61 protein-coding genes (2 of these 61 running past the window's edge) are annotated in these 55357 nt (G+C 63.1%); 51 read left to right on the top strand and 10 right to left on the bottom strand.

Translation table 11 applies throughout. From position 1 onward, the window contains the following. The 13 genes from B5M41_RS20140 to visR all read left to right on the top strand — a co-directional run. Positions 1-358, top strand: partial view of a globin-coupled sensor protein gene (locus B5M41_RS20140; protein ID WP_134649656.1) — the 3' portion only. Its footprint begins 1241 nt before the window's first position; the window shows 358 of its 1599 coding nt (coding positions 1242-1599); its start codon lies beyond the left edge, outside the window; it ends in the stop codon at positions 356-358. Positions 359-484: 126 nt separating this feature from the next. Beyond that, entirely contained in the window at positions 485-784 is a 300-nt protein-coding gene (locus B5M41_RS20135) for an STAS domain-containing protein (RefSeq protein ID WP_134649657.1), read from the top strand. Further along, complete coding sequence (cheY1, locus tag B5M41_RS20130; RefSeq protein WP_134649658.1) at positions 781-1146, top strand: chemotaxis response regulator CheY1; 366 nt, start codon at positions 781-783, stop codon at positions 1144-1146. The genes B5M41_RS20135 and cheY1 overlap by 4 nt, the downstream gene beginning before the upstream one ends. Before the next feature lie 25 nt (positions 1147-1171). After that, positions 1172-3448: a chemotaxis protein CheA gene (locus tag B5M41_RS20125; protein WP_134649659.1), complete on the top strand. Its 2277-nt coding sequence runs from the start codon at positions 1172-1174 to the stop codon at positions 3446-3448. Between the two features lie 6 nt (positions 3449-3454). Then, positions 3455-3919 (top strand): chemotaxis protein CheW, encoded by a 465-nt coding sequence (locus B5M41_RS20120; RefSeq protein ID WP_134649660.1) that lies wholly within the window; start codon positions 3455-3457, stop codon positions 3917-3919. Next, positions 3916-4824, top strand: a complete 909-nt coding sequence (cheR, locus tag B5M41_RS20115; protein ID WP_134649661.1) for a protein-glutamate O-methyltransferase CheR — start codon at positions 3916-3918, stop codon at positions 4822-4824. Before B5M41_RS20120 ends, cheR begins: the two co-directional genes overlap by 4 nt. Further along, positions 4821-5885 (top strand): protein-glutamate O-methylesterase CheB, encoded by a 1065-nt coding sequence (cheB, locus tag B5M41_RS20110; protein WP_134649662.1) that lies wholly within the window; start codon positions 4821-4823, stop codon positions 5883-5885. The genes cheR and cheB overlap by 4 nt, the downstream gene beginning before the upstream one ends. Next, positions 5872-6261 carry a response regulator gene (locus B5M41_RS20105; RefSeq protein WP_134649663.1) on the top strand — a complete coding sequence of 130 codons (390 nt, stop codon included), beginning with the start codon at positions 5872-5874 and terminating at the stop codon, positions 6259-6261. The genes cheB and B5M41_RS20105 overlap by 14 nt, the downstream gene beginning before the upstream one ends. Further along, positions 6258-6812 carry a chemoreceptor glutamine deamidase CheD gene (cheD, locus tag B5M41_RS20100; RefSeq protein ID WP_134649664.1) on the top strand — a complete coding sequence of 185 codons (555 nt, stop codon included), beginning with the start codon at positions 6258-6260 and terminating at the stop codon, positions 6810-6812. Before B5M41_RS20105 ends, cheD begins: the two co-directional genes overlap by 4 nt. 95 nt (positions 6813-6907) lie before the next feature. Next, positions 6908-7297, top strand: coding sequence for a chemotaxis protein CheT (cheT, locus tag B5M41_RS20095; protein WP_134649665.1), 390 nt, complete (start codon positions 6908-6910; stop codon positions 7295-7297). Positions 7298-7559: 262 nt separating this feature from the next. Next, positions 7560-9254: a flagellar basal-body MS-ring/collar protein FliF gene (fliF, locus tag B5M41_RS20090; protein WP_134649666.1), complete on the top strand. Its 1695-nt coding sequence runs from the start codon at positions 7560-7562 to the stop codon at positions 9252-9254. Between the two features lie 576 nt (positions 9255-9830). After that, positions 9831-10574, top strand: coding sequence for a transcriptional regulator VisN (gene visN / locus B5M41_RS20085; RefSeq protein WP_134649667.1), 744 nt, complete (start codon positions 9831-9833; stop codon positions 10572-10574). Positions 10575-10591: 17 nt separating this feature from the next. After that, on the top strand, positions 10592-11329 hold the full coding sequence (gene visR, locus B5M41_RS20080) for a transcriptional regulator VisR (protein WP_230640243.1): 738 nt from the start codon (positions 10592-10594) through the stop codon (positions 11327-11329). A gap of 49 nt (positions 11330-11378) precedes the next feature. Here visR and B5M41_RS20075 read toward each other — a convergent pair whose 3' ends face one another. The 6 genes from B5M41_RS20075 to motA form a co-directional block, all read right to left on the bottom strand. After that, positions 11379-11822 (bottom strand): hypothetical protein, encoded by a 444-nt coding sequence (locus B5M41_RS20075; RefSeq protein WP_134649668.1) that lies wholly within the window; start codon positions 11820-11822, stop codon positions 11379-11381. Positions 11823-11827: 5 nt separating this feature from the next. After that, on the bottom strand, positions 11828-12910 hold the full coding sequence (gene flhB / locus B5M41_RS20070) for a flagellar biosynthesis protein FlhB (RefSeq protein WP_134649669.1): 1083 nt from the start codon (positions 12908-12910) through the stop codon (positions 11828-11830). Between the two features lie 110 nt (positions 12911-13020). Continuing rightward, entirely contained in the window at positions 13021-14058 is a 1038-nt protein-coding gene (gene fliG / locus B5M41_RS20065; protein WP_134649670.1) for a flagellar motor switch protein FliG, read from the bottom strand. Positions 14059-14088: 30 nt separating this feature from the next. Beyond that, positions 14089-14655, bottom strand: coding sequence for a flagellar motor switch protein FliN (gene fliN, locus B5M41_RS20060; protein ID WP_134649671.1), 567 nt, complete (start codon positions 14653-14655; stop codon positions 14089-14091). A 61-nt stretch (positions 14656-14716) separates the two neighbouring features. Next, positions 14717-15661 carry a FliM/FliN family flagellar motor switch protein gene (locus tag B5M41_RS20055; protein ID WP_134649672.1) on the bottom strand — a complete coding sequence of 315 codons (945 nt, stop codon included), beginning with the start codon at positions 15659-15661 and terminating at the stop codon, positions 14717-14719. Positions 15662-15664: 3 nt separating this feature from the next. Beyond that, positions 15665-16543, bottom strand: a complete 879-nt coding sequence (gene motA, locus B5M41_RS20050; protein ID WP_134649673.1) for a flagellar motor stator protein MotA — start codon at positions 16541-16543, stop codon at positions 15665-15667. A 172-nt stretch (positions 16544-16715) separates the two neighbouring features. On the opposite strand from motA, the gene B5M41_RS20045 reads away from it, so the two are divergent. From B5M41_RS20045 to B5M41_RS19970, 16 genes are all read left to right on the top strand, one after another. Next, positions 16716-17495, top strand: a complete 780-nt coding sequence (locus B5M41_RS20045; RefSeq protein ID WP_134649674.1) for a DUF1217 domain-containing protein — start codon at positions 16716-16718, stop codon at positions 17493-17495. 2 nt (positions 17496-17497) lie between these two features. Then, a complete protein-coding gene (flgF, locus tag B5M41_RS20040; protein WP_134649675.1) occupies positions 17498-18223 on the top strand; it encodes a flagellar basal-body rod protein FlgF in 726 nt (241 codons plus the stop codon). A 21-nt stretch (positions 18224-18244) separates the two neighbouring features. Then, positions 18245-19639: a flagellar protein export ATPase FliI gene (gene fliI, locus B5M41_RS20035; RefSeq protein WP_134649762.1), complete on the top strand. Its 1395-nt coding sequence runs from the start codon at positions 18245-18247 to the stop codon at positions 19637-19639. Further along, the gene (locus B5M41_RS20030) at positions 19636-20199 is read left to right on the top strand and encodes a flagellar protein (protein ID WP_134649676.1); all 564 of its coding nucleotides are present in this window, start codon (positions 19636-19638) and stop codon (positions 20197-20199) included. Before fliI ends, B5M41_RS20030 begins: the two co-directional genes overlap by 4 nt. A gap of 186 nt (positions 20200-20385) precedes the next feature. Further along, a complete protein-coding gene (gene flgB, locus B5M41_RS20025; RefSeq protein WP_134649677.1) occupies positions 20386-20766 on the top strand; it encodes a flagellar basal body rod protein FlgB in 381 nt (126 codons plus the stop codon). A 3-nt stretch (positions 20767-20769) separates the two neighbouring features. Beyond that, positions 20770-21189 (top strand): flagellar basal body rod protein FlgC, encoded by a 420-nt coding sequence (gene flgC, locus B5M41_RS20020; protein ID WP_134649678.1) that lies wholly within the window; start codon positions 20770-20772, stop codon positions 21187-21189. After that, a complete protein-coding gene (locus B5M41_RS20015; protein WP_134649679.1) occupies positions 21186-21515 on the top strand; it encodes a flagellar hook-basal body complex protein FliE in 330 nt (109 codons plus the stop codon). Before flgC ends, B5M41_RS20015 begins: the two co-directional genes overlap by 4 nt. Positions 21516-21524: 9 nt before the next feature. Then, entirely contained in the window at positions 21525-22307 is a 783-nt protein-coding gene (gene flgG, locus B5M41_RS20010; protein ID WP_134649680.1) for a flagellar basal-body rod protein FlgG, read from the top strand. 20 nt (positions 22308-22327) lie between these two features. Next, a complete protein-coding gene (gene flgA / locus B5M41_RS20005; protein WP_134649681.1) occupies positions 22328-22837 on the top strand; it encodes a flagellar basal body P-ring formation chaperone FlgA in 510 nt (169 codons plus the stop codon). Then, complete coding sequence (locus tag B5M41_RS20000) at positions 22837-23949, top strand: flagellar basal body P-ring protein FlgI (protein WP_134649682.1); 1113 nt, start codon at positions 22837-22839, stop codon at positions 23947-23949. Before flgA ends, B5M41_RS20000 begins: the two co-directional genes overlap by 1 nt. Then, positions 23946-24479: a MotE family protein gene (locus tag B5M41_RS19995; RefSeq protein WP_134649683.1), complete on the top strand. Its 534-nt coding sequence runs from the start codon at positions 23946-23948 to the stop codon at positions 24477-24479. Before B5M41_RS20000 ends, B5M41_RS19995 begins: the two co-directional genes overlap by 4 nt. Continuing rightward, the gene (gene flgH, locus B5M41_RS19990; protein WP_134649684.1) at positions 24476-25186 is read left to right on the top strand and encodes a flagellar basal body L-ring protein FlgH; all 711 of its coding nucleotides are present in this window, start codon (positions 24476-24478) and stop codon (positions 25184-25186) included. The genes B5M41_RS19995 and flgH overlap by 4 nt, the downstream gene beginning before the upstream one ends. Positions 25187-25209: 23 nt before the next feature. Then, positions 25210-25734, top strand: a complete 525-nt coding sequence (locus B5M41_RS19985) for a flagellar basal body-associated FliL family protein (RefSeq protein WP_134649685.1) — start codon at positions 25210-25212, stop codon at positions 25732-25734. Further along, on the top strand, positions 25731-26477 hold the full coding sequence (fliP, locus tag B5M41_RS19980; protein WP_134649686.1) for a flagellar type III secretion system pore protein FliP: 747 nt from the start codon (positions 25731-25733) through the stop codon (positions 26475-26477). The genes B5M41_RS19985 and fliP overlap by 4 nt, the downstream gene beginning before the upstream one ends. 237 nt (positions 26478-26714) lie before the next feature. Continuing rightward, entirely contained in the window at positions 26715-27599 is an 885-nt protein-coding gene (locus B5M41_RS19975) for a flagellin N-terminal helical domain-containing protein (protein WP_134649687.1), read from the top strand. Positions 27600-27856: 257 nt separating this feature from the next. Next, a complete protein-coding gene (locus B5M41_RS19970) occupies positions 27857-28846 on the top strand; it encodes a flagellin N-terminal helical domain-containing protein (RefSeq protein WP_134649688.1) in 990 nt (329 codons plus the stop codon). A gap of 78 nt (positions 28847-28924) precedes the next feature. On the opposite strand, the gene glf is transcribed toward B5M41_RS19970, so the two are convergent. Next, the gene (gene glf, locus B5M41_RS19965) at positions 28925-30082 is read right to left on the bottom strand and encodes a UDP-galactopyranose mutase (RefSeq protein WP_134649689.1); all 1158 of its coding nucleotides are present in this window, start codon (positions 30080-30082) and stop codon (positions 28925-28927) included. Between the two features lie 13 nt (positions 30083-30095). Beyond that, the gene (locus B5M41_RS19960) at positions 30096-32147 is read right to left on the bottom strand and encodes an O-linked N-acetylglucosamine transferase, SPINDLY family protein (protein ID WP_134649690.1); all 2052 of its coding nucleotides are present in this window, start codon (positions 32145-32147) and stop codon (positions 30096-30098) included. A gap of 404 nt (positions 32148-32551) precedes the next feature. Here B5M41_RS19960 and B5M41_RS19955 point away from each other — a divergent pair, with 404 nt between their 5' ends. From B5M41_RS19955 to B5M41_RS19855, 21 genes are all read left to right on the top strand, one after another. Next, a complete protein-coding gene (locus tag B5M41_RS19955; RefSeq protein WP_134649691.1) occupies positions 32552-34660 on the top strand; it encodes a hypothetical protein in 2109 nt (702 codons plus the stop codon). A gap of 307 nt (positions 34661-34967) precedes the next feature. Then, positions 34968-35948, top strand: coding sequence for a flagellin N-terminal helical domain-containing protein (locus tag B5M41_RS19950; protein ID WP_134649692.1), 981 nt, complete (start codon positions 34968-34970; stop codon positions 35946-35948). A gap of 305 nt (positions 35949-36253) precedes the next feature. Continuing rightward, positions 36254-36907, top strand: a complete 654-nt coding sequence (locus B5M41_RS19945) for a FliH/SctL family protein (RefSeq protein WP_134649693.1) — start codon at positions 36254-36256, stop codon at positions 36905-36907. Next, positions 36904-38115, top strand: a complete 1212-nt coding sequence (locus tag B5M41_RS19940; protein WP_134649694.1) for a MotB family protein — start codon at positions 36904-36906, stop codon at positions 38113-38115. Before B5M41_RS19945 ends, B5M41_RS19940 begins: the two co-directional genes overlap by 4 nt. 4 nt (positions 38116-38119) lie before the next feature. Then, entirely contained in the window at positions 38120-39445 is a 1326-nt protein-coding gene (motC, locus tag B5M41_RS19935) for a chemotaxis protein MotC (RefSeq protein WP_134649695.1), read from the top strand. Beyond that, entirely contained in the window at positions 39442-40797 is a 1356-nt protein-coding gene (gene fliK / locus B5M41_RS19930; RefSeq protein WP_134649696.1) for a flagellar hook-length control protein FliK, read from the top strand. Before motC ends, fliK begins: the two co-directional genes overlap by 4 nt. Then, positions 40730-41299, top strand: coding sequence for a transglycosylase SLT domain-containing protein (locus B5M41_RS19925; protein ID WP_370359658.1), 570 nt, complete (start codon positions 40730-40732; stop codon positions 41297-41299). The genes fliK and B5M41_RS19925 overlap by 68 nt, the downstream gene beginning before the upstream one ends. Before the next feature lie 281 nt (positions 41300-41580). Beyond that, entirely contained in the window at positions 41581-42255 is a 675-nt protein-coding gene (rem, locus tag B5M41_RS19920) for a transcriptional activator Rem (RefSeq protein ID WP_134649698.1), read from the top strand. Between the two features lie 99 nt (positions 42256-42354). Continuing rightward, on the top strand, positions 42355-43650 hold the full coding sequence (locus B5M41_RS19915) for a flagellar hook protein FlgE (protein ID WP_134649699.1): 1296 nt from the start codon (positions 42355-42357) through the stop codon (positions 43648-43650). A 45-nt stretch (positions 43651-43695) separates the two neighbouring features. Then, positions 43696-45141 (top strand): flagellar hook-associated protein FlgK, encoded by a 1446-nt coding sequence (gene flgK / locus B5M41_RS19910; RefSeq protein WP_134649700.1) that lies wholly within the window; start codon positions 43696-43698, stop codon positions 45139-45141. Positions 45142-45144: 3 nt separating this feature from the next. After that, positions 45145-46200 (top strand): flagellar hook-associated family protein, encoded by a 1056-nt coding sequence (locus tag B5M41_RS19905; RefSeq protein WP_134649701.1) that lies wholly within the window; start codon positions 45145-45147, stop codon positions 46198-46200. Between the two features lie 38 nt (positions 46201-46238). Beyond that, a complete protein-coding gene (flaF, locus tag B5M41_RS19900; protein WP_134649702.1) occupies positions 46239-46586 on the top strand; it encodes a flagellar biosynthesis regulator FlaF in 348 nt (115 codons plus the stop codon). Further along, on the top strand, positions 46583-47029 hold the full coding sequence (gene flbT / locus B5M41_RS19895; protein WP_134649703.1) for a flagellar biosynthesis repressor FlbT: 447 nt from the start codon (positions 46583-46585) through the stop codon (positions 47027-47029). The genes flaF and flbT overlap by 4 nt, the downstream gene beginning before the upstream one ends. Next, positions 47023-47439, top strand: coding sequence for a flagellar hook assembly protein FlgD (gene flgD / locus B5M41_RS19890; protein ID WP_134649704.1), 417 nt, complete (start codon positions 47023-47025; stop codon positions 47437-47439). Before flbT ends, flgD begins: the two co-directional genes overlap by 7 nt. Positions 47440-47448: 9 nt before the next feature. After that, positions 47449-47715 carry a flagellar biosynthesis protein FliQ gene (gene fliQ / locus B5M41_RS19885; RefSeq protein WP_134649705.1) on the top strand — a complete coding sequence of 89 codons (267 nt, stop codon included), beginning with the start codon at positions 47449-47451 and terminating at the stop codon, positions 47713-47715. Between the two features lie 140 nt (positions 47716-47855). After that, positions 47856-49943: a flagellar biosynthesis protein FlhA gene (gene flhA, locus B5M41_RS19880; protein ID WP_134649706.1), complete on the top strand. Its 2088-nt coding sequence runs from the start codon at positions 47856-47858 to the stop codon at positions 49941-49943. Then, entirely contained in the window at positions 49940-50692 is a 753-nt protein-coding gene (fliR, locus tag B5M41_RS19875) for a flagellar biosynthetic protein FliR (RefSeq protein WP_134649707.1), read from the top strand. Before flhA ends, fliR begins: the two co-directional genes overlap by 4 nt. Beyond that, complete coding sequence (locus B5M41_RS19870) at positions 50689-51090, top strand: hypothetical protein (protein WP_134649708.1); 402 nt, start codon at positions 50689-50691, stop codon at positions 51088-51090. Before fliR ends, B5M41_RS19870 begins: the two co-directional genes overlap by 4 nt. 268 nt (positions 51091-51358) lie before the next feature. Next, the gene (locus B5M41_RS19865; protein ID WP_134649709.1) at positions 51359-51910 is read left to right on the top strand and encodes a rod-binding protein; all 552 of its coding nucleotides are present in this window, start codon (positions 51359-51361) and stop codon (positions 51908-51910) included. Between the two features lie 15 nt (positions 51911-51925). Beyond that, positions 51926-52294, top strand: a complete 369-nt coding sequence (locus B5M41_RS19860; protein WP_134649710.1) for a hypothetical protein — start codon at positions 51926-51928, stop codon at positions 52292-52294. After that, the gene (locus tag B5M41_RS19855; protein ID WP_134649711.1) at positions 52291-52821 is read left to right on the top strand and encodes a hypothetical protein; all 531 of its coding nucleotides are present in this window, start codon (positions 52291-52293) and stop codon (positions 52819-52821) included. The genes B5M41_RS19860 and B5M41_RS19855 overlap by 4 nt, the downstream gene beginning before the upstream one ends. A gap of 36 nt (positions 52822-52857) precedes the next feature. Here B5M41_RS19855 and B5M41_RS19850 read toward each other — a convergent pair whose 3' ends face one another. After that, positions 52858-53787, bottom strand: a complete 930-nt coding sequence (locus B5M41_RS19850) for a WecB/TagA/CpsF family glycosyltransferase (RefSeq protein WP_230640236.1) — start codon at positions 53785-53787, stop codon at positions 52858-52860. A 324-nt stretch (positions 53788-54111) separates the two neighbouring features. Here B5M41_RS19850 and folD point away from each other — a divergent pair, with 324 nt between their 5' ends. Continuing rightward, complete coding sequence (gene folD, locus B5M41_RS19845; RefSeq protein WP_134649712.1) at positions 54112-55011, top strand: bifunctional methylenetetrahydrofolate dehydrogenase/methenyltetrahydrofolate cyclohydrolase FolD; 900 nt, start codon at positions 54112-54114, stop codon at positions 55009-55011. 35 nt (positions 55012-55046) lie between these two features. On the opposite strand, the gene B5M41_RS19840 is transcribed toward folD, so the two are convergent. Next, positions 55047-55357, bottom strand: partial view of a substrate-binding domain-containing protein gene (locus B5M41_RS19840; RefSeq protein ID WP_134649713.1) — the final stretch only. The gene runs 718 nt beyond the window's last position; the window shows 311 of its 1029 coding nt (coding positions 719-1029); its start codon lies off the right edge, out of view; its stop codon occupies positions 55047-55049.

Here is a 55357-nt window from a genome sequence, read left to right as displayed (position 1 = left end):
CATCGGCAGCATCGTCCGGCAGGTCGAAGGCATCAACGAAGCGATCACCGGCATCGTGCGCGAAAGCGCCGTCGATGCCGAGGGGCTGGAAGGCGTGGCCGCCGGTATCGACCGCGCGGGCCGCGCGCTCGAAACCGATGCCGGGGATGCCGGCCGCGTCGGCGCCATGGGCGGCGATCTTCACACGGTCATCCTGGAGCTCGGCCGCACGATCCGCGCATTCCGCGTCGCCGCACCCCGCGAGGAGCGCGCCGAGCGTCTTGCACAAGCGGCGCCGCGTGCCGTTGCGCGGGATATTCCGGCTCCGGCCGCTCCGCTCGATCTGCTGACGGCGCGGGCCGTCGGCCATGGAGGTTGAGATGACGAGCAGACGTCCCCGTCACTGGTTCTCCACGGCGCGCAGCCGGTCCTCGGAGGAAAACCAGCCGCCCGCACCGCGCAACACAATCTCGGTTTCGCTCAGACGCAGACAAGGAACACCGTAATGGCGAGCAAGAAAGCCGCTCAGAAAAGTCTAAGCCTTGCCCCGGTTCTCGATCTCAACGAGGCGACGGCGCTGCATGCGCAGCTCATGGGCCTCAAGGGCGGCCCCCTCGTCATTGACGCTTCGGCCGTCGAGCGCGTCGGTGCGCTCTGCGCGCAGGTTCTCATGGCCGGCGCGAAGAGCTGGGAAGAAGACAAGCAGCCGTTCACCTTCGCCAAGGTGTCCGAGCCGTTCATGAAAACCATGCAGCTTATCGGCGTGAACATTGATCACTTGCTGGCACAGGAGGCTAGGCAATGAAGAAGAAAGTACTGACCGTGGATGACTCCCGGACAATCCGGAACATGCTTCTCGTCACGCTCAACAATGCGGGCTTCGAGACCATCCAGGCCGAAGACGGTGTCGAGGGCCTCGAGGTTCTGGAAACCTCCAATCCCGATGTCATCGTGACCGACATCAACATGCCGCGCCTTGACGGCTTCGGCTTCATCGAGGGCGTTCGCCGCAATGAGAAGTTCCGCGCGATCCCGATTCTCGTCCTGACGACGGAAAGCGATGCGGAGAAGAAGAACCGCGCACGCCAGGCCGGCGCCACGGGCTGGATCGTCAAGCCGTTCGACCCGACCAAGCTGATCGACGCAATCGAGCGCGTAACCGCCTAATTCACGAAGTCCGGGATTCCTGCCGATGGATATGAACGAAATCAAAGAGATCTTCTTCCAGGAGTGCGAAGAGCAGCTCGCGGAATTGGAATCCGGGCTTTTGAAGCTGAATGACGGCGACCGCGATCCCGAAACGGTCAACGCCGTTTTCCGCGCTGTCCATTCGATCAAGGGCGGCGCCGGCGCCTTCGGTCTCGACGATCTCGTCTCGTTCGCCCATGTGTTCGAGACGACGCTGGATTGCGTTCGATCCAACAAGCTGGAACCGACCCAGGATGTCCTGAAGGTCATGCTGAAATCCGCCGACGTGCTGGCGGACCTCACCAATGCCGCCCGTGACGGCGGCAGTGTCGATGAAGCGCGCAGCCGCACGCTCATCCGGGAACTGGAGGCGCTCGCGCACGGCGAGACGCACGCCGCGGAACCCGCTGCACCGAAGCCGGTTGCTGCCGCATCGAAGCCGGCCGAACCCGCACCGGTCGTCGCAAAGCCCGACGTCAATGACGAGGGTTTCCAGCCGATCCCGTTCTCCTTCGGCGATTTCGACGACGAGCCGGCTGCGCAATACGTTCCGACCTGCCAGATCGTCTTCCGGCCCAACCGGGAACTCTATGCCAAGGGCAACGAAGCCGTACTCCTGCTGCGCGATCTTTCCCGCCTCGGCGAGATGAGCGTCTACTGCGACATGGACAGGCTGCCGCCGCTGGACAAGATGAACCCGGAGGAAGCCTATTTCTCCTGGAAGGTGTCCGTCACCACCGACAAGGGCGAGGACGGCGTGCGCTCCGTCTTCGAATTTGCCGAATGGGACTGCGAACTCGATGTCCGCACGATCGAGGAAGAGATCGTGGGTGACGCGGCCGACGATGACGAGCCGCCGATGCAGGCCGTTCCTTTCGATCTTTCGCTGCTCGAGGACGGCCCGGCCGCCGGCGGCGAGGAAGAGCCCGTTGCCAGCGAAAGCGACGCGGCGGCCGCCATTGCCGCCGCCGACACCGCCAGCAAGGTCGCACAGGTCGCAAGCCGCGCCGCCGAAAACGCCAAGGCGGCAGCCGCAGCGGCCACGGCCGCGCAGGCAAACCAGGCGTCCGCTGCCGGCCAGACCATCCGTGTCGACCTCGATCGCGTCGACCGCCTGATCAACCTCGTCGGCGAGTTGGTCATCAACCAGGCCATGCTCTCGCAGAGCGTCGTCGAGAACGACAACAACGGCGTCAGCTCCATCAATATGGGCCTCGAGGAGCTGCAGCAGCTCACCCGCGAGATCCAGGATTCGGTGATGGCGATCCGCGCGCAGCCGGTAAAGCCGGTGTTCCAGCGCATGGCCCGCACCGTTCGTGAAATCGCCGACATCACCGGCAAGTCCGTTCGCCTCATCACCGAGGGCGAGAACACCGAAGTCGACAAGACCGTCATCGACAAGCTCGCCGAGCCGCTGACGCACATGATCCGCAATGCGGTTGACCACGGCCTGGAAATGCCGGAGAAGCGCGAGGCGCTCGGCAAGAACCCCGAAGGCACGGTCCGCCTGACCGCGAAGCACCGCTCGGGCCGCATCGTCATCGAGCTTGCCGATGACGGCGCCGGCATCAACCGCGAGAAGGTGCGCCAGAAGGCGATCGACAACGACCTGATCGCCGCCGATGCGAACCTGTCCGACGAGGAAATCGACAACCTGATCTTCCACGCCGGCTTCTCCACCGCCGACAAGGTGTCGGACCTCTCCGGCCGCGGCGTCGGCATGGATGTGGTCAAGCGCTCGATCCAGGCGCTCGGCGGGCGCATCTCCATCTCGTCCAAGCCCGGCCAGGGTTCGGTCTTCACCATGAGCCTGCCGCTGACGCTCGCCGTGCTCGACGGCATGGTGGTGACGGTCGCCGGCCAGACGCTCGTCGTGCCGCTCACGGCCATCGTCGAGACGCTCCAGCCGGAAGCCTCCGCCATTCATTCGTTCGGCGCCTCGCAGCGGCTCATCTCGATCCGCAATTCGTTCTGCCCGCTGGTGGATGTCGGACGGATCCTCAATTTCCGTTCTACGCAGGCCAACCCGATGGACGGCGTTGCGCTCCTCGTGGAATCGGAAGGCGGTGGCCAGCGCGCCCTCATGGTCGATGCGATCCAGGGTCAGCGCCAGGTCGTCATCAAGAGCCTCGAGGCCAACTACACCCACGTTCCCGGCATCGCGGCTGCGACCATCCTGGGCGACGGACGGGTGGCTCTTATCCTTGACGTCGACGCCGTTGTCGCCGCGTCCCGCGGCCAGCCCCTTCGCCAAGACATCTCGCTTGCTGCCACCGGTTGAGACGCCATGACGTACGCGGTCAAGAATCTCATCGACGGACATGAACTGATCGCCTTTAGGATCGGCGACCAGGAATTCTGCGTGAACATCATGTCCGTGCGGGAAATCCGTGGATGGACCCCGGCGACGCCGATGCCGCACGCACCGCCGCATGTGCTCGGCGTGATCAACCTGCGTGGCGCGGTGCTGCCCATCATCGACATGTCGCAGCGTCTCGGCATGAAGCGCACCGAGCCGACCGTCCGCCATGTCATCATCGTCGCGCAGGTTGGACCGGCGGCGGTGGGGCTGCTCGTGGATGCAGTGTCGGACATCCTGACCATCACGGACGAAAACATCCAGCCCACGCCCGACATCGCGAACGAGACGGAGAAGGCCTATGCGCGCGGCATTCTCGCGATCGAAGGCCGCATGATCTGCCTCATCGACCTCGGCGTCCTGTTCCCGCATATCGAAAGTGAAGCCGCATGACCTATTCTCCGGCCATCGATACAAGGCAATCTCCGGACGAATGCCTCGCAAGCGGCGAGTATCCGCTGACGCGTCGCGACCTCTCCGAGATCGCGGCGATGATCTATGCGGATGCCGGCATCTACCTCAACGAGACGAAGGCCTCGCTCGTCTATTCGCGCCTGTCGAAGCATATCCGCCAGCTCGGCCTCAAGGGCTTCCGGGACTATTGCGCGCTTGTGTCCTCTCCGGAGGGTGCCGGCCCGCGCAAGGAGATGCTGTCGCATCTGACGACGAATTTCACGCGCTTCTTCCGTGAGAACCATCATTTCGAGCATCTTCGCAGCGATGTGCTGCCGGAGCTCCTTGCCCGTGCGCGCAACGGCGGCCGCGTGCGCATCTGGTCGGCGGCCTGCTCCGACGGGCAGGAACCCTACTCGATCGCCCTTACGGTACTCTCGATGATGCCGAATGCGGCGGATTACGATTTCCGCATCCTGGCGACCGATATCGACCCCAAGATCCTGGCGATCGCCCGCTCCGGCGCCTATGACGCGACGGCGCTCGAAACCGTCGAACCGGCGATGCGCAAGCAGTTCTTCCGCGAGACCGAGATCGCCGGCCGCCAGAAATGGCAGATCGACGACCGGGTGAAGCGCCTCATTACCTTCAACGAACTGAACCTGATGGCCCAGTGGCCGTTCAAGGGGCCGTTCGATGTCATCTTCTGCCGCAACGTCGTCATCTATTTCGACGAGCCGACGCAGGTGCGGATATGGTCCCGCTTCGCCGACATGCTCGCCGACAACGGCCATCTTTACATCGGTCATTCCGAGCGCGTTTCGGGCGATGCGAAGGGGCAGTTCGACAATATCGGCATCACGACCTACCGCTACACGGGCAAGAACAGGGGGAGGGGCGCATGACGGCACCCGCACGCGTACTTGTCGTCGACGATTCACCGACCATGCGCGGCCTGATCACGGCCGTGCTCAACGCCGATCCCGACGTGACCGTCATCGGCCAGGCCGGCGACGCGATGGAAGCCCGCAACGCGATCAAGCAGCTCGATCCCGATGTCGTGACGCTCGACATCGAGATGCCGAACATGAACGGGCTGGAGTTTCTCGACAAGATCATGAAGCTTCGCCCCATGCCGGTGATCATGGTCTCGACCCTGACCCATCGCGGTGCCGAAGCGTCCTTGATGGCGCTGGAGATCGGCGCGTTCGATTGTGTCGGCAAGCCGCAACCGGGCGAGGTTCGTCCCTTCAGCGACCTTGCAGAGAAAGTGAAGGCGGCCGCCCGCTCGCAGCGCCGGTTGCGCACCGATCCGCCGCCCATCGCGCCAGTCGCGGTGCATGCCAGTCCCAGCACCTACAGGCCTGGCCGCAAGATCATCGCCATCGGCGCGTCGACGGGTGGCGTCGAAGCGTTGATCACAGTTTTGCAGAAATTTCCGGTGAACTGCCCGCCGACCGTCATCACCCAGCACATGCCGTCGACCTTCACCAAGAGCTTCGCCGACCGTCTGAACAGGCTCTGCGCGCCCGTCGTGCAGGAGGCCACGGACGGCGCGCGCCTGGAAATCGGCAAGATCTACCTGGCACCCGGTGGCGAGCGTCACCTGCAGGTCGCCAATCCGCACGCCCCCTGTTGCCGTCTCGTGGACCGCGATCCCGTCAACGGTCACCGTCCTTCGGTGGATGTGCTGTTCGATTCGGTTGCGGAACTTGCCGGCCGCAACGCTGTCGGCGCCATTCTCACCGGAATGGGCCGGGACGGTGCGGCGGGACTTTTGAAGATGCGCCACGCCGGGGCGCGGACCATCGGCCAGAATGAGAAAACCTGCGTGGTTTATGGAATGCCCAGGGTCGCTTTCGAGCTGGGCGCCGTGGAACACCAGTTTCCACTCTCCTCCATCGGCGAGGAAATCCTGAAGATCACTGCGGCCATAGAGAAGGAAGCGAACAATGTCTCTCGCTGAAAAAATAAAAGTCCTGATCGTCGACGATCAGGTGACCAGCCGTCTGCTTCTGGGTGATGCCCTGCAGCAGCTCGGCTTCAAACAGATCACGGCGGCCGGCGACGGTGCGCAGGGCATGGCCATCATGACCCAGCAGCCGCACCATCTCGTCATCTCCGACTTCAACATGCCGAAGATGGACGGGATCGAGTTCCTCCAGGCGGTGCGGTCCAACCCCACCACCAAGAAGGCGGCCTTCATCATCCTCACCGCGCAGGGCGACCGCGCGCTGGTACAGAAGGCGGCCGCGCTCGGTGCGAACAACGTTCTGGCCAAGCCATTCACCATCGAAAAGATGAAGGCGGCGATCGAAGCCGTGTTCGGGGCATTGAAATGATATCAGATGCCGCGGCCCGCCGCGTCCACGTCATCCAGGGCGAGTACAAGGTCGTCAACGATCCGAATGTGGTGTTGACCACCATCCTCGGTTCGTGCGTGGCCGCCTGCATGCGTGACCCGGTCGTTGGCGTCGGCGGCATGAACCATTTCCTGCTGCCGGGCTCTGCCGGGGCGCTTGCCTCGGGCGGTGACGCCACACGCTACGGCGTCCACCTGATGGAGCTGTTGATAAACGGCATGCTCAAGCAGGGCGCGCGACGCGACCGGCTGGAGGCAAAGATCTTCGGCGGAGCAAGGACGATGGCGCGCTTCTCCAATGTCGGGGAGCAGAATGCGCTCTTCGCGCGGCAGTTCCTGACGGATGAAGGCATCAAGATCGTCGGCGAAAGTACGGGTGGCGAATACGGCCGAAAGTTGGAATACTGGCCTTCGTCGGGCCGCGCCCGGCAATATGCGCTGACGGGCGTGGAGATGCAGAAGACGGTGGCGCTGGAACAGCGTCCCGTGCCTGTCGCCAAACCGGCGGAAAGCTCGATCGAATTCTTCTGAGCGGCGGGGGCGTCGCGAGGAAATGCAAGTGTGACGTGATTGCGTACCGGCAGTGGCAACAGCGCCGCCGGGCGTCGACGGGAGAAGGGTCCCCCATGAAAGCCGAGTATCTGACGACAGCGAGTGTGATGGAGGAAGCCCTTCCTGATGTCCTCATGCGGATCGTTTCCGAGTTGCACGACGTCGCCTACCTGATAGAGCGCATCGAGCCGCAGCTCGCTGCCGTGCATGGCGAGGCCTCCGCCGACGATGCCGAGCGCATGATGGTGTTGCAGGGCCTGGACCTCGCCGTCCAGAAGACGCGGGGGCTTGCGGAATTCATCGATACGATCACCGGCAGCATTCCCGGGGGGTGGATCGTCGATGTCACCACGGCGCTCAATCTCGTGAAGCTTGCGGATATGCAGAAGGCGCTGAGCAACGGAACCCGGCATGGACACTCCCAGCCGCTCGGCAAGGCTGTCGGCGATTTCGAAGCCTTCTGATTGATCTGAAACGGTAATTCTCGATGTGTAGCGGCGCCGGACAGGCGCCGTTTTTGTTTTCCCGCACTCTTCGCAGGCGCAGCACCGCCATGTTCGCGCAAGTTTCGCCGTCTAGTCTCCATCCCGGATCAGTCAGGTCCGCGTATTCCATGGAGCAGATCGGCGTGCGGAAATGCCGGTCCCGTTCCACGAGATTGAAAATGCGTCTGAACGCGCCGGCATGTTGCCCGGCAGGCAGGCGACTAGTCCGTGCGGGAACAGAATGAATCTGTTGGAACAGTTGACGAAAGTCTACAAGAACCTGGCTTCGCTGGGGCAGGCGAAACTCGCGATGCTCGCAGGGGCCGCGGTGGTGTCGATCGGCCTGGTGCTTGCCGCCGGTATCCTTGTGAACAAGCCCGCCTACGAGACGCTTTATGTCGGTCTGGAAAAGTCCGATGTGAACCAGATCAGCATGGCTCTCGCCGAGGCCAGCATCGATTTCAACACGGGAACGGACGGTGCCAGCATCGCGGTTCCCGTCGGCCAGACCGGCAAGGCCCGGCTCTATCTCGCCGAGCGCGGCCTGCCGAGCAGCGCCAATTCCGGTTACGAACTCTTCGACAAGGTCGGTTCTCTCGGTCTCACCTCCTTCATGCAGGAGGTGACGCGCGTTCGTGCCCTCGAGGGCGAAATCGCCCGCACCATCCAGCAGATCAGCGGCATCGCCGCAGCCCGCGTCCATATCGTGATGCCGGAGCGCGGCAACTTCCGCAAAGCCGACCAGGTTCCGACAGCCTCCGTCATGATCCGCGCCAGCGCGCAGGCCGGGCGCGAATCGGCGGCTGCGATCCGCCACCTGGTCGCCGCATCCGTTCCAGGCCTCGAGGTGGATGGCGTGACCATTCTCGATTCGGCCGGCCAGCTCCTGGCGTCCGGCGACGATCCTGAAAAGGGCATGCTCAATCGCTCGCTGACCGCCGTACAGACGGTGCAGAGCGAGATGGAACGCAATATCGAGAAGGCGCTCGCACCCTTCCTCGGCATGGACAATTTCCGCGCCAGCGTGACCGCCGCGCTCAACACCGATACCCAGCAGATCCAGGAAACCGTCTACGATCCGGAATCGCGCGTCGAGCGCTCCGTGCGTGTGACGCGCGAAAGCCAGAAGTCCAAGCAGCAGGCCACCAACAAGGCCGCGACCGTCGAGCAGAACATTCCGCAGGGCGGCCCGCAGGGCAACGGTGACGGTCCGCAGTCGAGCGACGAGGCGGACAAGAAGGAAGAGCAGACCAACTACGAGATCAACAGCAAGACGGTCGCCACCGTGCGTAACGGCGTTGCGGTGGAGAAGCTGTCCGTCGCCGTCGTCGTCAACCGCGCCCGCATTGCCGCCATGGTGGGCGAACCCGCCGATCAGGCGAAGATCGACGCCTATCTCGCGGATATGCAGAAGATCGTCTCCTCCGCGGCCGGCCTCAACGCCGATCGTGGCGACGTCGTCACCATCACCGCGATGGAATTCCTCGACCACCAGCTGCTGGACGATGCGGTGCCTGGCCCGGGCGTCATGGAAGTGCTGACGCGCAATCTCGGCGGCATCATCAATGCGCTTGCCTTCGTCGGCGTGGCTTTCCTGGTCGTATGGTTCGGCCTGCGCCCTGCGGTCCGCTCGGTGACGGGCGGCGGTGCCGGGGCCAATGCGCTCGAAAGCGATGCGGCCGGCCTCGAACTGCCGGACTTCTCTCCTGCCGCCGGCATCGGCGGCCCGGGCGCCACCCTCATGGATGGCTTCGGCGCGGACTTCGGCTTCGACAGCACCGACGATCTTCTCAATGCCGGCGACGACGGCGAGGGCGCCTTCAACCGTCGCGTCAAGGAAGGCCCGGAACGTCGCCTCAGCCGCATGGTCGAGATCAGCGAAGAGCGTGCCGCAAAGATCCTGCGCAAGTGGTCCGCAGAAAAAGAAGCCGCCTGACCGCCTGTCACACGAAAACGTCTCCAAGAGCGCGGCCCCAACCGGGTCGCGTTCTGCTTTTCGTACCGGGATTTGTGTGTTTTTTGGCGGCGAAGTGTTGCGCCGGCGCAACATTTTCGGCGCTGAGTTCGCGGCATTTCCTTCAAGATTGCGCCCATTTTGGGACGCCGCCATTCACGGACGCGTGAATGCGAAAAAAATTTTGCGCTGCGATAGCAGCTGGTGCCGGGTGTGTATCACCGGATTTTCCTGATTTAGGGTTTCCCGAAATACGGGCGAGGGCAACGCGCAGAAAATAATGAATGGTTAACAAATGGTTAACCGCTCAGTTCATTCCTGCCGGGGCAGCGCCACAAAAAGCAAATCACCTGCGCGAAGGCGATTCACAGAAGCCGGCAAAAGTAAATCCCGAGAAGGGGGCCATGGTCTTTGAAGGAGGTCGATGTACACTTTAGTTACTGATTCGTTTGGTGATTCCCGTCGATGCGGCCTGATCGGAAAACAGATTCGGACGGTTCCGAACTGTGACGATAAGGAGGCGGGGTCTTCCAGTCGGGATCGGAACAGGGGGCTATCATGGAAACGATGCGGTCGGATGCAGCGGCCTGGGAATCTTATGGATTCTCCGCCGAATCTGGTGAGCGTAAGAGTGCGCGTGAAATTCTTCTTCAGGAGCTTGGGCGCTGTGCGGATCCCGCCGGCCTTTCGCCGGGACTGAAGGCATTAACCGATTACGTCAGCGCGTCGCATTATCTTCTCGTCCGGCACGACGCCTCGCCCGAAGCGGGCCTCGATGTCGTCGTCGCGTCCGACTGGCCGTTCGACATGGTGCGCGGCATTGCCCGGACGGTGGGGGCATCCCAGTCGCGGATGAGCGAGCTGGAAAAGTGCTTTTCCCTCCTCAAACCGTGCTTCCACCATCTGGCCGACAACGTGGCGGTGCCGAGAGGCGTCAGCCGTGAATATTGCGTCATCGCATTCCATGTCGGGCGGGTGCGCATGTCGCTCCTTCTCCTCTTTCCGGAGCATTTCATCCTCTCCCAGAGCAAGCTGCGCGATGTCGGCATCATGACCGGCTACTTCGCGAGCGTTTGCTGCGAAGGCGCCATCCTCCGGCAGGACCGGGATATGGAGTTGACGGACCGGGAGATCGAATGCCTCTACTGGATCGCGGAGGGCAAGACGAGCGGCGAGATCGCCGTCATTCTCGGCATCTCGCGCAACACGATCAACAACTACATCACCAGCGTCATGCGCAAGACGGCGACGAAGACCCGGTCGGAGGCGATCGCCTGGGCCGTTCGTCACAGCCTGGTGTGAGGAGGAGCGTCGTGGAAATCCAGCTCTCCGCCCCGCTCATCTCCGAAGCCGAAATCCGCCTGGCCCGGCCGCCGAAATCCGTGCGCGCGGCCGATTTCGTCTCCCGCCTCCAGGTCATGCAGACGGTGCTCGGCGCCGAGCACTTCGCCGTGCTGCGCCTCTCGGGCCAGGGCCTGCCCACCGCACGCAAGTTCAGGCTCGCGCTGCACAACTGGGCCCAGGATGTCGACCGCAAGGCCGACCAGCTGCTGGGCGCCTACGATGCGGCGATGCTGGCGCATCTGGAAGCCTCCATGCTGCCCCTTATCTGGGAAGGCGCCGGCGGCAACCAGTTCGCCGTGGCGGGCGCCGAGCTCTTCACCGCGCGCCTGCCGGCCGGGGTGCTGCCGTGGTCGGGCATAGCCTTTCCTGTCAGGCTCGGCGCTCAGGGGAACGGCTACGTCGTCTTCATCGGCAACTTCATCGCACCGTCCGGCGACCTGACGGTGGACCTGCACATGCAGAGCTGCCAGATCCTGATCGACATGCTGGCCGCAGACGAGAAGAAGCTCACGCCCGCGGAGGCCCTGAGCGAACGCGAGATCGCCTGCCTCCAGATGGCGGGTGACGGCTGCATTTCCGAGGTGATCGCCGAGAAGATGGGCCTTTCCGTGCACACGGTGAACGCCTATCTCGGAACGGCGACGACGAAACTCGACGCCGTCAACCGCATCCAGGCCATCGCGAAGGCCATCCGGCTCGGCTACATCACCTGATGATGCCAAGCGGCCATGCAGGCGCATGGTCGTGGCCTCTGCCGTGCGTTTAATGGGCGTGATGAGACGCCGCGTCGCCCTTCACGTAGCGCGCTTCCTGCAGGCTTCTGCGCAGGAAATCCGTGTTGTCATTGGGGTCGGCGGCCGGGTCGCTGAAGGCGACATGCGTGACTTCGACACCCGCGACATCCTTCTGGAGCATCAGGCGCGCATAGACGGTCACGCCCTGCGGACGGATCTCCATGTCCAGCGTCACCTCCGGCTCCGTATCCCAGTCGAGGCGATAGTCGCCGCCGGCGCCGAAATTGATGGTGCCGGGCAGGAAATAGAGTTCGGCGGCCGAAGAGACCAGATCGGCCAGGTTCCCGTAGCACTCGAAACGCAACAACGACACGAGATCGGCGGCATCGAGCAGTCTGAGCTCAGTGGCGACCGGGCAGATTGCTTCGGCAACAATCTTCTCGCGTTCTGCGGAATAGGTGCATTTTCTCATCGGATTTAATTTACCCGTCTGGTCTGGGGCGAAGCTGCATAAACCCGGTGAATCAGCTCCGCCACTGCTTTGTAGAACACCGGCGGAATGACACTATCCACCGAGACTTGCGCAAACATTGAGCGTGCGAGCGGCGGATCTTCGAAAACGGGTATGCCATTCTCCTCCGCAATCTCGCGGATCTTGAGGGCGATGAGGTCCTGGCCCTTGGCCACCACGACCGGCGCGTCGCCTTCCTCCCTGACATATCGCAGCGCGACCGCGAAGTGAGTCGGGTTGGCGATGACGAGGGTGGCGCGCGGCACCGCGGTGATCATGCGGCGGCGGATGCGGTCGCGCTGGATGGAGCGCATGCGTGCCTTGACGATCGGGTCGCCCTGCGCCTGCTTCATTTCCTCCTTCACCTCCTGCTTCGTCATCATGAGCTCGGTGAACCAGTGATGGCGCGTCCAGGCGAAGTCGATGGCGGCAATGATGGCGGTGGCGAAGAGGATGATCAGCAGGACCTTGTTGACGTCCGAACCCATCATGTAGAGCAGGGTTGCGGGCTCGGAGAACATCGTGTCGAGCGACGAGAAGTAGTTGGTCTGCATCATGATGCCGACGACCAGCGACACGAGCATGATCTTGATCAGCGACTTCACGAATTCGACAAGCCCCTGCTTGCCGAAGAGGCGGGTGAGGCCCTTGATCGGGCTCAGCCGGTTCATCTGCGGCCGCACGCGCTCCAGTACGGGGCTCGGCAGGTTCTGGAAGACTGACGAGGCAACGCCAAAGACCATCATCATGATGAGGATGGGCAGGAGAAGGCCGCCCGCTTCCCAGCCGAGATGGCGGAAGATGGCGATGACGTCCGTGCCGGATTTCAGGTTCCAGGCTTCGGGCTGTTCGAAGAAATCCCGCAGCGTCTCGTTCATCCGCGCCACGCCGCCGGGCAGGAAGAAGACGAGATAGACATAGATGGCGAGCGTCGAGGCGAAGATCGTGACCTCGCGGGAGAACGGCGTGTTGCCTTTCTCCATGGCGTCGCGAATCTTCTTCTCGGTCGGAAGCTCTGTTTTGCTGTCCTTGTCGTCGTCGTCAGCCACTCGCGCGCTCCGGCTTGATCAGCCTGCCAGAAAAGCAGGCGGCCCGAACCCCCACAGGAGATTCGGGCCGAAAATACGCTCGGCTTGCAGGATCAGCCTGTCAAGGCGGATCAGGCGGCCTGGGCTTCCTGTTCCTTTTCCTTCAACTGGATTTGTCCGGCTGCGGCGAGGCGGATCGCTTCCTGGGTGATGGAGCGGCGGGCGATGGCGATTTCGCGCGGATTGCCCTGGTCGCCGGCGGCGAGGTCCGATTCGATCATGCGGCGCTGGCGCGCGCCGATGGCGGAAAGCACCGATTCGCGCAGTTCCATCGATGCGCCGCGCAGGGCAGCGGTGATGATGTCGCCGGACACGTCGTTGAACAGCGACACGCGGCTGCGCTGCGGCATGTAGAGGACGTCCTCGAAGAGGAAGATCTTCGGGCGAACCTTCTTGACCGATTCGGTCGAGACCGTTTCGAGCGAGGCGAGCATTTCGTCGACCTGGGATTTTTCCAGTTCGTTCATGAGGTCGGCCACCTTGTTCGAGCCGACCGAGTTGCGCTCCGCATCCAGCGCCGAGATCATCTCGATGACGCGCGCTTCGACGATCGCGGTCGCCTTGGGGCTTGCGTCCTTCAGGTTGACGGTACGGTTGATGATGTCGGCGCGATGGTCTTCCGGAATTTCCAGCAGCACCTTGGCGCCGAAGGAGGACGGCATCATCGACAGGATATAGGCGATCGTCTGGGGGTGCTCGTTGAGCAGGAAGCGCGCCACGAAGACCGGATCGGCATCCTGAAGGCGATCCCAGATCGTCGTTTCGAACGCCTGGAAGGCGGCGCGGCGGCCAAGCAGGCCATCCACCTCGTCCGGCGTCAGGCCTTCCTCGAGAATGCCTTCCATCATCTTGGCGTTGTCCATGAGGCCCGCGCCTTCGGTGAACAGGTCCTCGAACTCGTTGACGAGGTCGATCAGTTCGTGTGGGGGAATGGCGCGCAGGTTCTGAGCCGCGGCGATGATGGCCTGCAGTTCACTCTGGGTGAAATACTTCAGAAGCTTGCCGGCGACACCCTTGCCCATGGCAAGCAGCACCGCTGCGGCTTTTTCCACCGGCGACAGCGGCGAACCAAGCGCCGTGGACGTGCCGAAATTTTCGAAATCCATCATGGATTGTCCCCCTGACCCCTTCAGCGGGTATCAGACTTTGCGTGTACTCTTCACTTCGATGAGCTTCACCCCGAAACGGGTGTCGTCGTTTTCCAGAACCGTAATTTCACCGCGGCCGATGACACGGCCGTTGACCATCACCTCGACGGGCTCGCCGATCCTGCGGTCGAGCGCGATCGTCGCGCCTTCGCTGAGGTTCATGAGGCCGGAGACCTGCATCTGCGACGAGCCGAGAACGATCTGTAGATCGATCGGGATATCCATGATGAGGTCGAGGTTGGACTGCATGGCGCTGCCCGGACGCGGCGTTTCCTTCACCTCGGTGGAGAAATCGCTGCCGGCGCCGAAATCCGAGCCGCCAAAATTCGAGCCACCGAAATCGGTGCCCCCGAAATCGGTACTTGCCGCGCCGCCGCCGAAATCACCGCCGAAGGCCGCCAGCGGGTCGTCGTCGAGGGTGGCGGGAACGCCGCCGTCGAACGTCGCGTCCTGTTGGAGAACGCCGCGCAGGTCGTCGATCGCCTGCTCCAGTTCCTGGTCGCCCGCATTGATGGAAGGCGTGATGTCGTCAGCGATGGGTGTCTTCTTGGGTGCCATAAGATCACTATTCCATTCGAAACTTGCCTGAGGCTAGCCGCCGGCCGAAGCCGGATGCGAACTATCCGATGATGTGCTGGAGGATGTCGTCCTCCGAGCCGTAGGTATCCTTGACGCGAACCGTGTAGCGGGCGCCCGACCGCCCGAACTCGCAGACATAGAGGTTGCGGCCGTTGGCGTTCACGTCGACGCGCACGTCGCCCGCTTCGTTGAAGGGGATGATGTCGCCGGGTTGCAGGCGGCTGATCGTGTCGAGCGTCTGCGGCTCCAGGTGAATGCGCGCCTCCAGCGTCACCTTCGAGCGGCGGACCTGCTCGCTGAGCTGCTCGCTCCACTCGGCGCGGGTCTTCGCCACATTCGCCGGCCTTGGCGCGGCGATGACGGATTTCAGCAGCGTCGCCTGCGGAATGACGACATGGAAGGTCGAGAGGACGGGCCCGATGCCGACGGCCATGTTGACCATGGCGACATGCGCGTTCTGTGTGCCGTCTTCGACGGGCTTGCGCAGTTCCGCGTTGTGCGCGGCGCCGAGCAGGGGTTCGAAGCTGGTCGCGCTGGAAACCGCGGTTTTCAGGACGCCGGAGATGCGGTCGAACATCATGGCCGCGACGTCGAGTTCGATCTTCGAAAGGGGCCGCGGCTGCGGGTCCTCGATGGAATCGCTGACGGCGCCGAGCATGTTCTCGACAAGCGTGATGATGAGCGGGCTGTCGCAGATCAGGGTGAAATGCTCGCACCAGTCGCGCAGCGACGCATCGCAGAAGGCCATGGCGCCGCCGAGGCCTTCCGTCAGTTCTCCGAACTTGCCCATCGTAAAGCCGGCATAGGAGACGGCGACCTCGAAGCCGAGTTCGCTTTCCAGCATGTCCGGAAGGAATTCGGAGAACACGTCGCCGAGCGTGGCGCAAAGCTTGGAGACCGTCTCGCGGTCGCCGAGCTTGCCGGTGAGGCGCGCAAGAACGATCGGATCCATGGACGGGGCTGCGGTTACGGTCGCTGTGCTCATCGATCAGGCCGCCTTCGTATCGCCGCCGCCACCGGGATTCATCATCTCCTGTTCCACGGCGTCGATGGACGGGCGCTCATAGGAGGAGATGGTCTTGCGGCCGTATTCCAGGGCAACCTGCGGAACGGAGCCGTTCATGTAGGCGAGGAGCGTCTGCTTGACGATGACGTAGAGGCGATTCTGCTTTTCGCGCACCACCTTGATGTTGGTGGTGATGGGCGTGACGATGGAATAGGACAGGAAGATGCCGAGCATGGTGCCCACGAGCGCCGAGCCGATGAGGCCGCCGAGCACTTCGGGGGATTCGTTGATCTTGCCCATCGCCTTGATGACCCCGAGAACGGCGGCGATGATGCCGATGGCCGGGAAGGCGTCGCCCATGGTGGAGAGCGCCTGGTAGGGCTTCATCTTGTCGCGCGTGATCGTCTGGATTTCCTCGTCCATCAGCGCCTCGATCTCGTGGCTGCGGGCATTGCCGATGATGATGAGGCGGACGTAGTCGCAGATGAAGGCCGTCAGTTCCTTGTTGGCGAGAACCGTCGGCGCGGACTGGAAGATGGGCGACTCTGCCGGGTTGTCGATATGGGCCTCGATCTCGTTGCGCGACTTGGTGCGCAGGTCCCGCATCAGGCTGTAGAGCACCCCCAGCGTATCGAGATAGTGGCGTTCCTTCGGCACCTTGTGCTTGAAGGCTTCCCCGAGCGCCTTGCCGGTTTCCTTGATCACCTTCATCGTGTTGGCGACGATGAAGCCGCCGACCCCGGCGCCGCCGATGATCAGGAGCTCGAATGGCTGGTTGAGCACCTCGACATGGCCGCCCATGGCCATGAAGCCGCCGAGGATACAGCCGATGGTGACGATGAGGCCGATTACAATGTTCATAAGCGCAGGTGTCCCGACACAGTTCTGACCCTTCCGGAAATACGGTTCCAGCCTTGCGTGAAGCTGTACCAGAGGGTGGGTTCGCGGATCAGGTTCGCACAAGCAAAACCCCGCAGGATCATGGTTCAGAACGGGCCTTCGCGCCCTCGTGAACCCTGATCGGCGGGCCATCGTGACGACCACCTATACGAGCTACAAGCTGATTTCCTCGGACCTCCAGACATCGCTGACGCGCGTGTCGGAGCAGCCGGACGTCAAGCGCGAGACCGAATATTACCTGTCGAAGATCGGCGACGTGAAATCGATCGACGACTTCTTCGCCGACAGCCGTCTTTACAACTACGCCATGAAGGCGCACGGCCTCGACGACATGGCCTATGCCAAGGCTTTCATGCGCAAGGTGCTGACGGAGGGCGTCGACGAGAAGGGCGCCTTCGCGAACCAGCTTTCCGACACACGCTACAAGGCCTTGGCCGAATCGCTGAACTTCGCCCGCCACGGCGAGCTGGCGACCACCTTCGAGCGCGCCCAGAAAGGCATTGCCGACAAGTACATGCGCCAGACGCTGGAGGTCAGCGCCGGCGAGGACAATACCGGCGTGCGGCTCGCGCTCTATTTCGAACGCATGGCCTCGTCCATCACGTCGGGCTATTCCATCATCGCCGACGATGCGCTGGCGCAGGTCGTGCGCACGGCATTCCAGCTTCCTGCCGAGTTCGCGGCGACCGATGTGGACCGCCAGGCCGCATACTACGAGGACATCCTTGACCTCGACGACCTCAAGGATCCCGCGAAGGTCGGCAAGCTCCTCGAGCGCTTCACCGCGATGTGGGAACTCGAAAACCCCTCCGGCAGCTACGATCCGCTGACCGTTTTCCAGCCGTCCAGCCTGACAGGCATTTCGACGGACCTGCTTCTTTCCATCAACAACCTGAAACTCGGAGGCCGCTGAGCATGCAGACCGGGCTTTATGTCTCGCTTTCGTCCCAGATTGCACTCGACCGCCGCATGGCAACGCTTGCCGATAACGTCGCGAACTCCACGACTGTCGGTTTCCGCGCCACCGAAGTGAAGTTCAACCAGGTCGTCAGCGACCAGAAGAACGCCGATGTCGCCTTCGTTTCGCAGGGCGAGGAATTCCTCTCGACCCGCAACGGCGGCATGACGCAGACCAACGGCGCGCTGGATTTCGCCATCAAGGGCGACGCCTGGTTCCAGGTGGAAACGCCGGCCGGCGCGACGCTCACCCGCGACGGGCGCTTCACCCTGACGGAGGCGGGCGAGCTCGTCACGCTGAACGGCTATCCCGTGCTCGATGCCGGCGGCGGTCCGATCCAGATCGACGGCAATGCCGGCCCGATCACGCTCAGTGCAGACGGCCAGCTCAACCAGAATGGCCGGCCGGTCGCAGCCCTCGGTATTTTCGAGGCGGATCTGTCGGGCGGCTTCGTGCGCGCCGGCAACAGCGGCATCATCCCCGCGCGGGCGCCGCAGCCGATCCTCGACCGCGTCGATGCCGGCGTGATGCAGGGTTACGTGGAGGAATCGAACGTCAACGCCATCGCCGAGATGACGCAGCTCATCCAGGTCACGCGCGCCTTCGAGAACATCGCCGCACTGATGCGCGGCAGCGAGGATTCGATGAACGAGGCGGTCCGCACGCTCGGGGGCAGCAAGTAAACCATGGCATCCCAAGGCAACATGGCGAAGGTTCCCGGCACGGCCGACGGCGCGCGCAAGCTCAATGCGCTGGCCGGGCTGGTGCGGCGCTACGCGTCCCCGGAATTCTCGGTTGCCCATGGCGGCCACGTCCAGACCATCGCGGCCGGCAATTACACCGTCAGCGGCCTGTCGCGCCATGTGCGGCTCGGCGAGTTCGTCGCGCACAAGAGCGCGACGGGTGTTCATCTGGGTGAAGTCGTGCGTGTCGATACGGATTCGGTGGTGGTCTGCCCCATCGAGCCGGGAGAGCCGATCGGCATCCACGACACGGTCATCCGCAAGGGCGCCTTCCGCGTCGCGCCGACCGCCGCCTGGTGCGGGCGCACCATCAATGCGCTCGGCGAGCCCATCGATGGCCTTGGTCCGCTGGTCCAGGGGGATGTCCGCCGGTCGATTTCCAATTCCGCGCCGCCGTCGATGACGCGCAAGCGCGTCGAAACCGGCTTCAGCACGGGCGTCCGCGCCATCGATATCTTCGCACCGCTCTGCCTCGGCCAGCGTCTCGGCATCTTCGCCGGCTCGGGTGTCGGCAAGTCGACGCTTCTGTCGATGCTGGCGCGGGCGGATGCCTTCGACAAGGTCGTCATCGCGCTGGTGGGCGAACGCGGCCGCGAGGTGCGCGAATTCATCGAGGATACGCTCGGCGACAATCTCGCAAAGTCCGTGGCGGTCGTCGCCACCAGCGACGAAAGCCCGATGCTGCGCAAGATGGCGCCGCTGACCGCCGTCACCATCGCCGAGCACTATCGCGATCAGGGCGACAACGTTCTCTTGATCATCGACAGCGTGACGCGCTTTGCCCACGCCATCCGCGAAGTGGCGACGGCGTCGGGCGAACCGCCGATCGCGCGCGGCTATCCCGCCTCGGTCTTTACCGAGCTGCCGCGCCTTTTGGAGCGCGCCGGCCCGGGCGCGGAAGGCACGGGCAGCATCACGGCGATCATCTCGATCCTCGTCGACGGCGACAATCACAACGATCCGATCGCCGACTCGACGCGCGGCATTCTCGACGGCCACATCGTCATGGAGCGAAGCCTTGCGGAAGAGGGGCGCTATCCGCCCATCAACCCGCTCGCCTCGATCTCGCGCCTTGCCCGCAAGGCCTGGACGCCGGACCAGGAGAAGCTCGTCGGCCGGTTGAAATCGCTGATCCACCGCTTCGAGGAAACGCGCGACCTGCGCCTCATCGGCGGCTATCGCCCCGGTGCCGATCCCGATCTCGACATGGCGATCAAGCAGGTGCCGATCATCTACGAAGTGTTGAAACAGACGCCGGGTGAACGGCCGGCCGGCGATGCATTCACCGACCTGGCGACCGCGCTCAAGAACGCGGCCGCCCAGCAGGGCGGCGCACCGGCCGTGCGAAGGGGATGATAGTGACGGATTTCGATGCGGATCAACCTGTTCAGCCGCTGAAGCGGATAGAAAAGGCAGGTTACAGCGCCGGCGACAAGGTGCTCGTCGGCACCGGCGTCCTGCTTGCTGCGGGCGCGGCCTTCTTTCCCTGGTATGTCTTCCTCAATCCGGGAAAATTCTCGGTGCCGACCCTCTGGCAGGGATCGACCCGCAATCTGCCCGAAACGGCCGCAAAGGAGGTCATGAGCGTTTCGCCGGCCGCCATGGTGGACGACGACAAGACGCGGGCGCTCGACAGTCTCGATCCGGTTGCCACCGCCACCACATCGGGTCTCGGCAAGGAGAAGACGCTGGGTGCACCCGTCGAGACGGGTCTGAACCAGCCGCTGCCGGCGAATTCCGGCTTCCGCTTGATGCATGTGGCAAACGGCCGGGCACTGATCGAGGATGCGCGCGGCATGTATATCGTGCGCGTCGGCTCCATCCTGCCCGATAACAGCCGCTTGGCGACGCTGGAGCAGCGCGACGGCGCCTGGGTCATCGTCACCTCGAACGGCGACATCATCAAGCGGAACTGACGGGCGGACCAACCTGCCTTTTCGATTCGGCCGGAGGCGCATCGAGCGCCTGCCGGCCGTTTGCCGTTCTGTGGCGCATCACTTAATTCCCCTGAAAATCAGGCACTTGTGTGATAGGTTCCGCAAGTGCAAGTCCCGCGCAAGATTGGTTCCCTAGGTTCGCCATGAACAAGGATGGAGCTTGTCATGCAACCGATACAACTGTTTGAACTGGCATCGAAACAGGCCGAATGGCTCGCGACCCGCCAGAGTGTCGTTGCAGGCAACATCGCCAACGCCAACACACCCGGTTTCAAGGCGAAGGACGTCACACCCTTTCAATCGGTGCTCGAAACCACGAGTGCCCGCATGGCGGCAACGCATCCCGGTCATTTCACCGAAACCGAAATGGCCAGCCGCGTCATCACGACCAAGCCCACCGAAGAGATCGGCGTGCAGGAATCCGGCAATACCGTCGGGCTTGCCGATGAGCTCATGAAAGAGGGTCAGGTCAAGCGTGACTTCGAATTGAATGCCGGCCTCGTCAAGGCCTTCCATCGCATGATGCTGATGACAGTCAGAAGGTAAGAAATGGATCCTCTTGTAGCCTCCCTGAAAGTAGCAGCCTCCGGTCTGGAGGCGCAGTCGACACGTATTCGTATCGTTTCGGAAAACCTGGCCAACGCGCGCTCGACCGGTGATACGCCCGGCGCCGATCCGTTCCGCCGCAAGACCGTTACCTTCACCTCCGAGCTGGACCGCCTGAGCGGCTCCTCGACCGTTGAGGTATCGCGTCTCGGTTTCGACGAGGGCGAGTTCACCACCGAATACGACCCCGGCAATCCGGCTGCGGATGAAAAGGGCTACGTCAAGATGCCGAACGTCAACGTGCTGGTCGAGATGGCCGATATGCGCGAGGCGAACCGCTCCTACGAAGCCAACCTGCAAAGCATCAAGCAATCGCGCGACCTCATCAGCGCGACCATCGACCTTCTGAGGGCCTCGCAATGATCGACAGCGTAAAGGGCGTCAGCTCGCTTTTCCCGAATGATGCCCTGTCGGGCGTCGACAAGACGGCCTCCGGCCTCGTTTCGGGCGCCGCCGCGCAGGGCACCGGCCAGATGAGTTTCGCCCAAGTCATGGGCGACATGGCGACCGACATGACCAACGCGCTGAAGCTCAGCGAGACCAAGTCATTCGACGCCATCCAGGGCAAGGCATCGACCCGCGAGGTCGTCGATGCCGTCATGAACGCCGAGCAGACGCTGCAGACCGCCATCGCCTTCCGCGACAAGGTCGTCACCGCCTATCTCGAAATCGCAAGAATGCAGATCTGAGGACCGGACATGAAAGCCCTTGCCATTGCCGCCACCGGCATGAACGCGCAGCAGACCAACCTCGAAGTCATCGCCAACAACATCGCGAACATCAACACGACGGGTTACAAGCGTGCGCGCGCCGAGTTCTCCGATCTGCTCTACCAGACGGAGCGTGCTGCCGGCGTTCCGAACCGGGCCAACCAGGCCGTGGTGCCGGAAGGCGTTATCATCGGCCTCGGCGTCAAGACGGCTGCCGTGCGTAACCTGCATCTCCAGGGCGGCCTCGTGTCCACGGGCAACTCCTTCGACATGGCGCTGATCGGCCGCGGCTGGTTCCAGATCGAGGCGCCCGACGGCACCACCCTCTACACCCGCGCCGGCGCCTTCAACACCAATGCCGACGGACAGATCGTGACCCTCGACGGTTACACGGTCGTGCCGGGCATGACGGTGCCCGTCGATGCGACGGAAGTGACCGTCAACAAGTCGGGCCAGGTCTTCGCGACGGTTGCGGGCCAGCAGCAGGAACTCGGCCAGATCACGCTGGCGAACTTCGTCAACGAGGCCGGTCTCGAGCCGATGGGCGAAAACCTCTTCCGCGAAACCGCCGCCTCCGGCGCCGCCAATGTCGGCACGCCGAACGAGGAGGGCTTCGCCTACATCCAGCAGAACTACCTGGAAAGCTCCAACGTCGACCCGGTCAAGGAAATCACCGACCTCATCTCCGCCCAGCGCGCCTACGAGATGAACTCCAAGATCATCCAGGCCGCCGACGAAATGGCCGCCGTGGTCAGCAAGAACCTGAGATAGCAACCGGAACCCCGGGGAACATGATGTTTCGCCTGACAGAAGCCCTTCGTACGGGAAAGACCCTTCCAACACTGCGCCGCGCGGTTCTCGCCGTATCCGCCGTGCTGGCCGGTCTCCTCGTGGCAGACGCGGCCCTTGCCGATGCCCGCATGGCCGTCGTGCCCAAGCGCATCATCTATCCCGGCGAGGCGCTTGATGCAGGCCAGCTCGAAGAGGTCGAGGTCACCAACCCGAACATCGTCAAGGGCTATGCGGAAAGCATCGGCGCGGTCAGCGGGCTGGTGAGCAAGCGGACCCTGCTTCCCGGTCGCGTGATCCTGACGTCGGCGCTTCGCGAACCCTTCGCCGTCGCGCGCGGCACCACGATCAGCCTGGTCTTCGACAACGGATCGCTCGTCCTGCGCGCTGCCGGAACGCCGCTTCAGGACGGTTCCGTGGGCGAACTGGTGCGGGTCCGCAACAAGGATACCGGCGTGATCGTCTCCGGCACCGTCATGGATGACGGCACGGTCCATGTGGTGGTGAAATGATGCGTTTCCTGTTCCTTCGTGCCGTCGCCGTCCTCGCCTGTGTCATGCTCGCGGCGGGACCGGCTTTGCCGGCGGCCCGCATCAAGGATGTGGCCTCGCTGCAGGCCGGCCGTGACAACCAGTTGATCGGTTATGGCCTCGTCGTCGGTCTCCAGGGCACCGGCGACAGCATGCGCTCCTCGCCGTTCACCGAACAGTCCATGCGCGCGATGCTGCAGAACCTCGGCATTTCGATGGTGGGCACGCAGACGCGCGCCAAGAACATCGCCGCCGTTCTCGTGACCGCGAACCTGCCGCCCTTCGCCAGCCCCGGCAGCCGGATCGACGTGACGGTCGGCTCGCTTGGCGACGCCGCTTCGCTGCGTGGCGGCACCCTTGTCATGACCTCGCTTTCCGGCGCCGACGGACAGATCTATGCCGTCGCGCAGGGTTCGATCGTGGTGACCGGCGTCAGCGCAAGCGGCGATGCTGCGACCGTGCAGCAGGGCGTGACCACGGCCGGCCGCGTGCCGAACGGCGCCATCATCGAGCGTGAGCTGCCTTCGCGTTTCAAGGACGCCGCCGATCTCGTGCTGCAACTGCGCAACCCCGATTTCTCCACGGCCGTCGGCATGGCCGACGCGATCAACCGCTATGCGGCCGCCCAGTACGGCGGGCCGATCGCCGAATCGCGCGATTCGCAGTCGGTCTATATCGCAAAACCGAAGATGGCCGATCTCGCCCGCCTGATGGCGGATATCGAGAACCTCGTCGTCGAGACGGACGTGCCGGCGCGCGTGGTCATCAACGAGCGGACCGGAACCATCGTGATCGGCCAGGATGTGCGCATCTCGCCCGTCGCCGTCAGCTACGGCACGCTCACCGTGCAGGTCAACGAGATGCCGCAGGTCGTGCAGCCGGAGCCGTTCTCCCGCGGCGTGACGGCGGTGCAGCCGAACACGGATATCCTCGTCCAGCAGGAAGGCGGCAATGTCGCGATGATCGACGGCTCCAGCCTCCGCTCGCTGGTCTCCGGCCTCAACAGCATCGGCGTCAAGCCCGATGGCATCATCTCCATCCTGCAGAGCATCAAGACCGCAGGGGCCCTCCAGGCAGAACTGGTACTGCAATGACGACAGGCACGACCACATCCACTCTTCTGCGGCGGCTGGCCTTGCCATTCGCCGCGGTCGTGATGCTGGCCATTCCCGGCGCCTATGCCGAGGAGCGCCCGGTCATCATGACGACGAAGGCGAGCGCCGACGAGATCCGCGAGTTCTGCACGAACATCGCCGATGCGGCGCGCGACCAGCGCTACCTTCTCCAGAAGAAGGAACTCGAAGACCTCCAGAAGGGCGTCGACGAGCGCATCAAGACGCTGGAGGCGCGCCGGGCCGAATACGAGGACTGGCTGAAGCGGCGCAACGACTTCCTGAAGTCCGCCGAGGCGAATCTCGTCGAAATCTACCGCAAGATGAAGCCGGACGCGGCGGCTTCCCAGCTGGCCGAACTCGATCCCGAGATCGCTTCGGCCATCGTGATGAAGCTGCCGCCGCGCCAATCGAGCACCATTCTGGGGGAAATGCCGGCCGACAAGGCCGCCATGCTCACCCGCATCATCGCGTCTGCGAGCGATGCGAACACGTCAAAGGACCCGTCATGAAGAAGACAGCCGTCGCACTTTCCGTGGCGCTGGCCCTGTCCGGCTGCTCGAACCAGGCGATCAAGGAGATCGGCAAGGCGCCGGCGATGAGCCCCATCGGCAGCGGCCTCAACTATGCCGCCACGCCGCAGATGGCCATGTATCCCAAGCAGCCCCGCACGGCGGTTTCCGGCTACTCGATCTGGAGCGACCAGCAGTCGGCTCTCTTCAAGGATTCGCGCGCCTTCAAGATCGGCGACATCCTGACGGTCAATATCCGCGTCAATGACAAGGCGAGCTTCGACAACAAGACCGACCGCTCGCGCACCAACAAGAGCGGCATCAATTTCGGCCTCAGCGGCAAGACCAGCTCGAGCAGTGTGGATGCGGACGGCGATCTGAAATTCGGGTCATCGACGAGCACGAAGGGTGACGGCTCGACCGAGCGCTCGGAAAAGCTGAACCTGCTCGTTGCCGCCGTCGTCACCGGCGTCATCGAGAACGGCAACCTTCTCATCAGCGGCTCGCAGGAAGTGCGTGTCAACCATGAGTTGCGCATCCTCAACGTCGCCGGCATCGTGCGGCCGCAGGATGTCGATGCCAACAACCAGATCGCCTATGAGCGGATTGCCGAGGCCCGGATCTCCTACGGTGGCCGCGGCCGCCTGACCGAGGTGCAGCAGCCGCCATGGGGCCAGCAGGCGCTCGACCTGTTCTCGCCGATCTGACGCTCCAATACGGAAAGAAACACATGGCGGACGACGATCAGGGCACTGAGAAGAAAAAGTCCTCTCCGGTCATCACCATCGCGGTCATCGCCGTCCTGTCGCTCCTGGCAGGCGGCGGCGGCTGGCTTGTGGGCAATATGCTCGCCCCACCGCCCACGGAGGAGGTCGCGAAGGCCGAGCCGGCAGCCGCTGCCGCCGAAGGCGGTCATGGTGGCGGCGGGAAGGGCGCGGAGGGGCAGGAGGTGCCGCACATCTCCACGCCCGCGAACGGCATCGTGCTTCTCGACCCGATCACCAGCAATCTCGCCTACCCCTCCGACAACCGCGTGCGGCTCGAAGTCGCCTTGATGTTCAAGGACGCACCGGATGTCGCCCTGGCGGAGGAAATCCACCAGGACATCATGGCCTATATGCGCACGGTGTCGCTCCAGCAGGTGCAGGGACCGCGCGGCTTCCAATATCTCAGGGATGACCTCCAGGAGCGGGTTGACCTCAGGTCTGAAGGGCGCGTAACCAACGTTATGTTCCGAACCTTTGTGATCGAATGATTCGCGTCCTCCTGACCTTTGTCGCCATGATGGCGATGACCGGTGCGGCCTATGCCCAGCAGCAGCTGCAACTGCCGGGTGGTCTCCTCAATGGGCCCATCGACGGTTCGGCGGCGTCCTGGATCATCCGCACCTTCGGCATCCTGACCGTTCTGTCGGTCGCGCCCGGTATCCTGATCATGGTGACAAGCTTTCCGCGCTTCGTCATCGCCTTCTCGATCCTGCGTTCGGGCATGGGCCTTGCCACCACGCCCTCGAACATGATTCTCGTCTCGCTTGCGCTGTTCATGACCTTCTACGTCATGGCCCCGACCTTCGACCGCGCATGGCAGAACGGCGTCGAACCGCTGATCGCCAATCAGATCGACGAGACGGAGGCTGCCAAACGCATCGCCGAGCCGTTCCGCGAATTCATGGTCGCCAACACGCGCGACAAGGACATCGAACTTTTCATTTCGCTCGCCGAAGAACGCGGCCAGACGGTCGTCCAGGACAATGTCGCGGACCTGCGCGTCGTCATTCCCGCCTTCATGATCTCGGAGATCCGCCGCGGCTTCGAGATCGGCTTCCTGGTCGTGCTGCCCTTCCTCGTGATCGACCTGATCGTCGCCACCATCACCATGGCGATGGGCATGATGATGCTGCCGCCGACGTCGATCTCGCTGCCTTTCAAGATCCTGTTCTTCGTGCTGATCGACGGCTGGAACCTGCTTGTCGGCAGCCTCGTGCGGTCGTTCAGTTAGACCCTCTTAACCATAGCGCTTTACCGGCTATTTACCCTGTTTTTCAACGGGTTGAATGCTTCCTTCCGACTTAAGGAGTTGGCAAGGATTGGCTGCGACTTTTGCCTCAACACGACGGGTTTGGTTTCCCTTCACTGCGTTGAAGCACCGAGTTGGCATGAGGCCGACCGTCGTAACCGGTAAGTTTTTTCAGTCCGGTATGTCCCCACCAGTATTTCGTTCAAAGGGACAACTAGAATGTCGAGCATTCTCACCAACACGTCTGCAATGTCAGCTCTCCAGACGCTGCGCACGATCAACAACGACATGGAAACGACGCAGGGCCGCATCTCGTCCGGCATGCGTGTTGGCGCGGCTTCGGACAACGCTGCCTATTGGTCGATCGCGACCACCATGCGTTCCGACAACGCAGCCCTCTCCGCCGTTCAGGACGCCCTCGGCCTCGGCGCCGCAAAGGTCGACACGGCCTATGCCGGTGTTGAAGCTGCGATCGACGTCGTCAAGGAAATCAAGGCCAAGCTCGTCACGGCAACCGAACAGGGCGTCGACAAGGTCAAGGTCCAGGAAGAAGTCAAGCAGCTCCAGGAACAGCTGAAGAGCATCGGCGCTGGCGCCACGTTCAACGGCGAAAACTGGCTGGCTGGCGGTGCGGACGACGCGACTGTCGTAACCGGCTTCGTTCGCGGCAGCGACGGCACCGTCAAGGTCACGACCGCGACTTACGACGCCCAGGCCGGTTCGCTCTTCGGCCCCTATGACCCGACCACCGGCACGGTCGACGACGCCTCGGGCATTCTCGCCAACGTCATGGCCATCGAACTCGACGGCACCGAAGACGACGCCGCCATGGCCGCCCACCTCGACACGGTCGAAACCGCTCTGTCCAGCATGCAGACCGTCGGCTCGACGCTCGGCTCGCTGTCCAAGCGCATCACGCTTCAGGAAGACTTCGCTTCGAAGCTTTCCGACGCCATCGACAAGGGCGTAGGCCGCCTCGTCGATGCGGACATGAACGAAGAGTCCACGCGCCTCAAGGCCCTGCAGACCCAGCAGCAGCTGGCGATCCAGTCGCTGTCGATCGCGAACTCCAACTCGCAGAACATCCTCTCGCTCTTCCGTTAATAGACGGATGGAGGAAGGCGCGGAAGGCTGACCCGCGCCCCACCTTCGAAAAGGCCGCTCCCGGTGACGGGGGCGGCTTTTTGCATTTTTTTTCCGCGCTCAAGACTTCATTAACTTTATTGCGGTTTTCTTGGCCCATCGAAACGGTGGGTTAACCAAGAAACTTAACCGGTTAGCAGGCATGATGCTGACCACCGTTCCCCGGCTAACATCCGGAATGCCCTTCCTCAGTCAGCCACTCAAGGGGCACGCATCTCATGACCAGCATTCTTACCAACGTCGCGGCTATGTCCGCTCTCCAGACCCTGCGTTCGATCGGCAGCTCCATGGAAACCACGCAGGATCGTGTTTCCTCGGGCATGCGCGTCGGCGAAGCCTCCGACAACGCCGCCTACTGGTCCATCGCGACCACGATGCGTTCGGACAACATGGCTCTTTCCGCTGTTCAGGACGCTCTCGGCCTCGGCGCCGCCAAGGTTGATACCGCCTATGCCGGCATGGAAGCCGCCATCGACGTCGTCAAGGAAATCAAGGCCAAGGTAACCGCCGCCACCGAACAGGGCGTCGACAAGGCCAAGGTTCAGGAAGAAATCACGCAGCTGCAGCAGCAGCTCGTCTCGATCGCCAGCGGCGCCGCATTCAACGGCCAGAACTGGCTTGTCTACGACAACACCAACACCGACCCGACCAACGTTGCCGACAAGACCGTCGTCTCCGGCTTCATCCGCAGCGCCGACGGCACGGTCAAGGTCAGCACCACGACCTACACGCTTCAGGACCTTCCGGACGTTGCCGCCGGCACGAACTCCAACGTTCTGTTCTCGACTGTCGATAACGACGATCACACGCAAAGCGCCGGCGGTATCCTCGGCTCGGTTATCGACGATCTCGGCGTAACGGCCGCTTCCGCCGACTGGGATGCTGCCACGACCATCGTCAACATGACGATCACCGACTACACGGACGCCGACATGGCCGACGCCCTGTCGCTCGTGGAAGCTGGCCTCCAGCAGATGACGAAGGCTGCTTCGCAGCTCGGCTCGATCTCCATGCGCATCAACCTGCAGGAAGATTTCGCCAACAAGCTGACGGACGCCATCGACAAGGGTATTGGCCGCCTGGTCGATGCCGACATGAACGAAGAGTCCACCCGCCTCAAGGCCCTTCAGACCCAGCAGCAGCTTGGCATCCAGTCGCTCTCGATTGCCAACTCCTCGTCGGAAGGCATTCTCTCGCTCTTCCGTTAATCGGAAGACGGATAGAAAGTTTGACGCAGTTTCGAAGGCCCCGGCTCAGCCGGGGCCTTTGCCGTTTTAGGGCGCCCGTCAGAGCGGCGCGTGAAGAAAGGCCGGCATCACGCCGCCCGTTGCCCTCCGTTCGAGGTAAAGGCGTGCCGTATCCAACGCCTCCCGGATGGTGACGTCCATGTCGAGATACCGATAGGTGCCGAGCCGTCCGACGAAGGTGACGTCGGTCTCGCGCTCGGCCAGCGCCGCGTAGTCGGCAAGCAGCGCCTTCTCCTCGACGAGGCGGATCGGGTAGTAGGGGATGTCGTCGGGACCGCAGGCACGTGAGAACTCCCGGTAGCACACCGATCCTTCGTGCGCCTCCCAGGGCGAAAAATGCTTGTGCTCGGTGATGCGGGTATAGGGTACCGCGAGGTCGGCATAGTTCATCACCGCGCAGCCCTGGTAGTCACCCTGATGCGTGAAGCGCTCGAAATCCAGCGTTCGATAGCCCAGCCGGCCATGGCCGTAGTCGAAGTAGCCATCGAGCGGACCGGAATAGAAGACGTGGGCGAAGCCATCGCTCTGCGTCCGGTCGAAGCGGGTTTTCAGCTTCACGGTGATGTCGGGGTGATCGAGGATGTTGTCGACCATCGCGGTGTAGCCGTCTTCCGGCATGCCCTGATGGGCGTGGGAGAAATAGTCGTCTTCGTAGTTGAAGCGCACCGGCAGGCGCTTGAGGATGGCGGCCGGCAGGTCCGCGGGCGGGCAGCCCCACTGCTTGCGGGTGTAGCCCTCGAAAAAGGCCGCGTAGAGGTCGCGGCCGACGAAGCGGAGCGCCTGCTCCTCGAAGGTCCTGGGCTCCGTGATGGAGGTATCGGCTTGCGTTTCCACGAAGGCGCGCGCCTCGTCCGGGCGAAAGCATGTCCCGAAGAACTGGTTGATCGTGTGCAGGTTGATGGGCAGTGAATAGACCTGCCCGCCGCTCACCGTCTTCACCCGGTTCTTGTAGGGCCGGAAGGTCTGGAAGCCGTTGACATAGTCCCACACCTCCATGTCATCGGTGTGGAAGATGTGCGGCCCATAGACATGCACCATGACGCCGGTATCGGGATCGCGCTGCGTATGGCAGTTGCCGGCGACATGGTCGCGCGCATCGATGACCTCGACCTGAAACCCCTCCTGCGCCAGTTCCCGGGCGATGACGGCACCGGAAAGCCCGGCGCCGACAACGAGTATCCTGTCCTTCGCCCGCATCCACCGCTCCGTTTCAGGTCGCTGCGTTCGCGGGCCACAGGCGCGCATCCGGCTGAAGCGGCGCATAGGCGTCGAGTGCGGCAAGCTCGGCCCGGTAGCGCGCGCGGTAGCTTGCGTCATCCTCGAACTCGATTTCCGCGGCGGCCAGTTGGGTGCCGATCTCGTGGTAGATGTCGAGATTGCGCAGATCCGGTATCGGCGTTTCGCCGCGTTCCGCCTCGCCCTGGATCTGCCAGAAGATCGCCTCGAGCCGGCGCGCGAGCGCGGGAATATCGCGCAATGCGCAGGTCTCGCGCTGCTCCTCCAGGGAACGGCGGATACCGGAAAGCCGTGCCGGATCCTGCGCGAGGGCGATGGCGGTGCGCACATAATCGTCCGGCCCGTCGCAGATCAGCTCGGGAATCCCGGCGGCCGCCACGATGCTGGCGCAGAAGCGAGCGGCAAAACTCTTGCCCGCCGCGGTCAGCACCGGCAGACCCTGCGTGATGGCGTCCGCGGCGGTCGAATGCGCGCCGTACGGGAAGGTGTCGAGGAAAAGATCGGCAAGTCCGATACGGGCCAGGTGATCCGGGTTCTGCGCCTTGCCGGCGAAGATGATACGGTCCGGCGCGATACCGCTTTCCGCTGCCCGGCTGCGCAGGCGCTCGTTGGCCACGTCGTCGCCGGCGAGCAGCCACAGCACGCTGCCGGGGGTCGCCTCAAGGATCGTCATCCACCGCGCAAAGCAGGGGGCGGTGATCTTCTGCATGCCGTTGAAACTTGCAAAGACGAACGCATCGTCCGGCAGCCCCGCTTCCGCCCGCGTGGGACGGGGATTGACGAGGCGCGCGCGGTCCACCGGCTGGTTGCAGGGGATGCGCAGAACCTTCTCGGTATAATAAAGCTCGTTTTCCGGCGGCACGATGCGCTCGTCAGCGATCATGTACTGGTGGTAGGGGCTCGCCATGGTGCCGGGATAGCCGCAGAAGTTCACGATCGCGGGTGCCGGCCGGTAGGCGAAGATCGCGGTGCGCGCGTGTTTCGTATAGCCGTTGACGTCGATGAGCACGTCGATCTCGTCGTCGGCGATCATCCGCGCAGCGTCAAGGTCGTTCAGCTTGGCGATGTCGCGCCAGTGATCCACGGCCCGCTGGATACGCGCCTGCGTGGGATCGAGAGGCGCCGGATCGCCGCAATAATAGGCGTAGATTTCCACGCTTGCCTTGTCATGCAGCTCCAGCACCTCGCTCAGCGCGAAGCCCACGGCATGCTGGCGCAGGTCCGAGGAGAGGTAGCCGACGCGCAGCCGCTTCCCGGTGCCGGTTTTCCGGCGCACCGGCTTGGGACTGAACGCCGCCAGGTCCGCCGGGCGGCCGACGGTCGTGCGGGCGTAGCGATAGGCCTTGGCCATCTGGAAGAGGGGATCGTCGGCATAGCAGGCGATCGACATCGCCGACATCGCCTCCATGAACTGCTTCGGCGTGACATAAAGGGAAGGCTGCAGCACGGGCCATTTGCACTGGCGCATGCGCAGCGAAATCCAGTGTTGCGCCGCTTCCGGCCGCGTCGGTGCGAGTTCCATCGCCTGCCAGAGCGCGGCTTCGGCTTCCTCCAGCCTGTCCGCCCCCTCCAGTACGCGGCCGATATGCTGCAGGCTGAGCAGCCGGTGGGTGATCCTGTCCGGGGTGACGTCGGCGGTCGCGTCGGCATAGGCCTGCCACTGCTCGACGGCCGGTCCGATCAGGCCGCAATCCTCAAGCGTCCGACCGAGATTGATATAGGCCTGGCCGAATTGCGGCTCGATGCGGATCGCGGCGCGCAGCGCATGCATGGCGCCTGCGGTATCGCCAAGCGACGAAAGCGTGACGGCATAGTTGAAATAGGCGAGGTGCAGCAGCGGATTCTTGTCGTTGAACGCGATCCAGAGCTTGTAGATCTCCGCGGCCGCGGGTCGATGCCCGGCCGCCGAAAGGTTCTCCGCGGACTGGAAGAGATCGGCAAGCGCAAGCTGCTGGTTGCGGGCGCGCGCCATGAGTTCGAGAAGCGGGTTGCCCGGCACGGCGTCTAGGGGGAAATTGGCAGTCATGGCATCCTGTCGGCATCGGCCTTTCAGCCCGATTTGGGCGGTTGAAGGGTCTTGCCGTCATAGCCGCCCAGACTTGCTTCGGGCTGGCCGCCCCTGTTCTATTCAGGGATCATGGCATGCGCCGTTAATCGGAAATTAAAGGTTGTATCCTAACACTGGCACAGTCGCGGAAACTGGCGGCTGCTGGCATAGGGATCGGGCTCATTCGAAGCGCCCGGAAGCATGACGCCCCGATGCGCAGGCTCGTGCGAGCCATGTCCTCCTTAAACATTCTTCGTCTTGCGGGATTCCTGGCGTTTACACGTCCGGAGCGATCCTTGGAGCAAGCATGAGAGACCGTTGTCCTCATGCTGTGGCTGTGTCTTGCGAAGAATCACATTTGGCCAAGCACCGAGGTAGATACGATGTCGATTATTTCCGCCCTTAAGCCCGCCCAGTTCGCCCTTCTCGACAAGACCATTCTCGCCGGCCTGACGGCTGAGGACGTGAAGTCGCTGTCCGCAGCGCAGATCAAGACGCTCGACGGCGAAAAGCTCGCCTCCCTGAACAAGGATGGCGTCAAGGATTTCACGGCCGCACAGTTCAAGGCCATCACCATCTCGGCCGTCAAGAGCCTGTCGGATGAACAGATCGCCGCGATCGGCACCGGCGTTTCGAACCTTTCCGCCGCACAGGTTTCGGCAATCTACGCTGAAAACGACGACGCCTTCGACGTCGCCCAGGTCACGGCTCTGACGAAGACGCACATCAAGGCGCTCGATGAAAAGGCCATCAGCGGCATCATCGCGCTGACCGGTGGTCTTGCCGCGCTTGCCGACGACGAAATCGCCGCGATCAGCACCAAGACGATCGCCGCCCTCTCCGATGCGGACGCGGCGACTCTCGTCACCTCCGGCAAGCTGGGCACGAAGCAGATCGCCGCTCTGACCGCCACGCAGGTCGCCGCGCTCGACGCGGATGCCTACGCTGCTCTCGATGCCACCCAGGTCAAGGCCTTCACAGCCGCTCAGATCAAGTCGATCGATGTCACGGCGCTGGCCGGCAAGGCCACGGACCTCACCGCCAAGCAGATTGCCGCGCTATCGGATACGCAGGTGGGCGCTCTCGATGCCACCACCCAGCTCGGCGCCTTCGACGCCACGCAGATCAAGGCGTTCACGGCCGCACAGGTCAAGGTTCTCGACGTTGCCGATCTCGGCGCCAAGATCACGGACCTGTCCGCCAAGCAGATCGCTGCACTGACGGTTGCCCAGATCGGCGACCTCGATGGCGCTACCCAGGTGCAGGCACTTGACGCCACCCAGGTCAAGGCGCTGACGACGGCGCAGATTCAGGCCCTGGATGTCACCAAGATCGGTGACACGCAGATCGCCGATCTGACGCCGAAGCAGGTTGCGGCCTTCACGCCGGCCCAGCTTGGCGCTCTGGGCGACGATCAGGTCAAGAACCTGACGACCCAGCAGATCGCCGGCCTCAACGCCGCTGCCATCACCGCTCTCGGTAACGCGGACCAGATCAAGAATTTCGACGCCGCCCAGCTTCAGTCCATCAGCGTCAAGGCCTTCTCCGGCCTGACCTCCGCCCATATCGCCACGATCGATGCGACCCTCATCGACGACCTGACCACCAAGCAGGTCGCTTCGATCACGGCAGAGCAGGCGGCTGCGCTTACCGGCGACCTCGCCACCAACCTGACGGAAACCCAGGTCGCCGCTCTGAGCGCCACAGCTCTCGCCGCCATCTCCGCTGAAGACTTCAAGACCTTCACGGATGCCGAAATCGCCCTGATCAAGCCGAAGTCGCTCGCCGGCCTCAGCGACGCGCACATCGCCGGTCTCGACGCCACGCAGCTCAAGGCGCTGACGGACAAGCAGATCCAGGCGCTGAACGTCACGCAGCTGAACGCGCTTGACCCCGACACGCAGGTCAAGGAACTGCTTGAAGCGCAGGTCAAGGCGCTTTCGACGAAGCAGATCGCTGGCCTCGATGCCGATCAGATCAAGGCAATCAACGTCGCTCACCTCGATAACAAGCAGCTTGCAGCGCTGACCACGACCCAGGTCGCGGCTCTCGACCCGGACGAGCAGATCAAGAACCTGACCGACGGACAGATCAAGGCTCTGACGACCGCGCAGGTTGCTGCTCTGGTGGTCGGCCAGATTCAGGCTCTGACCGATGCCCAGGTCACGGCGCTGACCACCAAGCAGGCCGCAGCGCTTACGGCGACCCAAATCGGTGAGTTCAGCGACACCCAGGCGACGGCCTTCACAAAGGAGCAGATCGCAGTCATGTCCTCGACGGCAATCGGCGCCTTCACGAAGACCGCGCTGGCGACCTTCGCGGATGACGAAATCGCAGCGATCAATATCAAGGCGGTCTCGGGTCTTACCGTCGACCAGATCGGTGAACTGGGCGAAACCCAGATCAAGTCCTTCAGCGACAAGCAGGTTGCTGCCATGCAGAACGACGTCCTGCTCGCGGTGATCGCAGCCTACGCCGAAAGCAACTCCTGAGCTCTTGCTGCCTCGGGCAGTACCTAACGAAACATGGCGGCGCGACCTCGGTCGCGCCGCTTTTGTTTTGGTCGCCTGCTGTGCTGCGCTATGTCCTGATGGCGTTCGAATTTACGCTCTCGCAATCTCCCTTAAGCCTTCCTTAACGGCATTAACCATTTGTTAACCATTCCTCGTTAACCAATGCTTAAGAACGTTGGACCGACGCCAGGGCAAACAAGCGCGTCGGATGCATGAAGCCCCTCCGCGTTACCGGTCCCGCCTCACTCCGGCATGTCCCCGACACTTCATTTCAGGGCAAGTGCCAATGACCAGTATTCTGACCAACTCCGCCGCCATGGCGGCGCTGCAGACGCTCCGTTCCATCGACACCAACATGCAGACGACGCAGGCGCGCGTCTCCTCCGGCCTGCGCGTCGAAACCGCCGCCGACAATGCCGCCTACTGGTCGATCGCCACGACCATGCGGTCGGACAACCGCGCCATCTCCACCGTCGCCGACGCGCTCGGCCTCGGCGCCGCCAAGGTCGATACCGCCTATACGGCGCTGGAGAACGTCATCGACGTGCTCAGCGAGATCAAGGCGAAGCTTGTCGCCGCCCGCGAGCCCGGCGTCGACAAGACGAAGATCAACGATGAAATCAAGGAGCTGAAGAACCAGCTGGTCTCGGCCGCGCAGTCCGCTTCCTTCTCCGGCGAAAACTGGCTTTACAACGCCGGCACCGATGCGCTCGGCGTCAAGTCCGTCGTCGCGTCCTTCGTTCGCTCGGCCGACGGCAACGTCAAGGTCGCCACGCTGGACTTCGATACCGCCAATTCCGTGCTGATCGATGTCGAGAACCCCGCCGACGGCTATCTGACGAAGGCGATCGACGCCTCGACGCTGGCATCCGATCCGACGGCGCTCACGGGTGACTACTACCTGATCGACATGAGCAAGACGATCGACTCGGCCACGCCCGACACCGGCACCGAGATCGAGATCACCAACGACACGACCTATGAGGAACTGGACGCGATGATCAGCGTCACGGACTTCATCCTCAAGGACCTGACCAACGCGGCATCCACGCTCGGCGCCATCACCAAGCGCATCGAAATGCAGGAGAGCTTCGTTGCCACGCTCGGCGACGTGATCGACAAGGGCATCGGCCGCCTGGTGGACGCCGACATGAACGAGGAATCGACCCGCCTCAAGGCGTTGCAGACCCAGCAGCAGCTCGGCATCCAGTCGCTGTCCATCGCCAATTCGAGCGCCGAAAACATCCTCCAGCTCTTCCGCCAGTAAGAGCCTAAGAGGTTTCCATCCGCCCGGCCGCTGGTCATCGGCCGGACGGGCGGCTGGGTCGCGCTATTTGCCCTGGCGCGGCCCAGCACCCTTCATCCTCGCACAAGTTTGAACCCCTAGGCTCGATGGCACGATCAGGAAGATTGTGCGCTTTCCGCCTCCCGGAGGGCGCTATGTCCAGGAGACAGGTCACCGGTGTTGTCAGGTACAAGTGTTTTCGAGAGCGAGCGTTCAAGCGGTCCGCGGTCTCCCCGCCGGGCCTTTTGCGCGTTCGTCGGGCACGATGCGGTTTCTTGGGGGCCGGCATGAGTGTGCATCTTGCCCGTTATCTCAAGGATTTCAGCGCACCCGCCCGCCCGCCGGCGCCGCTGTTCAAGCCGTCGAGCTTCGCGCAGCGGGATGACGGCGCAGCGACGGAGCCCTTTGCCATCGCGCCTGCCTTGCCTGCCGTAGACGTCGAGGCCGAGCGGGCCGAGGCGTTCGAACAAGGCCGATCGGCCGCCGAGGCGGAGCTTCTGGCCCGGCACGAGGCCGAGCTGGCTGCCCTGAAAAGCGCTCATCAGGCAGCGCTCGAATCGCTCAAGGTGCGATACGAACAGGAATATGCCGAGGCGCTGGCCGAACGCTTTTCGGCCTTCACCGCCGCGGTGGCCGACAGCGTTGCCGCCCAGGCCGCCCAGGTGCTGGCACCGGTGATGAGCCAGGTGCTGACGCAGGGCGCGGTTTCCGATCTCGCCCGCGTCATTGTCGAAGGCCTGCAGGAAGGCGAGGGCGTGACGATCACGGTGAAGGGGCCGGCAGACCTCTTCGACCAGCTGAAATCGCATTTCAACGAGCCGATGCCGGTCTTCCGGCACATCGAAGTGCAGGATGTGGATTTGACGGTGGAATTCGGTGACGCCGTTCTGGTAACGCGGATGGCCGCCTGGGCCGACACCGTCAGCAAGGTGCTTGGATGAGCGACGGCGAAAATCATCACCACGGCAAGAACGAGATCATCATCGTCAAACGCCACGGCGACCATGACGGGGATCATCATTCCGCCGCCTGGAAGATCGCCTATGCCGACTTCATGACGGCCATGATGGCGTTCTTCCTCGTCATGTGGCTCGTCAATGCGGCCAATGAGGAAACGAAAGCCTCGGTCGCCTCCTATTTCAATCCGATCAAGCTGACCGACGACAAGCCGGCCGAAAAATCGGTCAAGAAGCCTGCCAACACGGCCGAAGGCGAGGCCACGCAGGACAAGTCCAAGGAACAGGGCCAGAAGCAGGAAAGCGGCAACGGCGCGGAAAACGGCAAGGACAAGAAGACGACGGCCGGCGAGGAGACGCAGTATTCCGAGGCTGACTTCTTCAACAATCCCTATTCCGTCCTGTCCGAAATCGCGCAGGAAGTCGGCCAGCAGGCGAATGTAAGCGCCAAGGGCGACGGCGGCGCCGCAAATTCGGGCCCCGCCACGGGTGCGAATGGCGGTGAGGCGTACCGCGACCCGTTCGATCCCGATTTCTGGACGCAGCAGGTGGAAATCTCGCAGGCGACCGATGCCGGCAGCGAAGCAAGCCCAAACAAGGACCAGTCCGCCACGCAGATGGCTGCCGTCGATACAGACCGCACCGTGGAAGATGCGCTGAAACAGGCGGATGCCGAAACGCAGGCGAAGGCCGAGGAGGCCGCCAAGGTGGAGGAAGCCAAGGCGACGGAAGAAAAGCAGGCGGAAGAGCTGAAGCAGCAGATCACCAGTCAGATCGGCACGATCGGCAAACTTGCCGAGGGCCTGACCGTCACGCCCACCGAGGGCGGCCTTCTCGTCAGCCTGACCGACCAGCTCGATACGCCGATGTTCAACATCGGTTCGGCCGTGCCGCGGCAGGAGATGGTGCTCGCCATGGAGAAGATCGGCAAGATCCTCGAAGGACGGCCGGGCGCGATCGCCATTCGCGGTCATACGGATGCGCGACCCTTTGCCGGCGGCAAGAACGACAACTGGCGGCTGTCGATGGATCGCGCGCAGAGCGCCTATTACATGCTGGTCCGCGGCGGGCTGGAGGAAAAGCGCGTCAGCCAGGTCACCGGCTTCGCCGATCGCCGGCTGAAGGTGGCAGACGATCCGATGGCCGCCGCCAACCGCCGCATCGAAATCCTCATTCAGGCCGAGGGTGGCTGAGACGATGAAGCCATTCGCGCGCCTCCTTCTGGTGGGAACGGTTCTGGCGGCTGGCCTTTCAGCCGCCATGCCCGCGCGCGCCCAGAGCCCTGACGACCTGGCGCCCTACAAGATGATCCGGTCGCTGCAGTTCGTGCAGGATACGGTGGTGCTCGGCGACCACTCGGCCATGGAGATGCAGCGCTTCCTGCTGACGACCATCGACGAGCGGCTTCGCACGGCGGAATCCTCGATTTTCGACGATCCCCGCAATGTCGATGCCGCGCTGGTCTATGCCATGAGCGGCGGCAATCCCGATACGCTGGAATTCCTGATCAGGAAGGACGTCGACGGCCACTTCGATTCCCGTCTCACCGACGCGCTGCGCAACTATCTCAGCGGAACCGGCAGCCAGAGCGTGAAGTCGCTGGCCGAAATCTTCCCGGAATACAAGCGTTCCAGGGTGGGTCCCTATCTGGCGCTCATTTCGGCCAACTCCGTGCTGCGCAAGGACCCGGCGCTGGCGCTGAGCTATTTCGACTGGGCGCGTCTCGTCGCGCCGGGCACCATCGTCGAGGAAGCGGCGCTGCGCCGCTCCATCTATATCGCCAGCCAGGCCGGCTGGGTCGACCGCAGCATGGCCTATGCCAACCGCTATGCCCGTCGATACCTGCGCTCGCCCTATGCCAGCCAGTTCGCCGATCTGTTCGTAACGCTGGCGGTCGATCATTTCGGCAAGCTCGACGAGAAGGATATTCTCGAGGTCCTGTCCTTCATGGACGTGCCGCGCCAGCGGGAAGTGTATCTGCGCATGGCGCGGCTTGCCGCGATCTCCGGCCAGAACAAGCTCGCGTCGCTGGCGGCCGAACGCGCCCAGATCCTGTCGGGAGACGGCGAGAGCGTGCCGAAGGTGCTGGCGGATCTCTATTCGGGCCTGGCGTCGGTGCCCTCGGGCGATGTCGCCTCCGCCATGGAGACGATCGTCGCCATTCCGGATGACAAGCTTTCCGCAAAGGACCGCGCCTTGAAGGAGGCCGCGCGCGCCGTCGCCGAAGAGGTCCTGCGCGCGCCGGTCGCGTCCGCTCAGAAGGTCGAGCCTCTCGTCACGACGGTGCCGGAGGGCGAAGACGCGTCCTATGACAGCCTTGACGCGGCGGAGACGGCCGCGCGGCCGAGCGAGACGCCGACGGACGACGCGACCGTGGCCGACAGCGCCGCGGGTGAGCCGCAGAAAGACGCAAAAGACCAGAAAGAGCGGGCGAGCGTCGATCCCGCCTTCGACAGTTTCGTATCGGGCGGCCGGTCGAAGCTGGACGAGATCGACAAGCTGCTGGAGGGAGAAGGCACATGAGCACGATCGGTAGCGGTGTGTTGGGCATCGTTTCGGGGCCTGTTCCCGGCAAGGGCAAGGCGGGCGATGGCAACGGCGCCGGCGGCGCGGAGGAAAATGGCTTTTCCCACGCGATCGCCAGCCTTCACGGGCGCGAGGGCCAGGGCGCTCAGAAGGGCGCTCGGATATCGATCTCCGGCAAGGGCGAGCAGGGCGACGACGAGGCTGCCGATCCCCGTGTGAAGGTGGGCCGCCACGATATGACGGTGCCCGCCAAAACGCACGGCAAACCGCAGGACGAGGCGCAGGAAGAGGTGTCCTTCGAGGAGAAGGTCGCAGCCCTTCTGGGTGCTGCCGCGTCCGGCCGCAAGGTGCGGACCACCGAAGGCGACGGGAAAACCGTGCCGGTCGAGGATGAAGAGCGTCCCGAGGCAAAGGCCGAAGGCGCCGAAAAGACAGATGTCGGCAATCTGCTCGAACTGCTCGGCGCGCAAAACGCGATGCCGCAGGCCGCCTTGGCGGGTGCCGCGAAATCCATTTCCGGCCCGGCCCATGAGGGACGGGGCGAACCGGGCGTGAAATCCGGCGGCAAGGTCGTGGCTTCCGCCGATGGCACTGCAAAGGGCGACGCTTCGGCCCTCGCCGACACCGATGGTGGCGAGCTGCCGCAGTCCGAAACGGACAAGCTTTTCCGGATCATGCGCGCCGATGGCAAGGGGCGCGACCTCGATTTGAGCCTTTCCGGCTCGGGTGACCGCGCGACGCTGCGCGACGCCAATCCGACCGGGCCGAAGGGTGAGGCCGTCACCGTGGTCGAGGCGCGCCGCTATATCGGCCTGGCGCAGACCAGCAATGCGGCCGCCGTGACGACGGCGATCACGCAGGACCCCGAATGGGCGAGCTCGCTGAGCGCGACGAGCGGCATCGGCCACGAGCAGGCCGCCACGGGCAAGGTCGTCAATACGCTGAAGATCCAGATGAACCCGATCGAGCTTGGCCTCGTGACGGCGACGCTGCGCCTGCATGGCGATGCGCTGATCGTGTCTCTGCAGGTGGAGACGGGCGAGGCCTATCGCCAACTCAACGACGACCAGGACGCCATCGTGCGCGCATTGCGCGGACAGGGCTTTGCGGTGGATCAGGTGAGCGTGCAGCTTTCGCCTGTCGACCGCAGCGCCAATGCGCAGGGCGGCGGCGATCAGCAGCAGCAATTCTCCAACCAGCCGCAGGCGCGCGACGATGGCCGCCGGAGCGGTGGTGAAGGTTCGGGCTCGTTTGCAGGGCAGGGAGGCTCCCGTGAGGACAATACGACGGACAACGCGGCTGGCCTTTCTGGCGGCCAGTCTCATCGGCCTGGCGGCGTCTATCTCTGACGCACAGGCTGCCGTCGGCAGCTGCGAGCGGGAGATCCTGGCCGCGGCCGCCAAATACGACATTCCGGCCGGCATCCTCTATTCGGTCGGGTTGACGGAGACCGGCCGGAAGGGATCGCTTCAGCCTTTCGCCCTCAACATCGAAGGCAAGGCCTATTTCGGCCGCAGCCGGGAGGAGGCGCTCGAGGTTTTTCAGGCTGCCCGCGGGCGCGGCGCAAAGCTGATCGATCTCGGCTGCATGCAGATCAACCACCATTTCCACGGCGAGCACTTCACCTCGCCGGCGGAGATGTTCGATCCGCGCAAGAACGTCGAATATGCAGCCGCATTCCTCGCGCGGCTGCATGCCCGCCATGAGACGTGGACGATGGCCGTTGCACGCTATCACGCCGGTCCCAACAACGACCCGGCGCAGAAGCGCTATGTCTGCCGGGTGATCGCAAACCTGGTTGCAACGGGCTATGGAAGCTGGACGCGGAACGCGAAACAGTTCTGCCAATAATTCGACTAAAAGTTGAATATTCGCCACGGCGCAATGTGTGCCAGAATGTGGCGGGAATGTGCCGCGTTTTGGGCGGGGCAAGGTTGCGCGTTAACCTTTGTTAACTTTTCCACGAGAAAGTAGTGGTAAAAGGGCCTAATAGCCACTACATCTAGAGCAAATCGGCACGCATTGGTTAATCAACTGTTAATTCCACCCACTCACTTTCTCTAGTTGCTGCTGATTCGCCCGATTCGTACCACTGCCTTAACGAAGCACCACACTGATTCGGAGGCGGACGAATGATCGTAGTGGTTGATGAGCGCGAGCTCGTTAAAGACGGCTATACTTCTCTTTTTGGTCGCGAGGGCGTGCCCTCGACGGGGTTCGATCCCCGTGAATTCGGCGAGTGGGTCAACACGGCCGCCGATTCCGATATCGACGCGGTCGAAGCGTTCCTGATTGGCCAGTGCCAGCTCTCCATGGAGCTGCCGCGGGCGATCCGTGATCGTTCGCAGGCGCCGGTGATCGCGGTCAGCGACACGCCGTCCCTGGAAACCACGCTTGCCTTCTTCGACAGCGGTGTCGACGATGTCGTGCGCAAGCCGGTTCACCCCCGCGAGATCCTGGCCCGTGCGGCGGCCATCCGCCGCCGCCTGAAGGCGCTCGCCAACCACACCGACATCGGCCCGATCCGGGTCTTCTCGGATGGCCGCGACCCGGAAATTTCCGGCGACGTCTTCGCCCTGCCGCGCCGCGAGCGCCGCATCCTCGAATACCTGGTCGCCAACCGCGGCCGACGCCTTTCGAAGTCGCAGATCTTCAACGCGATCTACGGCATCTTCGATGAGGACGTCGAAGAGAACGTCGTCGAAAGCCACATCAGCAAGCTGCGCAAGAAACTGCGCAAGAAGCTCGGTTTCGACCCGATCGATTCCAAGCGCTTCCTTGGCTACTGCATCGACTGGCAGGGCTAAAAATCACCGCCGGCGGGCGGGGCAGGCGGACCCCGGCAGCCAGCTTCACGCAAGGCCCGTCCCATAGGGTCGCTAAGACGAGACGAACGGGGATTTGACATGAGTCTTTACGGCACGATGAGAACGGGTGTTTCCGGCATGAACGCTCAGGCGAACCGCCTGAGCACGGTTGCCGATAACATCGCGAACGCGAACACGACCGGCTACAAGAAGGCCGCGACGCAGTTCTCTTCGCTCATTCTTCCCACGACCGGCGGCGCGTACAATTCGGGCGGTGTCACCACCGACGTCCGTTACTCCATCTCCGCGCAGGGCACCTTCACCTACACGACCTCGGCGACCGACCTTGCCATCAACGGCCGGGGCTTCTTCATTGTCCAGGGTTCCGATGGTGTGGAGTATCTGACGCGCGCTGGCGCCTTCACCCCGATGAGCGACGGCACGCTGAAGAACTCCGCCGGCTTCACGCTGATGGGGTATCCCTATTCGTCGACGGAAGACCCGACCGTTGTCATCAACGGCTTTGCAGGCCTTGAGAAGATCAACCTCGCATCCGGCGAGCTGAACGTGAAGGCGTCCGAAAAGGGCTACCTGCATGTCAACCTGCCGTCGAACGAGGCTGATGGCTACAAGAAGGCGACGTCGCTCGTCGCCTATGACAGCCTTGGCAACACGCGCAAGCTCGACTTCAACTACACGAAAGTCAGCACGACCGCAGGCCCGCCGCCGACCAGCGAATGGGAAGTCACGGTCACCTATACCGATCCCGAGACGGGCGACATCTACGACATGATGAGCGGTGCGACACCGCCGTCCATCGTCGCCAGCGTCGACGACGCCACACCCCAGACCCTGACTTTCGACGCGGACGGCAAGCTCGAAACGCCGGCAAGCCCCGCAGACCTCGTTCTGGACGAACTTCCGATCGACGGCGCTGTTTTGAAATCGCTCACGGTTTCGATCGGTGGCGCGACGGGCGGCAGCACACAGCTTGCGTCGGCCTTCGCCGCCAAGGGCGATATCGACGGCATCGGCCCGAGTGGTGTTTCAGGCTACGAGATCAGCGACGATGGTATCGTCTATCTCAAGTACGAAAACGGCGACCTCGCCCCGAAGTATCGCATCGCCATGGCGAACGTTCAGAGCCCCGACAACCTCAAGCCGCTCGCCGGCAACGTCTACTCCCAGAGCAACGATTCGGGTGTCATCGTCATGGGCTATGCCGGCAACGGCGGCTTCGGAACGATCCTGTCCGGCGCGCTGGAGGATTCGAATGTCGACATCGCCGAAGAGCTGACGAGCATGATCGAATCGCAGCGCAACTACACGGCCAATTCGAAGGTCTTCCAGACCGGTTCCGAACTCATGGAAGTCCTCGTCAACCTCAAGAGATAAGGTCGCATGACGGTTCGGCGTGCACTCGAAAGTTAGGTAGAACTGATGTCGCTTACAGCAGCTATGAAGACTGCTCAGTCAAGTTTTTCCAACGTAGGCCTGCAATCGGCCGTCGTTTCGAAGAACATTGCCAATGCAAGCGACCCGGCCTATGCACGTCGTGCGGCGGTCCTCGCCACGGCGAGCTCCGGTGCCACCGTCGTCGAAACGCAGCGCGCGCAGAACGAAGCGCTGCTGAAGCAGAACCTGCTCAGCATTTCGAAGGCTTCGGCCCAGGATGCCGTTCTGGCCGGCCTCTCGCGCATGAAGATGATGCTGGGCGGCGAGGACTACGAGCTCGCCCCCTCCACCTATCTCGCCAAGCTGCGTGACAATCTCCAGACCTTCGCCGACAAGCCGAACGAAGTCTCGCTTGCCGAAACGGTGGTGGCGGATGCCATCGACGTCGCAACGTCGCTGAACAGCACATCCGAAGCGCTCCAGAAACTGCGGTCGGAGGCTGACGCCGACATCGACACCGCGGTCAAGGAGCTCAACCGCCTTCTCAAGGAATTCAAGACTTACAACGACCAGGTCCGGCAGGGCACGGCGGCCGGCACGGACGTCAACGATGCGCTCGACCAGCGCGACAAGCTGCTGACCCAGATTTCCGGTCTCGTCGGGGTCACCACGGTCAACCGCACAAACAACGATCTGGCGCTCTACACCAGCGACGGAACGGTTCTGTTCGAGACCGAGGCGCGCGCCGTCAGCTTCGTTCCGACGACCACCTATACCGCCACCGTGGCGGGCAACCAGGTCCTGATCGACGGTGTGCCGGTGCAGATGGGCGCGGCCGGCAACACCAGCGCGCGCGGCACGATCGCCGGCCTGCTGCAGATCCGCGACCATGCCGCGCCGACCTTCCAGGCCCAGCTCGACGAAACCGCCCGCAGCCTGATCAACATGTTCTCCGAGAACACGGTCGGCGGCGCGATGGACGGCCTGTTCATCCGCAACGGCGTGGCCGTCGGTGACGATCTCACCGTCGACACGGTGGTGCCCGGCCTGTCGACCATCATCAAGGTCAATCCTGCCGTCATCACCAATCAGGGCGGCAATGCCAAGCTGCTGCGCGACGGCATCAACGAGACCTTCAACATCGACAACAATGCCAGCTTCTCGGTGCTGCTGAACAATTATGCGGCGGCATTCGAGACACCGGTCACGTTCGATCCGGCCGCAGCCATCGATACGAACACCTCGCTGCTGGCTTTCTCGAGCGGTTCGGTCGGCTGGCTGGAGCAGCTGCGCAGCGCGGCGACGACGGCGGCCGACGACAAGAACGCGCTACTGGCACGCACGCAGGAGGCCTTGCAGAGCGTGACATCCGTCAGCCTTGACGAGGAACTCGCGCTGCTCCTCGATCTGGAGCAGTCCTACAAGGCATCGGCGAAACTGGTCGCGGCGGTCGATGAAATGATCACCGCTCTTCTCCAAGCGGCGGGCTAAGGTATGAAGGCTTCTTTCGTTTCCAACGTTTCCCTGCAGAATGCGATGCGCATCACCGTCGCAAGCGCGCAGAAGGAAATGGTGCAGCTGCAGGAAGAGACGGTCACCGGCCGTCACGCGGATGTCGGCGCGGTTCTCGGCGCCAAGACCTCGCGCACCCTCGACCTGCACCGCGACCTCCAGCGCATGGAATCGCTGAAGAGCACCAATGCGCTGACCACCCAGCGCCTCGCCGCCTCGCAGGAGGCGCTTGGTCTGATGTCGTCGGCCGCCAACGACGCGATGGAAGTGCTCATCGCGCTGTCCGGCATGACCTCCTCCGATCAGCTGGAACTGGCACAGCAGAACATGGGCAACGCGCTGTCCACCTTCACGGCGGCGGCCAACACCTCGTTCAGCGGCGAATATCTGTTTGCCGGCATCAATTCCGACGTCATGCCGCTCAAGAACTATCTCCAGGAGACGCCGCCGAGCGATGCGAAGGTCGCGTTCGATCAGGCCTTCCTCGCGCATTTCGGCTTCACGCAGACCGACCCCGGCGTTTCCACGATTGCGCCGGCCGACATGCAGGCCTTCATCGCCGATCTCGAAACGACCTTCATGGGGCCGGACTGGCAGACCGACTGGTCGAACGCGTCCGACGAGAACATGCAGAGCCGTATCAGCGCGGCAGAGACCGTCCAGAGCTCGACCAACGTCAATGCCTCGGGCATGCGGTACCTGGCGCTCGGACTGGTCGTCGGTCAGGAGCTGTTGTCGATTGGCCTTAGCGAAGCCTCGCGCAAGGTCGTCAGCGATTCCGCCATCGATTACATGGGCCGCGCGATCTCCGGCGTGGATGGAGAGCGCTCCAAGCTCGGCATCTCCCAGTCGCGCGTCACCCAGGCCAATACTTCGCTCGACGCGCAGATCACCATCCTGACCACAAGCATCAAGGACATGGAGGGCATCGACACGTACGAGGCCGCGACACGCGTCACGACGCTCGAGTCGCAGCTTTCCCTTGCATACACGCTGACTTCGAGAATCCAGAATCTCAGTCTGCTGAACTACCTCTGATGAACCAGAGGGTACGGACACACATGAAGGATGTCTGAATGTACCAGTTTTCATATGCCGAGATCATGGAAGAGGGCGTTGCCGTCTCGAAGGATCGGGAACGGCAGGTGCTCGAGCGGTCGATTGCGCTTCTGAAAGCCGCAGTGGCCGCCGGTTCCTACGGCAAGGAGGCGGTGGAAGCCGTCTATTTCACCCGGCGCGTCTGGATCCGCTTCATCGAGGATCTCGGCAACCCGGAAAACGAGCTGGAAGACGAGCTCAGGGCCAACCTCATTTCCATAGCCATCTGGATTCTCAAGGAAATCGAAAAGATCCGCAAACGCGAGTCCGAGAACTTCCAGGGCATTATCGACATTACCACCATCATCAAGGATGGCCTCAAATGAAAAGTACGCTGCGTATATCGCTCAAGTCGGGTGAGCGCATTTTCGTCAATGGCGCGGTTCTGAGGGTCGATCGCAAGGTGGCGATCGAGTTTCTCAACGATGTGACCTTCCTTCTGGAAAACCACGTCCTGCAGCCGGAACAGGCGACCACGCCGCTCCGTCAGCTCTATTTCATCGCGCAGATGTCGCTGATCAATCCGGAAGGCGCCGAGCAGTCGATCGCCATGTTCCGCAAGTCGGTGATCATGCTTCTGTCGTGCTTCAAGAACGAGGAAGTGCTGGCCGAGCTGAAGCGGGTGGATGCGCTCGTCACACAGGGGCGCGCCTTCGAGGCCCTCAAGGCGATCCGCGGGCTTTACCCGATCGAGGATCGCATCCTGAACAACCAGGAAATGACGCCGGCCACGATCGAGCAGATCCGCAGGGAGATCGCACCATGGTAGATGCTGTCAACAACAACACGTCGTCCGGCTACATGCCGACGGTGACCGGCGCTGAATCGGCGAAGGACACCAAGACGGCGACGCTGAACTACGAGAGCTTCCTGAAGCTGCTCGTGGCGCAGATGAAGAACCAGGATCCGACCGAGCCGATGGACGCGACCCAGCAGATGGCCCAGCTTGCGACCTTCTCGCAGGTCGAGCAGACCATCAAGACGAACAAGAACCTGGAGAGCATGCTGCAGCGCACGTCCCTGCAGGAGGCCAACTCCGTGATCGGGCGCACGGTCTCGAGCAATGACGGCAAGATTTCTGGCGTCGTCAAGGAAGTCACGCTATATAACGACGGCATCGTCGCGACGCTTGATTCGGGCGAGAAGATGGTCATCGGCCCCGGCGTAACCGTAAAGTGAACCCCATCCGTGAATGAGGCAGACGCCCTCGATATCGCGCAGTCAGCCATCTGGACCGTCATCGTGGCGTCCGGCCCGGCCGTTCTTGCCGCCATGCTCGTGGGCGTCGTCATTGCCTTCATTCAGGCGCTGACGCAGGTGCAGGAAATGACCCTGACCTTCGTCCCCAAGATCCTGGCGATCATGGTCACGCTCGCCATTTCGGCGCCCTTCATCGGCGCCCAGATTTCCATCTTCACCGATCTCGTCTTTTCCCGGATCCAGACCGGGTTCTAGCGCGGCTCCGCCCCGAGCCGTTCCGCGCTTTCCCGCCTCCTGCCACCCTCGCGCAAGCTTCGCCCTGTACGTCTGACGGCGAAAATGGGCGACGCGTGTGACGCGGCGCAGCCTCTCATGACGAGACGGGAATCTTTCAGATGGCGCAAGTACCGGCAATCAGCATTCCGAAGGTCAGCCCGAGCGGCCGCGATATCGCATTCGCCGTCGGCATCCTGACGATTCTGTCGATCCTCTTCCTGCCCATCCCCGTCTTCATGATCGACATGGGCCTGGCGTTTTCCATCGCCTTTTCCGTGCTCATCCTCATGGTCGCGCTGTGGATCCAGCGCCCGCTCGATTTCTCGTCCTTCCCGACGGTCCTGCTGATCGCGACGATGATTCGCCTGGCGCTCAATATCGCCACGACGCGCGTCATTCTTTCGCACGGCAACGAAGGCCACGATGCCGCCGGCGGTGTGATCGCCGGCTTTGCCAGCCTCGTCATGTCCGGCGATTTCGTCATCGGTCTGATCGTCTTCATGATCCTGATCGTGGTGAACTTCATCGTCATCACCAAGGGTGCGACGCGTATCGCAGAAGTCGGCGCCCGCTTCACCCTCGATGCCATTCCCGGCAAGCAGATGTCGATCGACGCCGACCTTTCGGCGGGCCTGATCGACGAGAAGCAGGCGCAGCTGCGACGCCGCGAACTGGAGGAGGAAAGCTCCTTCTTCGGTTCGATGGACGGTGCCTCGAAATTCGTGCGCGGCGATGCCATCGCCGGCCTCCTCATTACGGCCATCAACGTCTTCGGCGGCATCATCATCGGCTACTTCCGCCACGGCATGGAGCTTTCCGAAGCCGCCGACGTTTTCGTGAAGCTTTCCGTCGGCGACGGTCTCGTCTCGCAGATCCCCGCCCTGATCGTCTCGCTCGCAGCCGGCCTCATCGTGTCGCGCGGCGGCACCGCGGGGTCCACGGACCAGGCGGTCATCAACCAGCTGTCCGGTTATCCGCGCGCGCTGCTCGTCGCTGCCGCGCTCATGTTCCTGCTCGCGATCATTCCCGGTCTGCCCTTCCTGCCGTTCATGGCGCTCGGCGGCGTCATGGCCTTCGGCAGCTGGATCATCCCGCGCCGCATCGAGGAGGAGAACCGGGTCAAGCGCGAGGCCGAGGCCCAGCAGGTCCAGGCGACGCGCGACCAGGAGAAGGATTCGGTCAAGTCCGTCCTGAAGACAGCCGAAATCGAACTGCTTCTCGGCAAGCAGGTTTCCACGCGGCTTCTCGGCGCGCATCAGGAGCTGGCGTTCCGCGTGGGCAAGATGCGCAAGAAGTTCGCCGCCCAGTACGGCTTCGTGGTGCCCGAGATCAAGGTCTCGGACGACATCGCCATCCCCGACAAGTCCTACCAGATCCGCATTCACGGCACGACGATCGCCTCCAACATCGTGCGCGTCGGCGAAGTGCTGGTCGTCACCGGCGGTGGCCGCAAGCCGAGCGTGCCGGGCGACGATATCCGCGAACCCGCATTCGGCATGCCGGCCGTCTCGATCCTCGAAACCTTTGCCGATGACCTGCGCCGCGAGGGCTTCCACCCCATCGATAACGTTTCGGTCGTTCTCACGCACCTGTCGGAAGTCATCAGAAACAACCTGCCGCAGCTTCTCTCCTACAAGGACGTGAAGGTGCTGATCGAGCGGCTCGACCCGGAATACCGCAAGCTCGCCGACGAGATCTGCTCCTCGCACATGTCCTATTCCGGCCTTCAGGCCGTGCTGAAGCTGCTCCTGGCCGAGCGCGTTTCCATCCGCAACCTGCATCTCATCCTGGAAGCCGTGGCGGAACTTGCCCCGCATGTCCGCAAGACCGAGCAGATCGTCGAGCATGTGCGCATCCGCATGTCGCAGCAGATCTGCGGCGACCTCGCCGAGAACGGCGTTCTGCCGGTGCTGCGCCTCGGCAACAAGTGGGACATGGTCTTCCACCAGGCGCTCAAGCGGGACACGAAGGGCGAAATCGTCGAATTCGACATCGACCCGCGCCAGCTCGAGGAGTTTTCCGAGCAGGCCACCCGGGTTATCCGCGAGTTTCTTGACCGCGGCACGCCCTTTGTACTGGTCACGTCGCCCGAATCCCGCTCTTATGTGCGCATGATCATCGAGCGCCTCTTCGCCACATTGCCGGTTCTCTCGCATGTCGAGCTTGCCAAGGGCATCGAGATCAAGATTCTCGGCTCCATTTCATGATCACGGACCCGCAGGGCACGGTGCTGGCGCTGTTCGCTGCCTTCTGCCGTGTCGGCGGGTGTTTCATGCTGCTGCCGGGCTTCTCCTCGGCGCGCATCTCCATGCAGATCCGCCTCTTCATCGCCGTGGCCGTTTCCATGGCGATCCTGCCCATCATGTGGGACACGATCTACCCGCGCGCTTCCGGCTCGGTCGACGCCTATCTGAAACTCATCGTTTTCGAGACGCTGACGGGCGTGGTAATCGGCCTGATCGCCCGGTACTATGTGCTCGGCCTCCAGTTCGCCGGCACGGTGCTGACGATGATGATGGGCTTCAATGCGCCGCCGACGCAGGATGTGCTGGAAGACGCAGCCGAAAACCAGCTGACCAACCTGCTTTCCTTCGCGGGCCTGCTCATCCTCTTCCTTCTGGATTTCCATCACGTCGTGGTGCGGGCGCTGGTCGATTCCTACACCGTCATGCCGCTCGGCGCAGGCTTCAATCCGCAGAGCGCGCTGATCACGCTCACCGACACGCTGTCCCAGACCTTCATGATCATGCTGCGGCTCGCCAGCCCCTTCATTCTCTATGGCCTGGTCTTCAACGTCTCGATCGGTCTCATCAACAAGCTGGCGCCGCAGATCCCGATCTACTTCATCTCGCTGCCCTATCTCATCATCGGCGGCATGCTGCTGCTCTATTTCGGCGTCTCCTCGCTCCTTCAGATCTTCGTGGCCGGCTTCATGCCGGTCTTCCAGGGGGGATGATGGCGCAGAACCGTTCCGACAAGCTCAAGCGTCTGGTGACCGTGCAGCGCCATCTGGAGAAGATGGCGGAGATCGACCTGGCCACCACGACCAGCCAGCGCCGCGAGATCGCCGAAACGATGGATGCCGTGGTCGATGCGATCAATTCGCTCAATCCGGTGCACCGCACCTTCTCGCGCCACTATTCCGGCCACTACAACAAGCTCCAGCAGCAGGACCAGATGCTGTCGAACGTGCAGCAGATGCATGAAATGCGGGTGGTGCGCGAACGCACCAAGGGCGACCGCATGGAAGACCGCATGAAGGAGGCGCGCGACGACGAGGAGCGCGTGGCGGCCGACGATTCGATCTACGATCTCATCGACCAGCACCTCGCCTATAAGGGCGAGCCGGGCTGAAAGCCATAAGTGCCTGTAAAAAGACGTGATTTAACGCCGTCTGATCAAGCTTGTGCGAACTTGGAGGGTGTGGACGGCAACGTCACGACTTCGTCATCCGGCACCAGCCTCCCGTAAGGTTGAGCAGCGATAGTCGCATCAGGACGATGAAGAGGTTCGCCGATGCCGCCGTGATGCGGCGCGCGCACCTGTCCGGAATGGTCAAGAGCCGGTGGACCGCCATGAGGACGGGATCGGCAGTTGAGGATCACCCGAAAGGTTCTGAGACGTGGCAATTTCACCCCCCAGTGATCTGGTGCTCGATGTCGTGCGCGCGGCCGATCCGACGCAGGTCCAGGAAGCGCAGGCCAAGCTGAAGTCCAACCGCGCCGCTTTCGAGGCGACGAGCCTTGCCGAGGCCGGCGCCGGTTTCCAGGCCGCCGTCGGCATTCTCAACCGTGATTCGGTTGCAAGCCAGGCGGCGAAGGGTGTCGAGGCCGTGGGCGGCAAAGCCGTTCCCGAGCATCTGCGCAAGTTCGAGACGATGGTGCTGCAGAACTTCGTGAAGTCGATGATGCCCGAAGAGAGCGAAGAGATTTACGGCAAGGGCACGGCCGGCGAGATGTGGCGCGGCATGATGGCCGACCAGCTCGGCGAAGCGCTCGCCAAGGGCGGCGGCATCGGGCTGGCCGAAAGCCTGGCCCGCAAGAGCGGGGTCACCTCGCATCCCAGGGACACGAACGATACCGACCGGATCGCCGCAAGCATGGTTCAGTCCATGCAGCGTCAGGCCTTTGCTGACCTGACGCCCGGCATCAAGGAAGACGACAAGAAAGCATAAGCGGAGAGCAACACAATGGAACAGGCGAACAACGAACTGCGTATCCGCACCGTTCTCGGCAGGCTCGAGACGATCATCGACAACGAGAATGACAATATCGGTACGGATCCCCATTTCGACCTGTCGACCTCGAATGCGCACAAGAGCCGTTGCCTCTATGAGCTGGCCATGCTGTCGCGTGACGTGCGGCCCGACGAGGTGCCGCAGACCTTCTCGCGCGAACTCGGCCGCGTGCGCGAAAAGCTCGCCACCAATGCGCAGCGCGTCTCGGCCCATCTCGAGGCCGTGCGTGAGGTCGTCAGCATCCTGAAGAACGCCGTGCAGGATCTGGAGGCCGACGGCACCTATTCGCAGGAACAGTTCCGCCTGGGTTACGGTACATGATCAAGCTCGTCGGCACAGGCGTCTGGGTGCTTCTCGTCACGCTCGCCTCGGTCTATTTCTCGCTGAAGATGGCGTCGGCCCCGAAGGTCGACACCGCCGCCGCGGAACACGAAGCGGCGATGGAATTCGTCACCGGATACACGACCACCATTCCGGTCATCGGCGAGGCCGGCGTCAGCGGCTATCTCCTGACCAAGCTCGCCTACAAGGCGAACAAGGACCTGGCGGCCAAGCAGGTCGTGCCGCTGCCGGACATGATCACGGATGAACTCTACACGCTGCTCGTCGGCAAGAAGATGATCGATGTGGCCGATGCCGGGCATTTTGATCTCGATGCCTTCCGCGGGGTCGTCAAGGAGGGGCTCAACCGCCGCTTCGGCGCCGACGTCATTCAGGAGGTCTATGTCGAGCAGATCGATTATCTGACGACCGCCGCAGTGGAGGACCCGACGCCCAAGGGTGGCAAGACCCTGGTCAAGGGCGAGGTCCCCGCCGCCGAGCCGGCGGAAAAGAGTGGCGGCCACTGAACCGACCCTCGAAAGTGCAGTTACGGGGCCGGCCGCTCAGAGCGAGCCGGCCTTTGCCATTTCCGGCCTTTTGCTCTCGGCCTTCGTACCGGAGAACTTGTAGCGCAGCACGTGGTAGAGGAAGAGCGGCCCAACGGTTCCCGTATCCCGCCTGCGGGACGCGCTCCACGCCGGGAGGGAGAGCCAACCGAGCCCGAACCTGCGTGGCGACGCGTGCCGTGCTTCGCCCGACAGCGTTTCGAACAGGCGCTCGACACCCAGAACCAGTCTTGCATGACCCGGGCCGACGTGCCGGTCGATCCATTTTTCCTGGGCCGGGCTGTCCATCGAGACCAGCAGGATATCGGCATTGACGGCGCCTACACGCTCCATGATCGCGTCCGATTGCCCGCGATCGAAGGCATCGTCGGCGATCGGCAGGATGCTGTGCCACGGCGCATGACGGCTGAGCGCCTCGGCCGCCTTTTTCAGGGTAGCGGCATGCCCGCCCACCAGCGCGATACGCATCGGCTTTGCGATATAGGTGAGCAAGGCCGGTACGAAATCCGTGCCGGCCAGCCGCGCGCGAAAGCGCTGGCCATGCAGCAGCCGGGCGGCGAGGTCGATCCCCCGGTCCTCCGGCAGCACGGTCTGGCGCGAGAGCGCCGCGCGATAATCGGGATCGCGCATCATCCGATTGGCACTGTCGGCATTGGCGAAGACGATGATGCTTTGTCCGAACGGCATCGTGGCCCGTTCCCCGGCGAAAGCCAGCGCGTCGGCCCATCCGAGGTCGCAGATGTCGAGGCCAAGGATATCGCGCCGTGCCGGAGCGATGGCGGTGGGAAGAGGGTTGCCGCCGCGGATGCGGCCTTGCCGGGATACGCGCGCGACAGATGCCTTGCGGCTCCCCGGGCTCTGGCGGTCAGCGGAACGGATACGGTCGGGCGTCATGCTTGTCTCGGGGCTCGCATTGATCGTCGTCATGTAGCAACTCTGCCTGAAAGGCCGTTTAAGGAATTCGTGAAAAGGCCGGTTCGCGTTTTCACATGCTATAAACCTTTCTCTAATTCTTTGAAAAACAATGATTTATTCCACGTTCGCTGCCGCCAATCCGGTCTGACGACCAGAATGACGGACGGCGTGTGCCATTCTGTGTGACGAAAAAATGCATCCACCCGGCGCGACATGTCCTTCTTTCGCGATCTCGGCGCTTGAATTTATGTGTTTTCGACAGCATAGGGCGTTAAAAGGCCATCGCGCGATGCCGGCGCGCCGTTAGGGTGCGCGCATCATTGCAGGGAGAGAAACGTGACAACCATTATCGATGGGAAGCAGGTTGCCGCTTCCGTGATTGACGCCGTGAAGTCCGCGACCGCTTCCCTTCAGGCGGACGCGGGTGTCAAGCCCGGCCTTGCCGTCGTCATCGTCGGTGACGATCCGGCCAGCCATGCCTACGTCTCCTCCAAGAGCCGCATGGCCAAGGAGTGCGGCTTCAATTCGATCCAGCACACGCTGCCGGAAGAAACGACGCAGGAAGAGCTTGCCCGTCTCGTCGAGACGCTGAATGCGGATGAAAGCATCCACGGCATCCTCGTGCAGCTGCCGCTGCCCAAACACCTGAATTCCGATCCGATCATCCAGTCGATCCGGCCGGAAAAGGATGTCGACGGCCTGCACGTCGTCAATGCCGGCAAGGTCGCAACGGGCGATCTCGATGGCGGCCTCGTTTCCTGCACGCCCGCCGGCGCCATGGTGTTCGTGCGGCGCGTCCACGGTGACGACCTGTCGGGGCTGAACGCGGTGGTGATCGGCCGCTCCAATCTTTTCGGCAAGCCGATGTCGGCGCTGTTGCTGGCCGCCAATGCGACGGTCACGACGGCCCATTCCCGCACCCGGGACCTCGCCGCCGTCTGCCGCAATGCCGATATCCTCGTGGCCGCCGTCGGCCGGCCGGAAATGGTGAAGGCCGATTGGGTGAAGCCCGGTGCGACCGTCATCGACGTCGGCATCAATCGCGTCGCCGCACCCGAGAAGGGCGAGGGCAAGTCGCGCCTGGTCGGCGATGTCGCGTTCGAGGAATGCGCCAAGGTGGCGGGGGTCATCACGCCGGTGCCCGGTGGTGTCGGCCCGATGACCATCGCCATGCTCATGGCGAACACCGTGATCGCGGCCTATCGCAAGGCCGGACGGACCCCGCCGAAATTCTGATTGGACAGGAAGACAGGCGCCCGCGGGCGCCTTTTTCATTTTTCGGGCGGCGCGGGGCCCGTCGAGGCACGCACGATGAGATCGGCCTTCCAGAGTTCCTGCTGGGGCAGCGTCTCCAGCTGGAGGATCTGGGCGATCAGCCGGCGGGCGATGCGCTGGCCGGCGGCGCGCAGCGATGAGCGCGTCGTCGTCAGCGGCACCATGAAGTTTTCCGGCTTCAGCATCGGCAGCACGTCGTCATGGGCGATCAGGGAGATATCCGCGCCGATCTTCAGCCCGGCCTGGTTGATCGCCCTGACGGCGCCGAGCGCCAGAACCGTACTGGAACAGAGCACCGCCGTCGGCG

The organism is Shinella sumterensis (assembly GCF_004514425.2).
GTDB classification, from domain to species: domain Bacteria; phylum Pseudomonadota; class Alphaproteobacteria; order Rhizobiales; family Rhizobiaceae; genus Shinella; species Shinella sumterensis.
Note: the sequence above shows the minus strand (reverse complement) of the source record. Positions and strands in the feature narration are given on the sequence as shown.

Excerpts from the sequence above, each read along its gene's own strand:
- B5M41_RS20135 (WP_134649657.1), top strand. The coding sequence starts at position 485 with ATGGCGAGCAAGAAAGCCGCTCAGAAAAGTCTAAGCCTTGCCCCGGTT.
- cheY1 (WP_134649658.1), top strand. The coding sequence starts at position 781 with ATGAAGAAGAAAGTACTGACCGTGGATGACTCCCGGACAATCCGGAAC.
- B5M41_RS20125 (WP_134649659.1), top strand. The coding sequence starts at position 1,172 with ATGGATATGAACGAAATCAAAGAGATCTTCTTCCAGGAGTGCGAAGAG.
- B5M41_RS20120 (WP_134649660.1), top strand. The coding sequence starts at position 3,455 with ATGACGTACGCGGTCAAGAATCTCATCGACGGACATGAACTGATCGCC.
- cheR (WP_134649661.1), top strand. The coding sequence starts at position 3,916 with ATGACCTATTCTCCGGCCATCGATACAAGGCAATCTCCGGACGAATGC.
- cheB (WP_134649662.1), top strand. The coding sequence starts at position 4,821 with ATGACGGCACCCGCACGCGTACTTGTCGTCGACGATTCACCGACCATG.
- B5M41_RS20105 (WP_134649663.1), top strand. The coding sequence starts at position 5,872 with ATGTCTCTCGCTGAAAAAATAAAAGTCCTGATCGTCGACGATCAGGTG.
- cheD (WP_134649664.1), top strand. The coding sequence starts at position 6,258 with ATGATATCAGATGCCGCGGCCCGCCGCGTCCACGTCATCCAGGGCGAG.
- cheT (WP_134649665.1), top strand. The coding sequence starts at position 6,908 with ATGAAAGCCGAGTATCTGACGACAGCGAGTGTGATGGAGGAAGCCCTT.
- fliF (WP_134649666.1), top strand. The coding sequence starts at position 7,560 with ATGAATCTGTTGGAACAGTTGACGAAAGTCTACAAGAACCTGGCTTCG.
- visN (WP_134649667.1), top strand. The coding sequence starts at position 9,831 with ATGGAAACGATGCGGTCGGATGCAGCGGCCTGGGAATCTTATGGATTC.
- B5M41_RS20075 (WP_134649668.1), bottom strand. The coding sequence starts at position 11,822 with ATGAGAAAATGCACCTATTCCGCAGAACGCGAGAAGATTGTTGCCGAA.
- fliG (WP_134649670.1), bottom strand. The coding sequence starts at position 14,058 with ATGATGGATTTCGAAAATTTCGGCACGTCCACGGCGCTTGGTTCGCCG.
- fliN (WP_134649671.1), bottom strand. The coding sequence starts at position 14,655 with ATGGCACCCAAGAAGACACCCATCGCTGACGACATCACGCCTTCCATC.
- B5M41_RS20055 (WP_134649672.1), bottom strand. The coding sequence starts at position 15,661 with ATGAGCACAGCGACCGTAACCGCAGCCCCGTCCATGGATCCGATCGTT.
- motA (WP_134649673.1), bottom strand. The coding sequence starts at position 16,543 with ATGAACATTGTAATCGGCCTCATCGTCACCATCGGCTGTATCCTCGGC.
- flgF (WP_134649675.1), top strand. The coding sequence starts at position 17,498 with ATGCAGACCGGGCTTTATGTCTCGCTTTCGTCCCAGATTGCACTCGAC.
- fliI (WP_134649762.1), top strand. The coding sequence starts at position 18,245 with ATGGCGAAGGTTCCCGGCACGGCCGACGGCGCGCGCAAGCTCAATGCG.
- B5M41_RS20030 (WP_134649676.1), top strand. The coding sequence starts at position 19,636 with ATGATAGTGACGGATTTCGATGCGGATCAACCTGTTCAGCCGCTGAAG.
- flgB (WP_134649677.1), top strand. The coding sequence starts at position 20,386 with ATGCAACCGATACAACTGTTTGAACTGGCATCGAAACAGGCCGAATGG.
- flgC (WP_134649678.1), top strand. The coding sequence starts at position 20,770 with ATGGATCCTCTTGTAGCCTCCCTGAAAGTAGCAGCCTCCGGTCTGGAG.
- B5M41_RS20015 (WP_134649679.1), top strand. The coding sequence starts at position 21,186 with ATGATCGACAGCGTAAAGGGCGTCAGCTCGCTTTTCCCGAATGATGCC.
- flgG (WP_134649680.1), top strand. The coding sequence starts at position 21,525 with ATGAAAGCCCTTGCCATTGCCGCCACCGGCATGAACGCGCAGCAGACC.
- flgA (WP_134649681.1), top strand. The coding sequence starts at position 22,328 with ATGATGTTTCGCCTGACAGAAGCCCTTCGTACGGGAAAGACCCTTCCA.
- B5M41_RS20000 (WP_134649682.1), top strand. The coding sequence starts at position 22,837 with ATGCGTTTCCTGTTCCTTCGTGCCGTCGCCGTCCTCGCCTGTGTCATG.
- B5M41_RS19995 (WP_134649683.1), top strand. The coding sequence starts at position 23,946 with ATGACGACAGGCACGACCACATCCACTCTTCTGCGGCGGCTGGCCTTG.
- flgH (WP_134649684.1), top strand. The coding sequence starts at position 24,476 with ATGAAGAAGACAGCCGTCGCACTTTCCGTGGCGCTGGCCCTGTCCGGC.
- B5M41_RS19985 (WP_134649685.1), top strand. The coding sequence starts at position 25,210 with ATGGCGGACGACGATCAGGGCACTGAGAAGAAAAAGTCCTCTCCGGTC.
- fliP (WP_134649686.1), top strand. The coding sequence starts at position 25,731 with ATGATTCGCGTCCTCCTGACCTTTGTCGCCATGATGGCGATGACCGGT.
- B5M41_RS19975 (WP_134649687.1), top strand. The coding sequence starts at position 26,715 with ATGTCGAGCATTCTCACCAACACGTCTGCAATGTCAGCTCTCCAGACG.
- B5M41_RS19970 (WP_134649688.1), top strand. The coding sequence starts at position 27,857 with ATGACCAGCATTCTTACCAACGTCGCGGCTATGTCCGCTCTCCAGACC.
- glf (WP_134649689.1), bottom strand. The coding sequence starts at position 30,082 with ATGCGGGCGAAGGACAGGATACTCGTTGTCGGCGCCGGGCTTTCCGGT.
- B5M41_RS19960 (WP_134649690.1), bottom strand. The coding sequence starts at position 32,147 with ATGACTGCCAATTTCCCCCTAGACGCCGTGCCGGGCAACCCGCTTCTC.
- B5M41_RS19955 (WP_134649691.1), top strand. The coding sequence starts at position 32,552 with ATGTCGATTATTTCCGCCCTTAAGCCCGCCCAGTTCGCCCTTCTCGAC.
- B5M41_RS19950 (WP_134649692.1), top strand. The coding sequence starts at position 34,968 with ATGACCAGTATTCTGACCAACTCCGCCGCCATGGCGGCGCTGCAGACG.
- B5M41_RS19945 (WP_134649693.1), top strand. The coding sequence starts at position 36,254 with ATGAGTGTGCATCTTGCCCGTTATCTCAAGGATTTCAGCGCACCCGCC.
- B5M41_RS19940 (WP_134649694.1), top strand. The coding sequence starts at position 36,904 with ATGAGCGACGGCGAAAATCATCACCACGGCAAGAACGAGATCATCATC.
- motC (WP_134649695.1), top strand. The coding sequence starts at position 38,120 with ATGAAGCCATTCGCGCGCCTCCTTCTGGTGGGAACGGTTCTGGCGGCT.
- fliK (WP_134649696.1), top strand. The coding sequence starts at position 39,442 with ATGAGCACGATCGGTAGCGGTGTGTTGGGCATCGTTTCGGGGCCTGTT.
- rem (WP_134649698.1), top strand. The coding sequence starts at position 41,581 with ATGATCGTAGTGGTTGATGAGCGCGAGCTCGTTAAAGACGGCTATACT.
- B5M41_RS19915 (WP_134649699.1), top strand. The coding sequence starts at position 42,355 with ATGAGTCTTTACGGCACGATGAGAACGGGTGTTTCCGGCATGAACGCT.
- flgK (WP_134649700.1), top strand. The coding sequence starts at position 43,696 with ATGTCGCTTACAGCAGCTATGAAGACTGCTCAGTCAAGTTTTTCCAAC.
- B5M41_RS19905 (WP_134649701.1), top strand. The coding sequence starts at position 45,145 with ATGAAGGCTTCTTTCGTTTCCAACGTTTCCCTGCAGAATGCGATGCGC.
- flaF (WP_134649702.1), top strand. The coding sequence starts at position 46,239 with ATGTACCAGTTTTCATATGCCGAGATCATGGAAGAGGGCGTTGCCGTC.
- flbT (WP_134649703.1), top strand. The coding sequence starts at position 46,583 with ATGAAAAGTACGCTGCGTATATCGCTCAAGTCGGGTGAGCGCATTTTC.
- flgD (WP_134649704.1), top strand. The coding sequence starts at position 47,023 with ATGGTAGATGCTGTCAACAACAACACGTCGTCCGGCTACATGCCGACG.
- flhA (WP_134649706.1), top strand. The coding sequence starts at position 47,856 with ATGGCGCAAGTACCGGCAATCAGCATTCCGAAGGTCAGCCCGAGCGGC.
- fliR (WP_134649707.1), top strand. The coding sequence starts at position 49,940 with ATGATCACGGACCCGCAGGGCACGGTGCTGGCGCTGTTCGCTGCCTTC.
- B5M41_RS19870 (WP_134649708.1), top strand. The coding sequence starts at position 50,689 with ATGATGGCGCAGAACCGTTCCGACAAGCTCAAGCGTCTGGTGACCGTG.
- B5M41_RS19860 (WP_134649710.1), top strand. The coding sequence starts at position 51,926 with ATGGAACAGGCGAACAACGAACTGCGTATCCGCACCGTTCTCGGCAGG.
- B5M41_RS19855 (WP_134649711.1), top strand. The coding sequence starts at position 52,291 with ATGATCAAGCTCGTCGGCACAGGCGTCTGGGTGCTTCTCGTCACGCTC.
- B5M41_RS19850 (WP_230640236.1), bottom strand. The coding sequence starts at position 53,787 with ATGACGACGATCAATGCGAGCCCCGAGACAAGCATGACGCCCGACCGT.